60 protein-coding genes and 1 riboswitch (2 of these 61 cut by a window edge) are annotated in these 54,789 nt (G+C 65.1%); of the genes, 28 read left to right on the top strand and 32 right to left on the bottom strand.

Annotated elements, in window-relative coordinates; genetic code table 11:
* Nucleotides 1-94, bottom strand: the start of a protein-coding gene (locus tag AC4D2C_RS03565; protein ID WP_490912644.1) for a thioredoxin-like domain-containing protein. Its footprint begins 560 nt before the window's first position; the window shows 94 of its 654 coding nt (coding positions 1-94); the start codon lies at nt 92-94; its stop codon lies off the left edge, out of view.
* 126 nt (nt 95-220) lie between these two features.
* Entirely contained in the window at nt 221-874 is a 654-nt protein-coding gene (locus AC4D2C_RS03560; RefSeq protein WP_490912642.1) for a DUF305 domain-containing protein, read from the bottom strand.
* A 153-nt stretch (nt 875-1,027) separates the two neighbouring features.
* On the opposite strand from AC4D2C_RS03560, the gene AC4D2C_RS03555 reads away from it, so the two are divergent.
* The 4 genes from AC4D2C_RS03555 to AC4D2C_RS03540 all read left to right on the top strand — a co-directional run bounded on the left by AC4D2C_RS03555 (nt 1,028) and on the right by AC4D2C_RS03540 (nt 4,565).
* Nucleotides 1,028-1,351, top strand: a complete 324-nt coding sequence (locus AC4D2C_RS03555) for a metal-sensitive transcriptional regulator (RefSeq protein ID WP_490912640.1) — start codon at nt 1,028-1,030, stop codon at nt 1,349-1,351.
* A 42-nt stretch (nt 1,352-1,393) separates the two neighbouring features.
* On the top strand, nt 1,394-1,612 hold the full coding sequence (locus tag AC4D2C_RS03550) for a heavy-metal-associated domain-containing protein (RefSeq protein WP_490912638.1): 219 nt from the start codon (nt 1,394-1,396) through the stop codon (nt 1,610-1,612).
* Between the two features lies 1 nt (nt 1,613).
* Nucleotides 1,614-3,851 carry a heavy metal translocating P-type ATPase gene (locus tag AC4D2C_RS03545; RefSeq protein WP_490912636.1) on the top strand — a complete coding sequence of 746 codons (2,238 nt, stop codon included), beginning with the start codon at nt 1,614-1,616 and terminating at the stop codon, nt 3,849-3,851.
* Nucleotides 3,852-4,004: 153 nt separating this feature from the next.
* Nucleotides 4,005-4,565 (top strand): uridine kinase family protein, encoded by a 561-nt coding sequence (locus AC4D2C_RS03540; RefSeq protein ID WP_490912635.1) that lies wholly within the window; start codon nt 4,005-4,007, stop codon nt 4,563-4,565.
* Nucleotides 4,566-4,988: 423 nt separating this feature from the next.
* Here the strand turns inward: AC4D2C_RS03540 and glsA are convergent, their stop codons facing one another.
* Both glsA and AC4D2C_RS03530 read right to left on the bottom strand, forming a co-directional pair.
* Nucleotides 4,989-5,957, bottom strand: coding sequence for a glutaminase A (gene glsA / locus AC4D2C_RS03535; protein ID WP_490912634.1), 969 nt, complete (start codon nt 5,955-5,957; stop codon nt 4,989-4,991).
* Nucleotides 5,958-6,193: 236 nt separating this feature from the next.
* A complete protein-coding gene (locus tag AC4D2C_RS03530) occupies nt 6,194-6,463 on the bottom strand; it encodes a ribbon-helix-helix protein, CopG family (protein ID WP_490912633.1) in 270 nt (89 codons plus the stop codon).
* A 742-nt stretch (nt 6,464-7,205) separates the two neighbouring features.
* Here AC4D2C_RS03530 and AC4D2C_RS03525 point away from each other — a divergent pair.
* The 4 genes from AC4D2C_RS03525 to AC4D2C_RS03510 all read left to right on the top strand — a co-directional run bounded on the left by AC4D2C_RS03525 (nt 7,206) and on the right by AC4D2C_RS03510 (nt 9,422).
* Complete coding sequence (locus AC4D2C_RS03525; RefSeq protein WP_490912631.1) at nt 7,206-7,877, top strand: GAF and ANTAR domain-containing protein; 672 nt, start codon at nt 7,206-7,208, stop codon at nt 7,875-7,877.
* Entirely contained in the window at nt 7,874-8,140 is a 267-nt protein-coding gene (locus AC4D2C_RS03520; protein WP_490912629.1) for a hypothetical protein, read from the top strand. Before AC4D2C_RS03525 ends, AC4D2C_RS03520 begins: the two co-directional genes overlap by 4 nt.
* A gap of 117 nt (nt 8,141-8,257) precedes the next feature.
* A complete protein-coding gene (locus AC4D2C_RS03515; RefSeq protein WP_490912627.1) occupies nt 8,258-8,605 on the top strand; it encodes a hypothetical protein in 348 nt (115 codons plus the stop codon).
* Between the two features lie 187 nt (nt 8,606-8,792).
* The gene (locus AC4D2C_RS03510; RefSeq protein ID WP_490913030.1) at nt 8,793-9,422 is read left to right on the top strand and encodes a GNAT family N-acetyltransferase; all 630 of its coding nucleotides are present in this window, start codon (nt 8,793-8,795) and stop codon (nt 9,420-9,422) included.
* A gap of 140 nt (nt 9,423-9,562) precedes the next feature.
* On the opposite strand, the gene AC4D2C_RS03505 is transcribed toward AC4D2C_RS03510, so the two are convergent.
* Nucleotides 9,563-9,946, bottom strand: coding sequence for a hypothetical protein (locus AC4D2C_RS03505; RefSeq protein WP_490912626.1), 384 nt, complete (start codon nt 9,944-9,946; stop codon nt 9,563-9,565).
* A 729-nt stretch (nt 9,947-10,675) separates the two neighbouring features.
* Nucleotides 10,676-11,869 carry a beta-ketoacyl-[acyl-carrier-protein] synthase family protein gene (locus AC4D2C_RS03500; protein ID WP_490913029.1) on the bottom strand — a complete coding sequence of 398 codons (1,194 nt, stop codon included), beginning with the start codon at nt 11,867-11,869 and terminating at the stop codon, nt 10,676-10,678.
* A 233-nt stretch (nt 11,870-12,102) separates the two neighbouring features.
* On the opposite strand from AC4D2C_RS03500, the gene AC4D2C_RS03495 reads away from it, so the two are divergent.
* Nucleotides 12,103-12,276 carry a hypothetical protein gene (locus AC4D2C_RS03495; protein WP_490912624.1) on the top strand — a complete coding sequence of 58 codons (174 nt, stop codon included), beginning with the start codon at nt 12,103-12,105 and terminating at the stop codon, nt 12,274-12,276.
* A 309-nt stretch (nt 12,277-12,585) separates the two neighbouring features.
* The gene (locus AC4D2C_RS03490) at nt 12,586-13,521 is read left to right on the top strand and encodes a BLUF domain-containing protein (RefSeq protein ID WP_490912622.1); all 936 of its coding nucleotides are present in this window, start codon (nt 12,586-12,588) and stop codon (nt 13,519-13,521) included.
* Between the two features lie 114 nt (nt 13,522-13,635).
* Here the strand turns inward: AC4D2C_RS03490 and AC4D2C_RS03485 are convergent, their stop codons facing one another.
* Complete coding sequence (locus tag AC4D2C_RS03485) at nt 13,636-14,391, bottom strand: GAF and ANTAR domain-containing protein (protein ID WP_490912621.1); 756 nt, start codon at nt 14,389-14,391, stop codon at nt 13,636-13,638.
* A 331-nt stretch (nt 14,392-14,722) separates the two neighbouring features.
* On the opposite strand from AC4D2C_RS03485, the gene AC4D2C_RS03480 reads away from it, so the two are divergent.
* The gene (locus AC4D2C_RS03480) at nt 14,723-15,598 is read left to right on the top strand and encodes a GAF and ANTAR domain-containing protein (RefSeq protein ID WP_490912619.1); all 876 of its coding nucleotides are present in this window, start codon (nt 14,723-14,725) and stop codon (nt 15,596-15,598) included.
* A gap of 98 nt (nt 15,599-15,696) precedes the next feature.
* Nucleotides 15,697-15,996: an ANTAR domain-containing protein gene (locus AC4D2C_RS03475; protein WP_490912617.1), complete on the top strand. Its 300-nt coding sequence runs from the start codon at nt 15,697-15,699 to the stop codon at nt 15,994-15,996.
* A gap of 190 nt (nt 15,997-16,186) precedes the next feature.
* Here AC4D2C_RS03475 and AC4D2C_RS03470 read toward each other — a convergent pair whose 3' ends face one another.
* The 3 genes from AC4D2C_RS03470 to AC4D2C_RS03460 form a co-directional block, all read right to left on the bottom strand.
* Nucleotides 16,187-16,495 (bottom strand): nucleoside triphosphate pyrophosphohydrolase family protein, encoded by a 309-nt coding sequence (locus AC4D2C_RS03470; protein ID WP_490912615.1) that lies wholly within the window; start codon nt 16,493-16,495, stop codon nt 16,187-16,189.
* Between the two features lie 96 nt (nt 16,496-16,591).
* Nucleotides 16,592-16,741 (bottom strand): hypothetical protein, encoded by a 150-nt coding sequence (locus AC4D2C_RS03465; protein WP_490912613.1) that lies wholly within the window; start codon nt 16,739-16,741, stop codon nt 16,592-16,594.
* Between the two features lie 879 nt (nt 16,742-17,620).
* Complete coding sequence (locus AC4D2C_RS03460) at nt 17,621-18,085, bottom strand: SRPBCC family protein (RefSeq protein ID WP_490912611.1); 465 nt, start codon at nt 18,083-18,085, stop codon at nt 17,621-17,623.
* Nucleotides 18,086-18,205: 120 nt separating this feature from the next.
* Between AC4D2C_RS03460 and AC4D2C_RS03455 the strand changes: the two genes are divergently transcribed.
* A complete protein-coding gene (locus AC4D2C_RS03455; RefSeq protein ID WP_490912608.1) occupies nt 18,206-18,529 on the top strand; it encodes a universal stress protein in 324 nt (107 codons plus the stop codon).
* Here the strand turns inward: AC4D2C_RS03455 and AC4D2C_RS03450 are convergent.
* Nucleotides 18,445-18,723: a PDDEXK nuclease domain-containing protein gene (locus AC4D2C_RS03450; protein ID WP_490912606.1), complete on the bottom strand. Its 279-nt coding sequence runs from the start codon at nt 18,721-18,723 to the stop codon at nt 18,445-18,447. The two genes, AC4D2C_RS03455 and AC4D2C_RS03450, sit on opposite strands and share 85 nt — an antisense overlap.
* Before the next feature lie 163 nt (nt 18,724-18,886).
* On the opposite strand from AC4D2C_RS03450, the gene AC4D2C_RS03445 reads away from it, so the two are divergent.
* From AC4D2C_RS03445 to AC4D2C_RS03435, 3 genes are all read left to right on the top strand, one after another.
* Entirely contained in the window at nt 18,887-19,348 is a 462-nt protein-coding gene (locus AC4D2C_RS03445; RefSeq protein ID WP_490912605.1) for a GFA family protein, read from the top strand.
* Between the two features lie 103 nt (nt 19,349-19,451).
* Nucleotides 19,452-20,192: an MBL fold metallo-hydrolase gene (locus AC4D2C_RS03440; RefSeq protein ID WP_490912604.1), complete on the top strand. Its 741-nt coding sequence runs from the start codon at nt 19,452-19,454 to the stop codon at nt 20,190-20,192.
* A 201-nt stretch (nt 20,193-20,393) separates the two neighbouring features.
* Nucleotides 20,394-21,533, top strand: a complete 1,140-nt coding sequence (locus AC4D2C_RS03435; protein WP_490912602.1) for a low temperature requirement protein A — start codon at nt 20,394-20,396, stop codon at nt 21,531-21,533.
* An 82-nt stretch (nt 21,534-21,615) separates the two neighbouring features.
* On the opposite strand, the gene AC4D2C_RS03430 is transcribed toward AC4D2C_RS03435, so the two are convergent.
* The 5 genes from AC4D2C_RS03430 to AC4D2C_RS03410 form a co-directional block, all read right to left on the bottom strand.
* Complete coding sequence (locus AC4D2C_RS03430; RefSeq protein ID WP_490912600.1) at nt 21,616-22,851, bottom strand: NAD(P)/FAD-dependent oxidoreductase; 1,236 nt, start codon at nt 22,849-22,851, stop codon at nt 21,616-21,618.
* Nucleotides 22,848-23,210, bottom strand: a complete 363-nt coding sequence (locus AC4D2C_RS03425; RefSeq protein WP_490912598.1) for a UBP-type zinc finger domain-containing protein — start codon at nt 23,208-23,210, stop codon at nt 22,848-22,850. The genes AC4D2C_RS03430 and AC4D2C_RS03425 overlap by 4 nt, the downstream gene beginning before the upstream one ends.
* A 123-nt stretch (nt 23,211-23,333) precedes the next feature.
* Nucleotides 23,334-23,708: a nuclear transport factor 2 family protein gene (locus AC4D2C_RS03420; RefSeq protein ID WP_490912596.1), complete on the bottom strand. Its 375-nt coding sequence runs from the start codon at nt 23,706-23,708 to the stop codon at nt 23,334-23,336.
* 90 nt (nt 23,709-23,798) lie between these two features.
* Nucleotides 23,799-24,758: an alpha/beta hydrolase gene (locus tag AC4D2C_RS03415; RefSeq protein ID WP_490912594.1), complete on the bottom strand. Its 960-nt coding sequence runs from the start codon at nt 24,756-24,758 to the stop codon at nt 23,799-23,801.
* Between the two features lie 245 nt (nt 24,759-25,003).
* A complete protein-coding gene (locus AC4D2C_RS03410; RefSeq protein ID WP_490912592.1) occupies nt 25,004-25,519 on the bottom strand; it encodes a MarR family winged helix-turn-helix transcriptional regulator in 516 nt (171 codons plus the stop codon).
* A gap of 468 nt (nt 25,520-25,987) precedes the next feature.
* Between AC4D2C_RS03410 and AC4D2C_RS03405 the strand changes: the two genes are divergently transcribed.
* The 4 genes from AC4D2C_RS03405 to AC4D2C_RS03390 all read left to right on the top strand — a co-directional run bounded on the left by AC4D2C_RS03405 (nt 25,988) and on the right by AC4D2C_RS03390 (nt 30,820).
* Nucleotides 25,988-28,753 carry a helix-turn-helix transcriptional regulator gene (locus AC4D2C_RS03405; RefSeq protein WP_490912590.1) on the top strand — a complete coding sequence of 922 codons (2,766 nt, stop codon included), beginning with the start codon at nt 25,988-25,990 and terminating at the stop codon, nt 28,751-28,753.
* Between the two features lie 258 nt (nt 28,754-29,011).
* On the top strand, nt 29,012-29,245 hold the full coding sequence (locus AC4D2C_RS03400; RefSeq protein ID WP_490912588.1) for a hypothetical protein: 234 nt from the start codon (nt 29,012-29,014) through the stop codon (nt 29,243-29,245).
* Nucleotides 29,242-29,898, top strand: a complete 657-nt coding sequence (locus AC4D2C_RS03395; RefSeq protein WP_490912586.1) for an NADPH-dependent F420 reductase — start codon at nt 29,242-29,244, stop codon at nt 29,896-29,898. The genes AC4D2C_RS03400 and AC4D2C_RS03395 overlap by 4 nt, the downstream gene beginning before the upstream one ends.
* A 490-nt stretch (nt 29,899-30,388) precedes the next feature.
* Nucleotides 30,389-30,820 (top strand): hypothetical protein, encoded by a 432-nt coding sequence (locus AC4D2C_RS03390; protein ID WP_490912584.1) that lies wholly within the window; start codon nt 30,389-30,391, stop codon nt 30,818-30,820.
* A 96-nt stretch (nt 30,821-30,916) separates the two neighbouring features.
* Here AC4D2C_RS03390 and AC4D2C_RS03385 read toward each other — a convergent pair whose 3' ends face one another.
* The 3 genes from AC4D2C_RS03385 to AC4D2C_RS03375 all read right to left on the bottom strand — a co-directional run bounded on the left by AC4D2C_RS03385 (nt 30,917) and on the right by AC4D2C_RS03375 (nt 34,320).
* The gene (locus AC4D2C_RS03385) at nt 30,917-32,047 is read right to left on the bottom strand and encodes a glycosyltransferase (protein ID WP_490912582.1); all 1,131 of its coding nucleotides are present in this window, start codon (nt 32,045-32,047) and stop codon (nt 30,917-30,919) included.
* A 177-nt stretch (nt 32,048-32,224) separates the two neighbouring features.
* Nucleotides 32,225-33,574 (bottom strand): hypothetical protein, encoded by a 1,350-nt coding sequence (locus AC4D2C_RS03380; protein ID WP_490912580.1) that lies wholly within the window; start codon nt 33,572-33,574, stop codon nt 32,225-32,227.
* Nucleotides 33,575-33,576: 2 nt separating this feature from the next.
* Nucleotides 33,577-34,320 (bottom strand): ABC transporter ATP-binding protein, encoded by a 744-nt coding sequence (locus AC4D2C_RS03375; protein ID WP_490912578.1) that lies wholly within the window; start codon nt 34,318-34,320, stop codon nt 33,577-33,579.
* Nucleotides 34,321-34,455: 135 nt separating this feature from the next.
* On the opposite strand from AC4D2C_RS03375, the gene AC4D2C_RS03370 reads away from it, so the two are divergent.
* Nucleotides 34,456-35,748, top strand: a complete 1,293-nt coding sequence (locus AC4D2C_RS03370) for a sensor histidine kinase (RefSeq protein ID WP_490912577.1) — start codon at nt 34,456-34,458, stop codon at nt 35,746-35,748.
* Nucleotides 35,745-36,410, top strand: a complete 666-nt coding sequence (locus AC4D2C_RS03365) for a response regulator transcription factor (protein ID WP_490912575.1) — start codon at nt 35,745-35,747, stop codon at nt 36,408-36,410. Before AC4D2C_RS03370 ends, AC4D2C_RS03365 begins: the two co-directional genes overlap by 4 nt.
* Nucleotides 36,411-36,688: 278 nt before the next feature.
* On the opposite strand, the gene AC4D2C_RS03360 is transcribed toward AC4D2C_RS03365, so the two are convergent.
* Together AC4D2C_RS03360 and AC4D2C_RS03355 are read right to left on the bottom strand one after the other, a co-directional pair.
* Complete coding sequence (locus tag AC4D2C_RS03360) at nt 36,689-37,645, bottom strand: SDR family NAD(P)-dependent oxidoreductase (protein WP_490912573.1); 957 nt, start codon at nt 37,643-37,645, stop codon at nt 36,689-36,691.
* Nucleotides 37,645-38,259 (bottom strand): type 1 glutamine amidotransferase domain-containing protein, encoded by a 615-nt coding sequence (locus tag AC4D2C_RS03355; RefSeq protein WP_490912571.1) that lies wholly within the window; start codon nt 38,257-38,259, stop codon nt 37,645-37,647. The genes AC4D2C_RS03360 and AC4D2C_RS03355 overlap by 1 nt, the downstream gene beginning before the upstream one ends.
* A gap of 71 nt (nt 38,260-38,330) precedes the next feature.
* On the opposite strand from AC4D2C_RS03355, the gene AC4D2C_RS03350 reads away from it, so the two are divergent.
* A complete protein-coding gene (locus tag AC4D2C_RS03350; RefSeq protein ID WP_490912570.1) occupies nt 38,331-38,678 on the top strand; it encodes an ArsR/SmtB family transcription factor in 348 nt (115 codons plus the stop codon).
* Between the two features lie 131 nt (nt 38,679-38,809).
* The gene (locus tag AC4D2C_RS03345) at nt 38,810-39,280 is read left to right on the top strand and encodes a glutaminase (protein WP_490912568.1); all 471 of its coding nucleotides are present in this window, start codon (nt 38,810-38,812) and stop codon (nt 39,278-39,280) included.
* A gap of 24 nt (nt 39,281-39,304) precedes the next feature.
* Here AC4D2C_RS03345 and AC4D2C_RS03340 read toward each other — a convergent pair whose 3' ends face one another.
* Nucleotides 39,305-39,643 carry a hypothetical protein gene (locus AC4D2C_RS03340; RefSeq protein ID WP_490905156.1) on the bottom strand — a complete coding sequence of 113 codons (339 nt, stop codon included), beginning with the start codon at nt 39,641-39,643 and terminating at the stop codon, nt 39,305-39,307.
* 368 nt (nt 39,644-40,011) lie between these two features.
* Complete coding sequence (locus tag AC4D2C_RS03335) at nt 40,012-41,154, bottom strand: glycoside hydrolase family 26 protein (protein WP_490912566.1); 1,143 nt, start codon at nt 41,152-41,154, stop codon at nt 40,012-40,014.
* Nucleotides 41,155-41,304: 150 nt separating this feature from the next.
* Nucleotides 41,305-41,382, bottom strand: a riboswitch (cyclic di-GMP riboswitch).
* 594 nt (nt 41,383-41,976) lie between these two features.
* Between AC4D2C_RS03335 and AC4D2C_RS03330 the strand changes: the two genes are divergently transcribed.
* Nucleotides 41,977-42,168 (top strand): hypothetical protein, encoded by a 192-nt coding sequence (locus AC4D2C_RS03330; RefSeq protein WP_490912564.1) that lies wholly within the window; start codon nt 41,977-41,979, stop codon nt 42,166-42,168.
* A gap of 3 nt (nt 42,169-42,171) precedes the next feature.
* A complete protein-coding gene (locus AC4D2C_RS03325) occupies nt 42,172-42,342 on the top strand; it encodes a DNA/RNA non-specific endonuclease (RefSeq protein ID WP_490912563.1) in 171 nt (56 codons plus the stop codon).
* 103 nt (nt 42,343-42,445) lie between these two features.
* Here the strand turns inward: AC4D2C_RS03325 and AC4D2C_RS03320 are convergent, their stop codons facing one another.
* The gene (locus tag AC4D2C_RS03320; RefSeq protein ID WP_490912561.1) at nt 42,446-42,832 is read right to left on the bottom strand and encodes an Hpt domain-containing protein; all 387 of its coding nucleotides are present in this window, start codon (nt 42,830-42,832) and stop codon (nt 42,446-42,448) included.
* Nucleotides 42,833-43,337: 505 nt separating this feature from the next.
* On the opposite strand from AC4D2C_RS03320, the gene AC4D2C_RS03315 reads away from it, so the two are divergent.
* Nucleotides 43,338-44,369: a glycoside hydrolase family 26 protein gene (locus tag AC4D2C_RS03315; protein WP_490912559.1), complete on the top strand. Its 1,032-nt coding sequence runs from the start codon at nt 43,338-43,340 to the stop codon at nt 44,367-44,369.
* A gap of 260 nt (nt 44,370-44,629) precedes the next feature.
* On the opposite strand, the gene AC4D2C_RS03310 is transcribed toward AC4D2C_RS03315, so the two are convergent.
* Nucleotides 44,630-45,637 (bottom strand): EamA family transporter, encoded by a 1,008-nt coding sequence (locus AC4D2C_RS03310; protein WP_490912558.1) that lies wholly within the window; start codon nt 45,635-45,637, stop codon nt 44,630-44,632.
* A 55-nt stretch (nt 45,638-45,692) separates the two neighbouring features.
* Here AC4D2C_RS03310 and AC4D2C_RS03305 point away from each other — a divergent pair, with 55 nt between their 5' ends.
* Nucleotides 45,693-46,238 carry a CGNR zinc finger domain-containing protein gene (locus tag AC4D2C_RS03305; protein ID WP_490912556.1) on the top strand — a complete coding sequence of 182 codons (546 nt, stop codon included), beginning with the start codon at nt 45,693-45,695 and terminating at the stop codon, nt 46,236-46,238.
* Between the two features lie 14 nt (nt 46,239-46,252).
* Here the strand turns inward: AC4D2C_RS03305 and AC4D2C_RS03300 are convergent, their stop codons facing one another.
* The 7 genes in view from AC4D2C_RS03300 to AC4D2C_RS03270 are tightly spaced (at most 49 nt apart) and all read right to left on the bottom strand, a layout consistent with a single transcriptional unit that may run on beyond the window.
* Nucleotides 46,253-47,845, bottom strand: a complete 1,593-nt coding sequence (locus tag AC4D2C_RS03300) for an AAA family ATPase (RefSeq protein WP_490912554.1) — start codon at nt 47,843-47,845, stop codon at nt 46,253-46,255.
* Nucleotides 47,846-47,875: 30 nt separating this feature from the next.
* Nucleotides 47,876-48,247: a hypothetical protein gene (locus AC4D2C_RS03295; protein WP_490912552.1), complete on the bottom strand. Its 372-nt coding sequence runs from the start codon at nt 48,245-48,247 to the stop codon at nt 47,876-47,878.
* 45 nt (nt 48,248-48,292) lie between these two features.
* Nucleotides 48,293-48,901, bottom strand: a complete 609-nt coding sequence (locus AC4D2C_RS03290) for a DUF308 domain-containing protein (RefSeq protein WP_490912550.1) — start codon at nt 48,899-48,901, stop codon at nt 48,293-48,295.
* A gap of 49 nt (nt 48,902-48,950) precedes the next feature.
* Nucleotides 48,951-49,130 (bottom strand): hypothetical protein, encoded by a 180-nt coding sequence (locus tag AC4D2C_RS03285; protein WP_490912549.1) that lies wholly within the window; start codon nt 49,128-49,130, stop codon nt 48,951-48,953.
* A gap of 2 nt (nt 49,131-49,132) precedes the next feature.
* Nucleotides 49,133-50,992, bottom strand: coding sequence for an allophanate hydrolase (gene atzF / locus AC4D2C_RS03280; RefSeq protein ID WP_490912547.1), 1,860 nt, complete (start codon nt 50,990-50,992; stop codon nt 49,133-49,135).
* Nucleotides 50,989-54,711, bottom strand: a complete 3,723-nt coding sequence (gene uca / locus AC4D2C_RS03275) for an urea carboxylase (RefSeq protein ID WP_490912545.1) — start codon at nt 54,709-54,711, stop codon at nt 50,989-50,991. Before uca ends, atzF begins: the two co-directional genes overlap by 4 nt.
* Nucleotides 54,708-54,789: the end of an urea amidolyase associated protein UAAP2 gene (locus AC4D2C_RS03270; RefSeq protein ID WP_490912544.1), read on the bottom strand. Its footprint extends 584 nt past the window's final position; the window shows 82 of its 666 coding nt (coding positions 585-666); the start codon falls outside the window, past its right edge — the gene reads right to left on this strand; its stop codon occupies nt 54,708-54,710. Before AC4D2C_RS03270 ends, uca begins: the two co-directional genes overlap by 4 nt.

The raw sequence follows: 54,789 nt of genomic DNA, 5'->3' as shown, positions 1-54,789 counted from the left end.
CGTTGCGCTTGCGTTCACCAGCCCGCTGCTCGGCCTGGATGGCGGCAAGGCGCGCCTGACGGTCCTGGTTCTCCTGGGATCGCTTCTTGTTCAACGGGTGTCCTTCGTGCTGGGGCGGCTGCGGCATTCACCGCGGATCGGATATCGCCGGGAACCAATCTACCGGCGGGGCGCGGCAGTCCTCGAACGCCCCGGCGGGCGCGTCCCGGACCACTCACGCCTACAGGGCGTCCAGCATGTTCTGCATCAGCGTGATCTCGGCCTGCTGGCCGGACTGGATCTTCGTGGCGAGGGTACGGACCTGCTCCGTCTCGGCGAGTTCGGCGCCGGCTCGGGCCATGTCCACTCCCGCCTCGTGGTGGTCGATCATGAGGTTCAGGTACAGCCGCTCGGCGTCCTCGCCCCGGGCGGCGCGCAGCTCGTCGAGCTGGGCGTCCGTCGCCATGCCGGGCATCAGCCCTTCGGGAGTGAGCATCGACGCGGTGTCCGACCCCATCTCCATGCCGCCGTGACCGCTTCCCGCCGCCATCCACTCCATGCGCGGCTGGGAACTGCTCTGGTCCAGTCCCCATTCCTCGAGCCAGGCGTACATCTGGCCGGCCTGCTGCTGCTGGGTGAGCGCGATGTCGTAGGCGATCGCGCGAAGCGTCTCGTCGGTGACGTTGTCGCGCACGATCATCGACATCTCCACGGCCTGGTTGTGGTGCACCTGCATGTCTCGGGCGAATCCCGCATCGGCACTGTTCGTACCCGGGTACGAGGGCCCCGCCGAGATGCGCCCGGCGGTGAAGGCCAGCGCGAAGAGCGCGAGGACCGCGATTCCGGTGAGGGCCAGGAGGACTCGCTTCTGCCAGCCCGACAGGGAGAGGGTCATGAACATCCTTGGATCGGGGGTGTGCCATCAGCCAACGTACGGCATCGCGCTGGGCGTTCCCTCAACGTGCGGGGAGCCCGCGGCGGGAATAGCATCGCACCATGGCAGGTTATACCCCCCAAGGGTATAGTCGATCAGAAAAGGAACAAGACCATGAGCATTCCGGACACCGATCACACGGCACCATACGGCTATACCGCCGACAAGGACGCCTACCTCAAGCGGTTACGGCGCATCGAGGGGCAGGTCCGCGGGATCGCGCGGATGGTGGAGGAGGACCAGTACTGTATCGACATCCTCACCCAGGTCGCAGCAATCAACAAGGCACTCCACGCGGTCTCCCTGGGCCTGCTCGAGGACCACATCTCGCACTGCGTCGTAGGAGCCGCCCAGGAGTCCCAGGCCTCGGGGAACGACGACGCGGTCCAGGAGAAGGTCCAGGAGGCGACGGCCGCGATCGGCCGGCTCCTGCGCTAGACCCACCTCATCCATCCACCTCACCCATCAAGGAGAAGAACCATGACCACCACCACCATCGGCATCACCGGCATGACCTGCGGACACTGCGTCAGTGCCGTGCAGAGCGAGCTGTCGGGACTGCCCGGCGTCGAGAGCGTCGACGTCGACCTCGTCAACGGCGGCATCTCCACTGCCACCATCTCGTCCACCGCACCGCTGGACGCCGCGTCGATCCACGGAGCGGTCACGGAAGCCGGCTACACCGTGGCGGCTTCCTGACATGACCACCCAGCAGATCCCGGGCACCGGGCAGGAGACGCGCGTCGTCGAACTCGCCATCCAGGGGATGACGTGCGCCTCCTGCGTAGGTCGGGTCGAGCGGAAGCTCGGGAAGCTCGACGGCGTGGAGGCGAGCGTGAACCTGCCGCTGGAGAGCGCCGTGGTCCGGGTGCCCGCGTCCGTCAGCGACCAGGACCTGGTCGACACCGTCGTGGCAACCGGTTACGGCGCCCACGTGGTGCACCCCGACCATGCGCACGAGGACGCCCACGACCACACGCCGTCGCTCCTCGGAGCGCGCCTGGTCCTCGCCGCCGTCCTGTCCGTCCCGGTGCTGCTGATCTCCATGGTGCCCGCCCTCCAGTTCCCGGACTGGGGCTGGGTGGTCCTCGCCCTGACCCTTCCCGTGGTGACGTGGTCCGCATGGCCGTTCCACCGCGCGGCCGCGATCAATGGGCGCCACCTGTCCTCCACCATGGACACCCTCGTCTCCATCGGCGTCACCGCGGCGTTCCTCTTCTCGGCCTGGCAGCTCCTCGCCGATCCCGCCCTGACGCAGCACCCCGGCATGGCCGGCATGGACGCGCATGGCCTCTACTTCGAGGTCGCGGCCGTCGTCGTGACGTTCCTGCTGCTCGGCCGGTTCCTCGAAGCCTCCGCGAAGCGCCGGGCCGGGAATGCACTCACGTCGCTCCTGAACCTCGGCGCCAAGGAGGCCCGTGTCCTGCGCACCGTCGACGGCGAGCGCACCGAGGTCACGCTGCCCGCCGACAGGCTGATCCCCGGCGACGAGTTCGTGGTACGCCCCGGGGAGAAGATCGCGACGGACGGCGTCGTCACGGAGGGCTCCAGCGCCGTCGACACCGCCCTCCTGACGGGCGAGAGCGTCCCCGTCGAGGTCACCCCTGGTGATGCCGTCACAGGAGCCACGATCAACACGTCCGGCAGGCTCGTGGTCCGGGCCACGCGGGTCGGCTCCGACACCGTGCTCTCCTCCATGGGCCGCCTGGTCAGCCAGGCGCAGAGCGGGAAGGCCCGGATCGCCCGGCTGGCCGACCGCATCAGCGCTGTCTTCGTGCCGGTGGTCCTGGTGATCGCGATCCTCACCTTCGTGCTCTGGCTCGTCCTCACCGGCGACCTCGACGCCGCCTTCACCGCGTCCGTGACCGTGCTCGTGATCGCGTGCCCCTGTGCCCTCGGCCTCGCGACGCCGACGGCGCTGCTGACCGGCACCGGGCGCGGAGCACAGCTCGGCATCCTCATCCGCGGACCCCAGGCCCTCGAGGACACGCGCACCGTGGACACCATCGTGCTGGACAAGACCGGCACGGTCACCACCGGCGTCATGGCCGTCGGCGACGTCGTCGTCCTCTCGGACGTCTCAGCTGCCGAGCTGGTGCGGCTTGCGGGTTCCGTCGAGGCGGCGAGCGAGCACCCGATCGCACGTGCCATCGCGCAGCATGCTGCGGGCGAGGGACGGCTTCCGGAGGCCCGGGACTTCTCGAGCGCACCCGGAGGTGGCGTGCGCGGGGAGGTCGACGGCGTGATCGTCACCGCCGGCCAGGCCGGCTGGCTGGACCAGCACGGGATCCGCCCCACCGGCGGGCAGGCGGCAGCCTTCAGTGCCGCGCAGGATGCCGGGACGACGGCGGTGTGGGTCGCCGTCGGCGGTGACGTCGCGGGCTTCATCACGCTGTCCGACACCGTCAAGGACGGTTCGGCGGCCGCCATCGGGCGCCTGCGCCGGCTCGGACTGAGGCCCGTGCTGCTCACGGGCGACAACCGCGCCGTGGCCCTGCGCGTCGCCGCCGCGGTGGGGATCGACGCGGCGGACGTGCGGGCGGGCGTGACGCCTGCGGGGAAGGTGGACGCAGTCCGGGAACTGCAGGCCACAGGAGCCACCGTCGCCATGGCCGGTGACGGGGTCAACGACGCCGCAGCGCTCGCCCAGGCGGACCTGGGTATCGCGATGGGCTCGGGCACGGACGTGGCCATCGAGGCGGCGGACCTCACGGTGATGGGCAACAGCCTGGAGCAGGTGGCGCAGGCCATCGAGCTCTCGCGCCGAACGCTGGGCACCATCAAGGGCAACCTGTTCTGGGCCTTCTTCTACAACGCCGTGGGCATCCCCGTGGCGGCACTGGGCCTGCTCAACCCGATGCTCGCGGGAGCGGCGATGGCGGCGAGCTCCGTCCTCGTGGTCGCCAACTCGCTGAGGCTGCGCAGCTTCGGGCGGTGATCCTACGGGCCGGTGCCGGCACCCGATCGGCTACTGCCGACCGGGTGCCGGCGTCGTTCCGGCCTTCCATAATGGGAGGGTCCGAAAGACCTCCGTCAGGGCGCGCACGCAGCCATCCGCGGGACCAGCGAACAGACTGATGAGGATGATTCGATGGAAGAAGAAGAATCTCGTCGGGTCGATGAGATCTGTGAGTTCGTCCTGTCCGCGCCCGTTGTAGGCGTCCGTATCATCGGGGTAGACGGTCCATCCGGTGCAGGGAAATCCACCCTCGCGCTGCCGCTGGCTTCAAGGCTAGGTGCGCCGCTCATTCAAATTGATGACTTTGTATCGTGGAACAATTTTTCCGGCTGGTGGGATCGATTCGAGGGTCAGGTGCTGGACCCCTTACTGAGCGGACAAGACGCCACCTACCAACAGCGCGATTGGGCTGGCGATGAGTTTGGAGACGGCTTAGCCGGATGGCGAACTGTTCAGTGGTCACCCGTGGTGGTTATCGAAGGTGTGACTTGTTCCAGGGCAGAAGCTTCAAACCACCTCGCCTGCCGCGTCTGGATGGAGACTCCCGCGGTCGAGCGACTGCGCAGGGGCTTGGAACGCGACGGAGATACTCACCGTGATCTTTGGCATCGCTGGATGATCGAGGAGGACGCTTTCTTCGAACGGGACAACACCCGCGAGCGAGCAGATTTCGTAGTTCCTGGCGTCGCCTGACACGAAGAGTACCTCGACAGGCGCGACTTCCCTCCAGTGCGTATCGAATGCCTGCAGGTTTTCAAGACAGTGTCATGGCGCAAGGCGCAGCGGTCAGTGAGACAACGACGATCTAGGCTTAGTTCTCCCCGCGGTGCGTCGACCGTTGAGACCGCCTTCGATTACGGGACGCGTAGTCCCGATGAAGAAGGACGGGCTGCCGTCATCAGAGCGTTAGTGGACTGCGTCGACGTGATGCCGCGATTACGCGGGAGAGACGACGGCGACCTCCGGCAAGCGCAGCGAGGAGACAGCCGTGGAGCGGCGATATGACGTAGATGTGGGTGCATGACGACTGTGCTGTCTGTCCGCGCCCCCGCTGAGCGAGTTCGACTTACGACAAGTCGGTGACCACCAGGGTCGACGTGGCGATGCTTGACGAGGTCACTGCTCGGCGCGGGACGCGCGTCCCCCGCGGTCACCGCCCGTCGCCGAGCCGAAGGCGTGCAGATCGAGCTCGACGCTCAGAAGGTCGGAGGCCACTCGCCCGCGCACGCTCGTCCCCTGCTCGTCGAGAGGCGGGCTTATGACCGCGGCACCGAGCCGCCCGGGGGCGGAGAGCACGATCGCTCCGGAGACGCTGGACTTCGCGGGGATGCCGATTGCACGCATCCAACGGCCTGAGCCGTCATACACACCGCAGGTCGCCATGACCGAGACGACGTCGCGGGCCACGGCCGGCGGGACGACGCGCTCCTCCGACACCGGGTTGACTCCGCCGCAGGCGAGGGTCGCCCCCATCACCGCGAGTGCCTTCACGTCGACCAGGACGGCGCAGGCGCGAGCATAGACGGCGACGGCATCGTCGGCACCGACGTGCAGGGTTCCCTCCGCCCGCATGAGGTGTGCGAGTGCGTGGTTGCGGTCGCCGAGGAGGTGTTCGTTGTGGGCGACGCTTTCATCCACTTCGAGCCGACGCCCGGCGAAGGCGGAGAGGCCTCGGAGGATCCGCTCGTTACGCTCGTCGACATCGCTGCCGTCGATGAGCGATGCCGTGAGCAGCGCTCCGGCATTCACCATCGGGTTGGGTGGGCGGCCGGTGCCGCTCTCGAGCTTGATCGCGTCGAAGGCTTCGCCGGTCGGTTCGATTCCGATGAGGTCCAGGGCGTCGCCGTCCGTGTCCAGCAGGGCCAGGGCGAACAGGAACGGTTTGACCGCCGACTGCACGCTGAACGGTGACTCCGCCTGCGTAGTGCCGCGCACCGTCCCGTCGGGCAGGGCCAGGGCCAGCGCGCATTGGTCGGCGTCCGCGGCGGCGAGTTCGGGGATGCTGTCGTCCACCGATCCGCCGTTCTCTTGCATGACCCGCGCCCGCAGATCCTCGAGGTCATAGGTTCCTGCGTCCGGTGTCATCCGTCTACAGTGACACAGGTCGTGCTGAATGGAGGCAGTATCGGGTGCGATCGACTGCTTGCAGGGGGATGGCCTGCGACGACGGGAGTGACTTCCGGCCAACTCGACTGCCCCCTGCCATCGAACGGGTCGGTTCTAGGCATCTCGATGCCATACCGAATCCGCGACAGCGTCTCCGTAACACTCCGCCCCGACCCGTCCGGCTAACCATCGGCTTACGGGCGGGGCGTTCTGGTTTAGGGGCTGGACTCCGGCTCTTCCATGAGATGCGTCGTGAGCTGTTCGAAGTCACGATCGAATCCGCCCTGCTCGTAACGGGCAGTCTTCTGATTCCAGTGATCTTCCTCGAGCTTTGACAGGAAAGCATCCAGCGCGAGGCGGATATAGAGACCGCGGCTGCGACCCGTGTGCTCAGCCAGGGCGTCGATCCGTTTGATGGTGTCCGGTGGAAGTCGCACGGAGACGACCTGCCCAGACGAGTGCGGGTGCTGCTTGCTCGTTGCCACGTAGGTCTCTCCTCGTCAGTTGTAAACAAGGTTTACAGCTGACGACTGACATCGGGGAGAAGACTGCCGTGCCTCGTAGCTGAAGAAGCGCCCCACCGCAGCCCCGTGCTCCATGGTCGGGACCAGTGACGCCCTGCACGGTGAGGCACTCCCACGAACGACCGACCGGACAGGCGTTGCATGATGCCTCGGCCCTTAAACCCCTGTGTTGCAGAACTCACTGGTGCACAAACCGGTCGAGGCCGATCAAGAAGGCATCAAGGGTTTGTGCGCCACCTGTGCACGGCACATAAGCCCCCCCACGCTCCGCTGCTTGTTCCACACACCCGGACAGCAGGGAGCAAGGGCCCGTCTGCACGCATCCACCTGTGGGCGGGTGGATCCCGAAGGGTGGAGCTCAAAGCCGTCCGTTTGTGGATGAGCAATGCGCATGGGAATGACAACCTCATTGAGATCGAAAGGGCCGGCGTGACACGTCCAGCAAGGAGAACCCTCAGGGCGATTGAACTGGATGCGCACGCCGTCCCTGCATCAGGGGTGATGCTGCGGCGGTTGTCGGTCGGGCGTACTAAAATAGGGGATGTTCGGTTGATGCCGACACCCCTTCCCTAACGAGGTTGAGCAGACAGCCTCATTCCCGGCAGTGACGATCCCTGCCCCGGATTAGTGAAAGCACACTGTGGAGACGACACCTCGAGGCTCGGCGGAGCTTCTAACAATTTTCGGACGAACCAACGGTCACTTGCTGACGAAGGAAACCGCACACGAGGCGGTGAACGGGCTGGCAGAAGTCGCCCGCGACATCATCGCCACCGCGACGGGCGCCGGCGTCAGCCTCATGGACCAGAACGGACAACGCCTCAGCGTAGGATCCACCGACGACGGTGTCCTGGCAGCCGATGACCTGCAGTACGAGCTCGGTGAGGGCCCGTGCATCAGTGCATGGGCAACCGGCACGCCCGTGTACGTCGGTGACACCCGCGAGGACCCCCGGTGGCCCGGGTGGACCTCCGCAGCAGCGGAAAGCGGTGTCCGGTCCTGCCTCAGCGTTCCGCTCCTGCACACCCGCACCGGACTCGGTGCGCTGAAGGTCTACTCCGATAGGGCCGATGCCTTCACCGATGAGCACCGGCGTCTGCTGGTGAACCTCGCCCGGTCCGCGGCAGTTCTGCTCGGCCACATCCAGGCCAGTGATCTTCCGCAGCGCATCAGCAGCGATGTGAAGGCATCCCTCGCAGAGCGGGACACCATCGGCGTGGCTCGAGGGATCCTCATGGAGCGCCACAATATCGACCGGCAGACGGCGATGAACCACCTCATCGAGCTGGCCACCGATGAGGGCACGACTATCGCAGCGCAGGCGGACATCATCAGTGAGCGCCGGAACGGTACCAGCCCCGCCACACAACGATGACATTCGGGCTCTCCCCCGAGGAACAGCGCCTGCGTACCCTTGATGCCATTCGCGCGACCCGGCTGAATGTGCAGCAGGTGTGGGTCCGGTACTTCTCGCTGACAGGTAACGCCGACGAGTTGGAAATCGACGCATACCTGCACGGAGCGACCTGCTTGGTCCCGTTGGACCGGAACCTCGTCGCGCACGCCGTCAATGAACTCATCAGCGAAACCCCCCGGCTCGCCGCCCCCTACAGCGACGACGAGGAGCCGAACACCTGATTCTGCCCGACACGGCCTGTTGGCTGTTCGGCAACTCCGCTCGCAATTACCGCAAGGGAGCGGCCACATGGTTGGTGTACAGCCCAATCGACCGGGGACTGCAACAGGAAGATTGCGGTGGCCTTTCCAGTGCTGGTCTTGCTGACCTGGAAGGACTGGCATCGGCTGCGGAAGGGACAACCAATGAACGAGACGATGGACGAGCAGCACCGTAGGGTCATGCAACTCGTCATGGACAATGCGCTACATCCTTGGGACCTATGGATCGAGTACGTCGCCCTCGCCGGCAGCGCCACCGAGGACGAGGTTGCCGACTACATGCACGGCAAGGGAAACCTTCGACCCTTGGAGCGGGACCTCCTCGACATGGCGCTGGCAAGCTTGCTCGAATCGGACTGGAACCGGCGCCCCTACGGCAGGTTCCTCAATCTTGCGGAGAACGCATCGCTGTACGACGATCATTAGCCACCCTGCTGTGCGCGCCAGGTGCCCTGGTCCAAGTCCGTGGGTGAATTGCTGGTTCGATCCGCAGCAGGCATCCCTTTCGCCCGGCTCCTGCCCCTAACTTTGGCGAATGCGGACTGAAGCCGACGGTTGCTTCCGCTAGTTTGGCTCGTGTACATCCGGCCGGTTGTCGAAGGGGTGGGCGCTGATGGCAGGTACTGGGCCAGGGGCAGAACTTGCGGCTGCGTCCCTGCGGGTCATCCCGGCCAACGAGGCGCCCTGGGAGGATCTTCAATCGGTGCTCGGTGCAGCCTCGCCTCGCAGGTGTCAGTGCCAGCGCTACGCATTGCAGCCACGAGAGAGCTTGGCGTCCTTCCCCGCAGAGGAACGCGCCCAGAGGCTCCGCCAAGCAACGTACTGCGACGATCCAACATCGCCTCGGACCACGGGGATCATCGCCTACCTCGGCGAGGAACCGGTGGGATGGTGCGCGGTCCAGCCGCGCACCGCCTACCCGGGGTTGATACGGAATAACCGTGTCCCATGGGTTGATCGCACGGAGGACAAGAACGACGACAGCGTGTGGGCCGTGACATGCTTCGTGACCCGCATCGGCTACCGCCGACGCGGCATCAGCCGGGCACTGGCGTGCTCGGCCGGGCAGTACGCACAGGAACAGGGCGCTCGAGCGGTGGAAGGTTATCCCCTTACCAGGACCGCGGTCCTCGACGAGGAACTCCACGTAGGTACCGTCGCGATGTTCGCTCAGGCCGGCTTCCAGGAGGTAAGCCATCCGTCCAAGCGGCGAGTAGTCATGCGCAAGGACTTCCACCCATGACAAGGCCAGCTGCTCCCCGATGGATACGTGCGGTCGCTTGGGCGAAACCCGTCAGCGGGACGATCGTCTTCGGGTCTGCTGTCTCCCGTGAACACCTGGGATGCTCCTTGACCGGGTAAAGGATTCCCTCCCAGCGGGTATCAGTTGTGTCCTCTGTCATTCCCGCCGTCACCGTCAGTGTCTGCGTTGTCGGGTTCTTCCACGTGGCCGATGGATTTCTCCTGCAGGAACTGGCATAGCGAGGCCGCGAGGAGGAGCTCCGCAGCAAGACCGTGGAGCTGTGGAGCGCTCAACGTCGTTTCGGCCTTCCGCATGCCGATAGTGATGGACCATGTCGGGTCCCCGACGGCGACTGGCTGCATGTAGATTTCCGTGCCGTCGTCGCGCAGCGGAACGGTGACGAGACCGGTGTCAGCACCATCGAGCCCGTCCTGCACCAAAACGGTGATCAGCGCCCCGCCCTCCCGGGTGGTCCGGAATTCTTCAACCCAAGCTTCGAGGGTCTGCCTACTTCGAAAGGGCACTGGCACTTCCTATCCCGACTGCGGAAGGCACACGGTAAAGGCACCAACCGGAACGTACACACGGAACCGGCCGCTCGAAAAGCACTGAAAACCACCCTCGAAAGCGTCCCCGCGATACGCGGAGCACGCATACTGCGGCCTACCCTCATATTCTTCACCCCTGCTGTGGATCCCGCTCACCAGTCCGCTCCGAGACGACACACACCTGGGAACGTCCACCCGTGGAAGCGAAGCAGATCAGCACCCCGCTTCGCGGTATCTCGTAAACCCCAAGCTTTCTAGGACGGGCCAAGATCCTCCATCCGACCGTCCCGGTTCACCGGCACGACATGGGAGGCGCTGTCTCTCCTAGTCATCTCGCTGCGGTCCGCCTCAGAGGTCAGTCTGCTCGAGGTGAGCACGACCACGACGGCTGCCTTCCAACCGGTCGGTTGCAACGCGCCAGGACAAGACAAGAAAGCTCACCCAGCAGCTTTGCTCCGTCTGCGTCCTGATATCCCATCTCGAAGGCACGACTGCAAAACCGAGACAGCAGCATTGGTCGCAAGACAAGTGCCGTGGCAAGACGTGACTCTTGGCCTGAGTTGGGTCAGCGACTGGCGGGTATGAGATCGGCGTCGAAGACGCGGGCGATGTGGGCGCCGGTTCGGCGCTCGGTCGCCGAAGCATCGTCGACGTGGCTGTCCCCGCTGCTGGACCGACAGGTGGGTCACCTCTAAAAGGGGCCTATCAGGCAGCGGTGATGACGAGGCCAGTGCTGTGGCCGCCGAATCCGAAGGCGTTGGTGATGGCAGCTGTCGAGCCGGCACATCCGGTCGTCGTCTTGATGACGTTGAGGTCGATCTCCGGGTCGGGGTTCTCGAAGTTGAGGGTTCCAGGCAGCTGACCCGTCCTCAGCGCCTGAAGGGTCACGATGGCACCCAGTGTCCCGGCTCCGCCGAGCAGGTGCCCGGTCATGGATTTGGTAGAAGTGACCGGCACGTCATTGCCGACCACCGCCGCGATCGCACCGGCCTCGAGGAGGTCACCGACGGGGGTGGACGTGGCGTGTGCGTGAACGAAATCGATGTCCGACCCGGTGAGCCCTGCCGCCGCAAGAGCTTTCTGCATCACCCGATGCTGGATGGCCTGGTCCGCGGCCACGATGTCACCGGCATCAGAGGTCACGGCAGTCCCAGCGATCCGACCGAGGATTTGGGCTCCACGCGCCCGGGCGAATTCCTCCCGCTCGAGGACGATGATGCCGGCACCCTCTGCCATCACGAACCCGTTCCGGTCACGGTCGAAAGGCCGTGAAGCCATGGTCGGGTCGCCTTGACTCGTTGACAAGGCCCGAAGCTGAGCGAAACCGCTGATTGCCAGGTCATTGACGCAGGCGTCTACTCCCCCGGCCACGACGACATCGACGGCTCCCGAGGTGATCATTTCGACGCCCTGGGCGATCGCTTCAGCCCCCGAGGCACAGGCACTCACGGGTGTACGGGCGCCTCCCTGCGCGCCGACATCAATCGACACCCACGCTGAAGGACCATTCACCATGATCTGCGTCAGTGTGTGCGGCGAAACCCGGCGCGAGCCCCCGGCATCAAGGGTCCGGACCTGGGACAACACCGTACCCAGACCCCCGTAACCGGACCCGATCACGACAGCGAGCCTGTCAGGGTCAACATCAGGTTTACCGGCCTGGTCCCATGCCTCCCGCGATGCGACCAACGCCAGGTGCCCGCAGCGATCCATCCGCCGGTACTCCCTGGTGGACAGCAACGCTGCGGGATCGGTAGTGACACGCCCGGCAATCCGCACCGGCAGCTCCTGCGCCCACGGCTGGTCCAAGGCTGCGATTCCCGAGCGACCCGCGATGAGACTGTCCCATGTCTGCGCGACGGTTCCTCCAACGGGCGTCATAGCACCCATCCCGGTCACCACCACCCCGAGCACACTCGCTACCAACGACAACACGTCCTTCCACCGGTCGAGCCGAAGCGCCCGGCCTGCCCGCAACGCTGCCCGCCAACGGCCGGGACTCGTTCCAGTACCTCACAAAAGCCCATCCAACCCAAGAAAACCGTGGTTGAGGGAACTGGCTGGTAAACGGTGCGCAGTCCGGCGCTTACGGAAGCCTGGGAGGAGGATGGGCCGGTTCCAGGATCGCGGGTATGTCGAAGGACCTGAAAATGCCCTACCTGCTGATCGCGTTCACCTTCGGGGTGGTCGGTCTTTCGGGCATGGCGGGCGGTCGACCCAGCATGCTCACGTTCCTCGTCCTCGCCGGGATCTTTGTCTGGCTCGGCCTCACTGCGGGCACAAGCGGTAAGCACAGCAACGATTAGCAGCAAGGACTAAACCTCCTCGCAGGTAACAGCGCACGGATGTCAGCGCGTAGCACGGTATGAGCTCCCCTCGCTTCGCTGCTTGTCCCGCACACACCGAGATAGCACGAACCAAGGGAACCGCCTGCACACTCACCACCGTTATGGACCTGGAGAAGCCACCTTGGGTGAGCGATGAGCTTGTGCCACAGGGGGAGGGTTGGCTCAAGGTCTTGTATCTGCCCTGCGCAGAGGTCTGGGTCGATACGGTTGGTGTGACGAACGGATGAGCACATGCGGAAGCGAAGCAGTTGGCAGGGTTGATGCGGAATGGTTGACCGACACGATTCTGATCAGGGCCACGATCGGAAAGCCAGCGCTCACATCTCCCCGGACGAGGACCTGGGGTATCGGGAACAGGCAGATCACCATCAACACGCTCTGACCTTTGATGCCATGCGCCGTTTCGGGATTTCAGTGGAAGAACTCTGCGTGTATCACCTGGGCATGGGCGGCAACGTGAAGGAATACGAGGTCAACGCATACCTGCATGGACTGATCCGCCTTCCCGCTTTTGACCGGGACATGATCGCCCATTCCGTCAACGAGATGATTGATGACATCTGCCGTGAAGCTCGACCCCCCTACAGTTCGAGCAGAAACGAGAACACACCCAACACCGACCTACAGACCGATGTGGATGCCGACCCAGACGCCGACCTTGATGCGAATGTAAGAGCTGTCCTTCGGGCGGGTGGCGGTAGGTGGAGCCTGCCTGAGGGTGACAGAGTCCTTACCGGCGTCGCGCCCGATGACGGGGTCGCTCGGAAGGAGCGGATGTTGTCCATGGTCTACTCCAGCACCGCGACCCGGCCCTTCAGCAATGCGGATCTGGCGAGGCTGCTCGCCGCTAGCCGCCGCACCAACGACTCCTTACACCTGACAGGTATGTTGCTCTACCGTCAGGGTCGCTTCCTGCAGGTGTTGGAAGGCCCCGAAGCGACAGTGCGGGACCGGATGGCCATCATCAGGGCCGACCCCCGCCACACCCGGGTGCGGGTCCTTGTCGAAGAGACACGGGATGAGCGGCAGTTCCCGGATTGGACGATGGGCTACGAGCCCATCAGTCCCACCATGTCTGACCACGTGCCCGGCTACGAGAAGACGTTCACGGACGCCGAGGACGACGCAGACCCGGCCGGCACTATCGAGGTCCTGTGCAAGCTCATCCGGTGGTTCCAGGACCGCGCCATTCCCTTACAGTGACATTGCAGCACACGGTTACCTGGCTCTGGTTCTATCGTTAGCCGGCTGAGGGAAGGCAACCCGAGGCGGAAGTATTTTCTGGCGGTCCGCGAAGATGTGCACCCTGTGTAGCCGTTACTGTTGGGGGATCTCACCGGTGAGGACCAGGTGTTCGGCTACATCGCGGAGTTTCACGTTGGTGTTGGAGCTGGAGCGATCCAGGATCGTGAAGGCCTGGTCGCCGGTGATCTTGTACCGCTCAATGAGGATGCCTTTGGCCTGCCCTATCAGGTCCCGTGTTACGAGGGCTTCGCTGAGCTGCTCCACTTTCATGGCCTCGGCGAATGCTACCGCCGCATGAGCTGCCACGAGCAGGCCAACGTGAACGGATTCCCGGGAGAAAGCGCCGGCTTGGCTGGCGTAAAGGTTCAGCGCGCCCAGGTTGTCGCCCTCGACCCATAACTGGAAGCACAGCATGCTGCCCGCGCCGGCCTCGGCGGCACGGTGCGCGAAGTGCGGCCATCGTGTTTCACTAGCCATGTCGGGCACATGCACCGTCTGGTGCATGAACATCGCGTCCAGGCAGGGGCCCTGCCCGGTGTCGCCCTGCAACGCGTCCAGCTGTTCCGCCAACAGGCTCGATGGGGCACGAGAGCCAATATTCTTCCGGTCATGGACAACACTGATGGAGCCTTCATCGACACCCGGGATCAGATCAATCGCACCACGCACCATCGTCATGAGGATTCGTTCCGGGTCTGCCTCATGCTGCAGGGACCGGGCGAGAGAACCTAATTGCGCTGCAAGAACATCCCGCCCTTCAATCAATCCGCCGATCGTCTCTTCAATCCCGGGTACATCCTGGGAATCATCGTTCATGCGGTCGCTCATAGCATTGCTCCCTTCATCCAGCCCGGTCCGAGCCGAACCGGCAGCACGGCCGTGGCCTACTCAACCGAGCCTAATCCAGCGTCAGCGTCCCGTGACCGAAGCATCCGGAACCAGCACGCCAGGAACTCGGAAGCTGAGCCCTGATGCCATTTTGCCGGTCAGGATGTGGTGCAGCCCGGGATCTGACAGCCGTGACGTGCGGTGGCACATGATTTTGGGCGTAGTGTCAGGGTGTCGTTCAGCAGCGGGCGGTGCAGATGTTCTCCGCTGCGCCGCCTGGGATTCCCGACGCGACCGGTGGTGAACCTACCCACCGATAAGGAAACTCGTTGTGGTCACGCATTCCCGCGCCCCCGCCGATAAACCACACCCCGGGGAAGCGCCCGCCGCACCCAAAACCGTGGACGCAGCCTCAACATCCGCAGCAACAGCGGCAACTGAGGCAATTTCTCAAGAAGGTTCGGACGACGCGGACCGGGGTGTTTCCGCCGTCATGCAAACCCTGGTGCTCGATAGCGAGGCCGTTCACGATTTCCTGGACCGCCTCGCGCACTTCGTAGCCGACCATCTGTCCACCAACAACCGGACAATACTGTGCGGAGTCACACTCATCCGCGCCCACTCCACCATCACCGTTGCCAGCAGCAGCGTCCACGCCCTGACCATGGACGAAGTGCAGTACTCCTTCGGAGACGGACCCTGCCTGGATGCTGCCCGCAACCACCACACCAACTACGTTCCAGATGTCGCCGACTTCACCGAGGACAACGGCGCCTGGCATGAATACCGGGCCGTCATCGCAGAGCACGGACTGCGTTCCATCCTGGCGGTGCCTATCCCCCTCGATCCGGCCGGTGCCAACAGGTGCGCGATCAATCTCTACGCCGACACAGCCCACGCCTTCAGTGCCGCCGACATCGAAACCACCAAGCAACTCGCACAAGAAGCGGCCAACACGGTCCAGATTGCGGTACGCATCGCGCATCTCGCCGACACCGCAGAGAACCTTCGAGCAGCCATGGATTCCCGCACCGACATCGACCTCGCCGCGGGCATCATCATGGCCCAGAACCGGTGCAGTCAGGACACCGCCATCACCATACTCAAAGCCGCCTCAAGCGCCCGCAATCTCAGACTCCACGACCTTGCGGTAGCGATCATCGCTTCCATCACCCACGAATCCACCAGCACCCACTTCGACAACTGACCAGCCATAGGAGTGAGCCGGCACCAGCCACCGCAGGTGCTGCACAAAAAGTAAATGACCCATACATCGTCTGGTCTCACCAAGCGAAGGACTATCCCATGAGGGATCAGGACAGCCACAACCCCGGCAGTGACCCGGACCCCGCCATGATGCAGGTGCTTCAGCGCCTAACAGAGATTAATGATCGCCTCGAACGAATCACCCTCGCAGCGCAGAACCGAGACGCGATCGGACAAGCCAGGGGCATCCTCATGGAGCGGTACGGCACCTCCCCGGACGAGGCCCTTGGACTCCTGATAACGGCGGCGAGCCAGGGCAATCACACCAGCCTCACGGATGTCGCGACGACCCTCATCCATAGCCGTCACCTGCCTCTGGGCACCGATCAGCACCCATGAGTACCCCCAGGGGATCGTCGTACGCTTCCACAGACAGTCGGCCGACCCCCTGCGCCACTTCAGACGCTGAACCTCAGGGATTGCTGAACCTCAGGGGGTGCTGATCGCAGGTCACGCTTGTGGCGCTGCATCCCGAGCAAACCGCTGGCTTACGGCATCTGCCTTGTTCTCCGCGTGGGACAGGGCTGATCTACATGTCTGACGGGTTGGCTGCGGGGGCCAGTCCTTGCTCGATACGGTCCATCGTGGTGGTGAAAGCCTTGGTGATGTCGATGTCGGGCCGCTCGGTTAGGACAATGATCCACCAGAGGGACTCGGCGAGCTTGTGCTCGAGTTGCGCGGTCACGTCTTCCTCGGTGTCCCACGTGCCGTCGTCGGCCAGGATGAGCCTGCCGATGGTGCCGACGTCATTGGTGAACCCGAGTGTCAGCTCGTGCAGGGTCCACACCGGCCCGCTGATGCGCTGCTCAAGAACCTCGTCGAGGCCGCGGATTTCCAACGCGCGTACCCGTGCGCTTTCCAGGCTGATGTAATTGCAGTCATTTTGCTGTCATCGCTCATGGTGTCCTTGCGTTCGCTGTCGCGACGTCAGGAGTCAGTCTGTTGGCTCGTTCGCCGGCACTTCATGGTCGTACGACTCTGTGGGTTCTAGGGCTGCAGCAGCTTCCATCGCATCGATCTCCCACTGCTCGGAGAACTCGGTCAGTGGAAGCCGGATTGGGTTGCCTTCTGCGTAGGTGGTCATGCGTCGCAGCCTACGCCCCCTGCATTTGTCAGTAGTCGGCGAAGACGTCCTACACGCTCAGGCAATCGAGAGAAGCAAAACCCGGTACATCCAGAGGGGGGATCGGTAGTGACGGCGGTGTCGCAGGGCTGGGCTGAATGACTCGATGGTGTGATCTGAAGGAGCGCGGCGCACACTGGGACTACTCGACTGTTACTGGACGCGGTAGGTGAGATTCAGTCGGAGACATTGCCGGAACGTGAAAGTGGTGGTGGGTTCCCCTCTCCCAGTCAAGAAGCCGGCTTTCTGAGGGGAACACCTAATACCCACGGTCAACCCAGCTCCGGAACAGCTAGAGCGGCTGCGCGGAGGCGCCCCCGCCTGTATCCGCGTGTGATAGGTGTTCCCAACGACCTCCACGGGCGTCGAGTTTGATTATGGATTCCGAGTGCCATATGACCAGCCTCCGAAGAGAGTCATCAGACTGGATCGCCCGATCGGGGCTCCGGCGCTGGAGCCTCGCCGGAGTCGGCGGGGGCCGCACAACTGACAGGGCTTTCGGATCGTTCCCGTTCGAACGAGCGATCATGGCCTCGCAATGCGCTCGTGTTAGAAGTGCTCGTTCCCGGGTTTCTGAGTCAAAGTTGCGGAATGAGGCATCTCGGACGTACCAGGGTCAGCACTTCGAGCCAAGACGCACAGTTGCAGCTCGACACGGCGGAGTCGCTCGGGCCGTGTCGGAAGTGGGGCTCCCTCGTTCGTATCCATGCGTTTTCGAACGCCTACCGCGGAGGGACGTGCACCTCAGGATCCCGGTCACGACCGCATGTAGGCACGACGGCGGCCGGCCCCTGAGAAGTCGAGAACCGGCCGTCATCGTACTGTTCGTACTGGGCGGTCTTAAGCTTCGGACACCTGCGCTGCAAGATTGGCCAGTGTCGAGTCCAGGGCCTCCTGCGACACCTCGGGGAAGCTCAGCTTCTTCAGGATCTCCTTGTCAGTGACGCCAGACCAGTCATATGTGACGGACACCTCGGTGGAACCAGGACCGGCCGTCTCGAACCGCCACACCCATTCCCAGCCCGGAGGCTCCTCCCCCGCCGGCGCGGTCTTCCATGCGAGCAGCTTGTTCTCGTCATAGCCCACCACGTGGTTGTCCGTCTGATAGTCGCCGCCCATTTTGTCCCAGTTCTGGTTCATGGTGAACGTCTGGCCCACGCCGGTGATGCGGTCGGACTTGCTGTCTGACTGCACCATTCCGGAACCGTCCAGGGACGCATGGTGCGCCGGGTTGGAGAGGAACGCGAAGATGGCGTCTGCCGGTGCATCGATCGTGCGGCTTGCGGAAATGCTTGTGTCGTTCATCGGGCGTTCTCCTTCGGATAGTGGGCGACGGATTTTACTTCGCGTCGTCCGGCGAAGATTCATCGAGGGACCAAGCCCCTACCCGACTCTAGGTCCTGCCCACGTCGCGAATGCACCGCCATGCGCGACGCCGTTTCGGCAGACGCATCCCTGTTGGTCACAGGCACCCGCGGGCTGGGTGGTTTCACAGGCCCCCTCGTAGGATCCGTCAGCCTGCACCTGGCAGTTAGCACATCCTGCCCCATCATGGTCGTCCCCAACGACCAGCCCACCCATCTACTACACGCACTCCCCTACCGACGACACATGCTCGACAGCGTCATTGAACCGGCAGTCCAGGACACTGGCGATGCTGCTGCTCAGGCCGAGCGCGACCCCGTCAGGGTGCCGACGGTGCCGTTGTGTGTTTCGTGGCGGATCTTGTCGCCGACCAGCGCGATGTAGAAGTCGAATTTGCAGGCGTCCTCACGCTGGAGATTGCCAGTCATCAGTTCGATGACGAAGTGGCGCAGTTGCTCAACGTGGAAGAACAGCGGGTTGATGTAAAAGTTGTCACCCTCGACCTTGCGGTGCACCCGCCTACCGAAGGAAGAGAAGCCGGACCCGAGCTCGCGAAGGGCATCGACGAGTCGGTTCATGAGGGCCTACTCGCTCACCGTCATATGACGGATGATCCAGGCCGCACCGGTCCGCAAGATGGACTGGTCCCAGCGTGGGACGCCTGCACTCTGCCAACAGGTGCGGAGGCCACTCTGAAGAGAATCTGAGAGTGGCGTTCACCTAGCTTTCGAGGAGTTACACATGGCGGACAAGTTCACAGGGCGATGCGAGTGCAGCGCCCTTACCTATGAGTTCAGCAACGCCCCCGACTTCGTTGCGAATTGCTACTGCAAGGATTGTCAGCGGTCGTCCGGCGGTGTCATGGCCAGCTATTTCAGCGTAGCCGAGGACGACTTCAAGCTTCTCAGCGGCACTCCGCACTCCTACCCGTATGTGGCCGACAGCGGAAACACGCTCGAACGCAACTTTTGTCCTGAATGCGGATCGAGGGTGTTCACCAACAAGCTCTCAGGTTTTCCGGGGCAGGTTTTCGTCATGCTGGGAAGCGTCAACGACCCCGAATGGATCAAGCCGCCGATCATGGAGATCTTCACAGCGCACCGCACGTCGTGGACGAAGGCACTGGACGTCCCACAGTACTGGGCGCGCCCCGATGCTGACCCTGAGTCCGCCGGCAAGCGTATGCCCGGCGGGTGCGGCTGAGCAGCCGGACCACCTTAGGCCAGAGGCGGCGGCATCTACTCGCGCCGCCTCTGTGCGATCGACCGCAAACGTGAGGTTGGTACCCGAAGATGTAGGAGGACCAATGAAAGTACAGTCGTTTGGCCCAGTGACCTTTGTGCACACCGAGCACGTGAACTGGGTCATTTATTCTGGCGGCGACGGCGCCGTCCTGATTGATAGCGGCTATGCGGGACAGCGTCAGGCATTGCTTTCATCGCTGGTGGAGGTAGGACTGGCCGTGACAGATCTCGATGCTGTACTCATCACGCATGCACATGCCGACCATATCGGCGGTGCACGCTGGCTCTCGAAGGATTACGGTATCCCCGTATACGCCAGCGCAACCGAAGTCCCACACCTCCAGCGCAAGTACTTACAGCAGGTAGGCATGAAGGACATTGCGCGGAACATCGCGCGTCCTGGGGTGTTTCGGTGGGTCGCTGCCGTCATTCCGCTTCTCAGGGATGGCGCGGAGACGAAAGTCGAGGCGGCACTGCCGCTCCCCCTCAACTTGGAGAACCGTGTTGCTGTGCCCGGGATCCCGGTTGTGATACCCCTGCCCGGTCACACGAGCGGGCACACGGGATTCTACTTCGAAGACAGCAGAGTATTGGTGACAGGCGATGCGCTCGTGACAGGGCATCGGACGCTACGCTCGGCGGGCCCACAGCTGTTGCCGGCCATGTTTCACCACGACGTGGGACTGGCCCGTCAGACTCTTGAAGAACTTCCCGATCTGGGTGCAGTAACTGTCCTGCCTGGACACGGAACGCCTTGGTCGGGCCGGCTAAGCGACATCATCAGCCACTCCCGGGCATCATGATCAGATCAGGCACCCCGAAACAAGAGTCGGGCCGCGGAGATGCACGACAGACTCAAGCCCGGAGGTACAGCTGGATACTGGTGATCGCCTTCGAAATCTCCAGGTTCAACTGCCATGTGGAAACAGCCGGCCCCTATCCTTTTGATCATGCCCTTGCGTAAGCCCATACCCGCCGCGCGCGTCTCGGATGAGTCCCATAGTGTGACGAAGTTCGAGCTATTCTTCGACCTGGTCTTCGTCTTCGCCTTCACACAGGTCACCGGCCTGATGGCACACGAACATTCTCTCTTCGGTGTGCTTCAGGGAATGATCATCCTCGGCTTGCTGTGGTGGTCCTGGGTGTCTTTTGCCTGGCTGGCCAACCAAACCCGTGTGGACGAAGGCATCGTACGATTCGGGCTCTCAGCGGTGATGGTCGCAGTCTTCATCGCCGCCCTGGCCATTCCGGAGGCCTACCACGACCTTGAGGGAGGCTTGCATGGCCCCCTCGTCCTCGCCCTTGCGTACATCACCGTGCGGATCCTGCATCTGGGTCTCTACGCCTACGCGGCAGGGGAGGACAAACCGCTCCGACAGCAGGTCATCAAGATGACTGGTGCCATGGTTGTCGGATCAACCCTCATCCTCTTCGGAGTCGCCCTGGGCGGATCGGCACAAACCTGGCTGTGGCTGGCGGGAATGACCATCGACACCGCCATCACCTACGTGACATCCCGACACGGCAGCTGGCGGGTGCATTCAGCGGCTCACTGGACTGAGCGTTTCGGACTCGTCATCATCCTCGCCCTCGGCGAGTCGATCGTAGCCATCGGAGTTGGAGCCTCTGAAGAGCCTGTCAGCATCCCTGTTCTCATCGGGGCGTTCGCCGGCGTCGCTCTTTCCATCGGCCTGTGGTGGCTTTACTTCGACGTCACCGCGATCGCCGCTGAGCACCGGTTCGCCTCGCTGCGCGGAAGTGCTCGTGCCGCACTGGCTGTTGACGCCTACACCTACCTGCATCTGTTCCTGGTGGCCGGTATCGTGCTGACCGCGCTGGGTATCGAAGATGCTCTTGCACACGTCGAGGAAGTCGAGGGGTTCGGTATGGTCGGTGCTTTCGCCCTCTTCGGGGGCCTTGCCCTGTACCTGCTGGGGAACGCATCCTTCTGGCGGAGAGTCGGCGGTGGCTGGAAGAGATGGAGGCTCGGTACAGCCGTCCTCTTCCTGGTCCTCGTACCCGCAGGCGCGCAACTCCCACCTCTTGCGGCGCTGATCCTGGCAACAGTCATCACGGCCGCTCTCGTGGCGATCGAAACTTCTCTCTACGCGGACCACAGGGCCGCCATCCGCGTCTCACGCTGATGGCGGCCCTGTAGTCGGCCGCTGCCGATTCCCGTGCGAAGCTCATCGGGAGGTAGTAGTGGGGCGAGCCTTGGCTCCTGCGTCAGAAGGCCTCTGCAAGGAAGCGGTGGGCGAAGGTCACGGCCATAGCCCCCTCCCCTACCGCTGATGCGACCCTCTTGATGGAGTTGTGCCGGACATCTCCGGCTGCGAAAGAACCAGGAACACTCGTCTCCAAGTAGAACGGCGGTCTGTCCAATGGCCATACTCCGTTGAGGTCCTCGCCGTGCAGGTCGGGCCCTGTGACCAGGTATCCCAACTGGTCGCGGACGATAGGGGTTCCTGCCGCCCAATCGGTTTCCGGTTCCCCGCCGATGCAGATGAAGAGCCGACTGGCCTCGTGCTCCTCGTGACTGCCCGTCGCGTCGCTGAGAGCGACGCCGGTCAATACTCCCCCTTCGGAGCGCAGGCCGGACACACGCGTCGTAAGCCTGACCTCTACGTTCGGCTGGGCCGCTATCCGGTCGGACAGGTATGTCGAGAGCGTGGCGGCAAGGGATGTCCCCCGCACGACCATCACGACCCGTGCCGCGTAGGCCGCAAGGTTCATGACGGCCTGACCGGCGGAGTTCCCGCCGCCGACGACGACGACCTCGGTGTCGACGCAGTTCCCGGCTTCACTGGTTCCTGCGCCGTAGTACACGCCCCGGCCGATGAGCTGTTCTTCGTGCTCGAGGCCAAGACGGCGCCACCGCACTCCTGTGGCGCACACGTTGGAACGGGAAACCATCGTGGAACCGTCCGCGAGTGTCGCGTACATGAGTCCGTTGCGGAAGTTGCCCTTGATGCCTTCGCGCATGATCAGAATTTCCGCGCCGAAGTCGAGCGCCTGTTGGCGTGCCCGCTCAGCGAGCTGGGCACCGGCAATGCCTTGCGGAAATCCCAGATAGTTCTCGATCAGGCTGCTGGAGCCGGCTTGGCCCCCCACGGCATCCCGCTCAAGGACCACGACTTTCAATCCCTCTGACGCGGCGTAGACCGCTGCCGATAGGCCGGCGGGGCCGGCACCATAGATTGAGAGGTCGTATTCGTGGAGCTTGGGTGTGGAGAGCCATCCCAGTGCCCCGGCGACGGTGGAGACGGTGGCGTTCTTCACGCGGCGGCCGTCGGGGAACTCGACCAAGGGAAGTAACGCGGACTCGGAGAAATCGACGGAGCCGACGTCTTCCCAGGCGTAGGTGATTCCGCTCCTGGTGAGGAAGTCGCGGATAGCGAAGGCCTCCGGGCTTTCCCTTCGCCCGATCACCCGCAATGCAGCGGTGGTTGCTGTTTGGCTCATGTCCGACGTCCAGCGAAGAGGAGGGTGCGCCAGTTTCTGGGCACCCTGTCCAGAGGTCCTGGCACGCCCTGGGCGTCGGGGTGACTGATAGGCGGTGCCAGTGCCGGACCGCTGAACATCTGTTCCACGGGGTAGCTCCAGTACCAGTCCTCGCCGGGTTCGAAACTCTGAATGATGGGGTGCCCTGTTTGCCTGTAGTGGGCGGTGGCGTGCTTGTTCAACGAGTCGTCGCAGCATCCGACGTGGCCGCATGCTGCACAGCGACGAAGGTGGACCCACCAACTGCCTGTCTGGTCGCACTCCACGCACCCTTCCCCGCTGGGAGGGATGGTCTGATTTATTCCAGCTTCGATGTCCACGGGTTCTCCTCGTCCTGTTACGCGGGTAGCCGTCCGCCACCGGCGATTTTGCTTGCCTAGCGCTGCTCCTCGGAAACGTCCTCACCTTCAGCCGACCGGACGGATCCGTTGACCCGACGCAGCTCAGGCGTGTGATAGCTCCTGCGGTACGTCGATGAGGACGTACACGGCGGCGATAGCGCCGTCTCTGATGGTGAGGACGTCGCGTCCTGTCACGATGGCCGATGACCCTTCCGGGCCGAGCGACCATGGATAGGTGGAGAGGTCCTGAGCGGTTTGGATGGGGCCGGTGAGCTCCAGGCGCATGTTGGGCAGGGCGCCGTGCAACCCGTCGATTGCCTGCTCCATACCGGAGTGGCCCCTGTAGGTTGCATCCGACTCCGCAACAAGGACAGCCGATGAATAGAGCTGTGCCACCGCGGTGGAGCGTTGATCGCTGGGCGGGGAGTTCCAGATTCTCAGGTGCTCCTCAACCATGGCATCGACGAAGTCGGTCATGGGCTTCTCCTTTGAGACCGTCATACACGTATTGGGGGTGCGCCGTGGAAAGCGGGGCGGATGTGTCAGCCACATCCGCCCCACTTTTTCCTAGGCCAGTGATTCCTTCAGCGACGCCACGGCGAGGATGATCGCGTATTTCGCGGCCTCGGTGTCATGGACGGAGTTGATCATGACGAAGTCGTGCACGACTCCCCCGAATCGGGCGTTGGCGACCTTGACGCCGGCTTGGCGGAGCTTGGCGGCGAAGGCTTCACCCTCGTCCCGGAGGACGTCGGCTTCAGCGGTGATGATCAGGGTGTCGGGCAGGCCGGCAAGTTCCTCGAGGGAGGCCCGCAGGGGTGAAGCGGTCGACTTGGCCCGCTCGGACTGGTCCTGGGTGTACTGGTCCCAGTACCACTTCATGGCTTCGCGGGTCAGGAAGTAGCCCTCGGCGAACTCGTCGTAGGAGCCCGTCTCGAATGCGGCATCGGTGACAGGGTAGAACAGCACCTGCTTGGCGAAGTTCAGGTCTCCGCGTTCCTTGGCGAGCAGGGACACGGCGATGGTCATGTTTCCTCCGACCGAGTCGCCGGCGATGGCCAGGCGGCTGGCGTCCAGGCCCTTCTCGCTGCCGTTGGCTGCAACCCACCGGGCCACCGCGTAGCTCTGCTCGATGGCTACCGGGTAGCCGACCTCGGGCGAGTTGTCGTATTCGGGGAACACCACGGCGGCGTTGGCGCCGATGGCGAGGTCGCGGACCAGCCGGTCGTGGGTGTGCGCGTTGCCGAAGACCCATCCAGCGCCGTGGATGTACAGGATGACGGGAAGGTCCCCGGTACTGTTCAGAGGCTTGACGATACGGGCCTTCACCGAACCAGTCGGGCCACCCTGGACCTCGATCCATTCCTCGTCGATGTCGGGCTTGAAGATGGGTGAATCCTGCACACCGTTGACAGCCTTGCGCCCTTCGGCCGGAGGCAGTTCGTTCAGGAAGGGCGGGTTCGCGGTCGCATCGACGAACGCCTGCGACTCCGGGTACAGGGCGTAGTTCTTGGGGTTTCCGGCCATGGTGGCTCCATTTCTCAAGCGCGGGTATGAGGGCTGTTGCCTCTTGCCCACCTTGGCCGAAGCCGATCACCGAAGCATCCGTCAAGTGACGTACTCAATTCCCGGTGTGGGCCGACACAGGTCCTCCCATGAGCGTTCCCAGCTGTGTTCCCAGCTGTGTTCCCAGCCGTGTTCCCAGCTGTGTTCCCAGCCGTGTTCCTAGCTGTGTTCCCAGGGGTGTTCCCAGGGGTGTTCTCGGGAGGATGTCAGGGGTGATCATCGGGACGCGGCAGCGTCCCGTGCTCGATCAGTTGGTCATAGATCAGCTCGAATGTGTCCGACAGCATCTGCATTCTGTCCTCATCGAGTACACCGAGGAACACCTGACGGATGAGACGGATATGGCTCGGTGATACTGCTGCCATCGTGGCTCTGCCGAGCTCGGTCAGCACGACTTCGGTCGACCGCCTGTCAGCGGCGTTGGGCCGTAACTGAACGAGACCTCTCTGACCCATGCGCTTGGCATGGTGGCTGACCCGGCTGCGCTCCCATCCGATGCGCGTTGCAAGGTTTGTGACGGCCAGGGTTCCGTCGGTGTCGCTGATGAGGGCGACGAGGATGTCGTAGTCGGCCAGAGACAGATCGTGGTCGGATCGCAGCTGCCGGTTCATCTCGTACCGCAGGCGGAGGTGGACCTTCATGTAGGCGTACCAAGCGCGCGTCTCCTTGTCGGAGAGCAGTGCGAACGGCGACTCCTCGGCGACTTCGTAACGTCCTGACATCCCTGTCCTCCTCGACCTCTGAACAATACGATGACACCGATATATGTGCACTTCATTCCTTGGCTGCCGGTGCTGCCGACGGACTTCCTCGGTCAGTTAGCGTCCCGTACCCCGATCCACAGCTCACGCGGCCCGACGCGCTCTTGCACCTTCCGCGAATATTTGTATGATATTTCACGCAACTGGTTAGCGCAGGTTCGTACTCCTTCCATACGGGAAGTTGACGGCACTGGTTTTGAGCCGGCAAACATACGGGGTGGGAGTCAGCAGGTGGCGGCAACATGAGCCTCCGAACGTCGATCTCCGTCAATCCGATGATGTGTAACAAGAGGATGTTGTGATTGAAATCCGACGATGCTCCGGCGACGGGCACGCCCCCTTTGCGATACCGGGATGCAGGTCAGAGTCCAGACTCCTTATCGCAGGAGAGCGAACGGCCTGTGGGCCTGCGCGTTCGGACGTGTCCTCATGACAGGTTCGAGGCCTCACTCTCTTGACCTGGCTCAGGGACCCATCAGCGATCGCCTGATCGGGCGCGAGCAGGAGCTCGAACGAATCTCCTCCCTGCTGCCGACAGCAGCAGCCTTCAGCCAGAGTCTCGTGATCGAAGGTGAACCGGGTATCGGGAAGTCGGCGCTGCTCAGGCATGCCGAGAAGCAGGCGCGGTGCGCAGGACTGAGGGTCCTTCGGTGTACGGGCATGAAGCAATCGGAGACGATCGGCTACAACGCCCTTCACGAGGTGTTGTATCCGGTACTGCACCTTCTGGATGCGATTCCCCCGCGCCAGCGCGATGCACTCATGACAGCTCTGGCAATGCGGGAAGGTCCATCGCCGAGCAAACTTGTTGTCTGCGTGGCAACCTTGAGCCTGCTTGAAGAGGCTGCGTCGGACAAGCCGCTGTTCATCACCGTGGATGACCTGCATTGGCTGGATCAATCCAGTGCCGACGTGCTCATGTTTGCTGGTCTGCGCCTGACCAGCACCCCCATTGCCATGCTGTTCGCAACCCGACCCACCTGGGGCTCGACGGCGACAACTGACGACCGCATCGAGCGGCTTCTCCTGGAACCCCTCAATCTTCGATCGGCGGAGGATTTGATGGCTACCGTCGGAGCGGACCTATCCCCCAGCGAACAGGCAAGAGTTCTGAGAGAGGCCAACGGTAACCCCCTGGCGTTGCGCGAACTGGCCGTTGCATTGCGTCAGGGCGGGCCAGAACAAGCATTTCTGCGCGCAGTGCTTCCCACGACGGAACGCCTGGAGCGTACGTTCCTCAGTCAGCTGAACTCCCTACCCGATCGAAGCCAGCAGATGCTCCTGCTGGCTGCGGTAGCCGAGGACGTCGGCCTTCCGGACCTCCTGCAGGCAGCACAATCTATGGACCTCGTCCTTGCCGATTTCAGCCCGCTCGAACGCGCTGGTCTTGTACGTATCGAAAGCAGTGCAGTGCTCTTCCGACACCCTGTCCTCCGGGCAGCGGTCCAGGGCGCGGCCACCAGTGATGACATGCGTCGAATACACGAAAGCCTCGCGCAGGCGGTGACCGATCCGGACCGCGCCGCATGGCATCGGGCTGCCGCAACGTTCACACGTGATGAGTCTGTGGCCGGCGAGCTGGACGACGTTGCCCGGCGCGCCGAAGGCCGCGGGGCCCTTGCAGAAGCCGCAGCGACGTTCCGGAAATCTGCCATGCTCTCGACGCACATCGGTAGACGAGCGTCTCGGCTGGCATCGGCAGCTGCTGCAGCGCGATCGGCGGGAGATACGGGTCATGCGCTGGAGAGTCTTGAACGCGCAGAACTCATCGCCGAGGATCCGCAGACGATCTCGGATCTTGTGAGCATCAGAACCGTGATGAACCTGACCTCCGGAGCGAGGGGTTTGACGCGCAGTGACCTCGAGTCGATCTTGGAGAAGCTCACCGGACCACAGAACGATGAGTACCGGACGGTCGTCCTGTGGTGCGCTGCACTCACGGCTCGGGGCCGCAACGCCTCCATGGAGGACTGCGACTGGTTACGGGAGGAACTACAGTCCACCGGCAGGGGGAATCCGCTCAGGACAGTTGCCCTGGCGGTTCTGGGGCCACTTGGAAGCAGCCCGGATCTCCGAGCGGAGCTACCCCAACTGGTGTCGAGGCTGGTGGATAATCCGCTCGGCCTGGTGTCGGTCGCGATCGCGGCGGAAGCCCTTCAGGACCTGGAGACCGCTCTGACCGCCTGGAGTCTGGCGTACGAGATCTTCGCGAGCCGGGGAGCTGCAGGAGACGAGGTGCAGACACTACGGGGTCGATCGAACATCCTCCTGCTGTGGGGGCAGGTGAGGGAGGGCCTCGCCGATGCGGAGTACGCCATGAGAATGGCTCAGGACACCGCTCAATCCCTCCTGGAAAGCACGGCAGCGGCCACTGTCGCTCGTGCCCACGCCCTCCTCGGGGACTTCGATCAGGCCGAACTCGCGCTAGCCCACAGTCGCGCGACCATGAAGGCCGCGCCCCTTTCGATGACGAGTGCGGATGCACGGTGGGCCGCCGGTCTCATCGCCCTGGGGCAACAGCGCTTCCGCGAAGCGCTCATCGAATTCACGCACATGAGCGTGCACCCAACGCGCGCCCTCTGGGCGATCGCGGACCGCACCGAAGCCGCTGTACGCGCAGACCGGGCCGAGACCGTGATGGAGAACGTGACGTATGCGGACACCATCGCCAAGGGATACCGCTCTCCTCTCCTCATCTCCCTGGTGGAGCGCAGCAAGGCACTTCTTGCCAGCCCGTCACAGGCGAGCACCCACTTTGAACGAGCAATCGAACATGGGGAGCTCAGCGAATCCTCCCTGGAGCTAGCCCGCACCCAGCTCCTGTACGGCGAATGGCTCCGCCGTGATCGCAGACCTACGGAAGCACGCACGTACCTTTCGGCAGCACTGCAAACGTTCACGTCCATTGGCTCCCGGCACTTTGCTGATCGGGCTGCACAGGAACTCAGAGCCGCTGGAGAATTGCCTCGACGCCCGACCACACCCGCCCCTGCTGCCCTGGATGCGCTCACACCTCAGGAGCTTCAGATCGCCACGCTTGCCAGCCAAGGCCTGTCGAACAAGGAAATCGCGGATCAGATCTACCTCTCCCACCGCACAGTCAGTACCCACCTCTACCGCGTCTTCCCGAAACTCGGCATCACGAGCCGATCCCAGTTGCGTCAGGCTTTCGATCGCATCAATGCCACGACGTAGTACCCGGATCCCCTACTGAGCTCACGGCACCACCCATACCGTTGGCGAAGTCTCGATCGGTGCACGTCCCATCGCTCTATGACTCCGCTGTGCAGCCAGTTCCGGAACACATACGTCACATCACGGATGCCTACCTTGGCGCAAGCCATCAAGGATGGTCTCGACGGACAAGGGAGCGTTCCCCACCGCCTTCCCTGCGGCATGAGGACTGCGACCAGCCCGGACTCATCGAGACAGACCACTGTGAAAGAGGACATCATGGCAACCTTCCGACATGCATCTGCTGTAGCAGACGCCCGCACGTATACCAATGCGGCCGCCTTCGATATTCAGAAGCTGGGCGAGGAATCGATCGAGGCGCAGGCACTGCACAATCTGCTCAGCGCGGTGCAGTCGCTCATCAACGCGATCGACGACGACGGTGACGACACCGCAGGTGAGAGCTCACCGGTGCACCAGGCATCCGCCGAGAACGACAGGACAGAACAGTGAAGGCACTGGGAATCGTCGGAGCCGGTAACGTCGGCAGCCAACTCGCCAGGAAAGCCCTGGAAGCGGGGTACACAGTCGTCATCGCCAATGCCGGCGACACAGCAAAGCTGGCCGCACTGGTATCAGAACTCGGCCCGAACGCGACAGCCGGCTCGGTCACCGAAGCAGCTCACGCCGGAGATCTCGTCTTCGTCTCCATCCCGGTCAGTTCCTACACCGCCCTGAGAGCGTCGGACTTCGAAGGCAAGGTCGTCATCGACACCGGAAACTACTATCCGGAATACTTCGGACACGTGCCGGAACTCGATGCCAGAACAACGACGACCTCGGAACTGCTGCAACAGCACCTCGCCTCGAGCTCCGTGGTGAAGGCCTTCAACAATCTCGGAGCGGCGGACCTCACCACGGACGGACAAGCCGCAGGGACCGCCGACCGACGCGCCCTGACCGTCGCGGGCGACAACCAGGATGCAAAGAAGGAGGTCTCCGACGTCATCGATGCCTTCGGGTTCGACGTCGTCGACGCCGGGCCGCTCTCTGAGGGCTGGCGATACCAGCGCGACCTCCCGGCCTACGGTGTGCGCCTGGACGCGACTCAGATGAGCGAAGCACTCGCAGCCGCACCCGCTGACGCCCGCCCTGCTGCAACCTGAAGCTCCAGTTCCAATCCACGCGATTCCACACTGACCATGAATGCACGTGGACGAACCTGATGCCGGGGATCACCGAGTGATCATGGCGGTAATCAGGGCTCCTCTGGCCGCAGATGCGTCAGGAATCAGGCCAGGAGCGACAACAACCATGCACTGTCGCTCCTGGCCAGACTCGTCCCATGAGGATCTCAGAGACCGGTGCCTGACGAGTACCAGGCTTGTCCGTTGGCACCCGGGTCCATGCAGGAAGGATCAAAGATGAATCCCTTGCCTTCCTCGCCTTCCGCTGGTGAAGCGGCCTCAGGGTTGTCGGACCGTCCCCTGGCGTTCTACAACGCACTTTTGACGGAGCATTTTGTACTCCGGTCGGCACGGGGCGTCACCGTGAGCGAATCCAGCAGCCGTGCGTCTCTCTACCTCATGACGCTGTCCAGCGCGCTGGTGGCCTTCGGATTCCTCGCGGACACAGAGTTCGCCGCAGGCTTTCTGGGTGTCATCATTCCCCGTCGTCCTGCTACTGGGGCTCTTCACCTACGACAGACTGATCGACACCTCACTCCAAGATGTCGCCGCCCTAGCGGCTATCCAAAGGATCAGGGGCTTCTACGGGACTCTGCTTCCAGGCGCGGATCAGTTCTTTCCAGTTCCCGTGAAGAAGCAGGCACCCAATGAGCTGCTCGAAATCGGGCAATCCCTGTCCAGGCGGGGCGTCTTCTTCACCCTGTCATCGATGATCGGTGTCGTGAATTGCATCGTGGCCGGAGCTGGGATCGCCCTTGTCCTGACCGGTCCAGGCGCCTCATCCTCGGTATCCATCACAAGTGGCGTCATCGGCGCCCTCGTCCTGGCTCTGGCACACGGGCTCTACCAGGAACGCCGGTACGCCCGGCTGCTGAGGACACTTGCATCATTACGGACATAGAACGGCGGACCGGTAGACACGAAAGCAGGAGAACGACGCAGCAGCGCTCCAAAAGATGCGGAGGAAAAATGCGGAGTACCGCTGCGTCGACGTCCGCTAGTTCTCTTGTGCTCCAACGCGGGACAGCAGCGCTTCAACTGCAGCTGCCGGCTCGGGTCGGCGTGCGTTCTGGCTCTGAATCCTTTGCGCAGCTTCCCTGAAAGACGGTTCGTTCAGGATCCGTGAGATTGCCGAACCGACGTCCTTCGGTGTTTGAACAACGATTGCAGCGCCGGCGTCGGCTGCGCGCTGGGCATTGATGAACTGGTCCGCCCCTTGCGGAAGAAGTACCAGGGGAATTCCTTGACTGAGAGCGCCAAGGACGGTTCCCGCTCCCCCTGCGCTGACCACGACGTCGGTTCCGGTGAGGAGGTCGGCCATCGGGTGGAATGGAACGAAACGAACCGGTCCCTGATCTGCTGTCGCATGAGGCGCTCCGACCGTCGCGATCACGTGGTGGCGCGTCGTGTCGATGCTGTCGATGACGTCCCTCAGGAGGTCCTCGTCTCCAAAGACCGTTCCCAGCGTGACCAGCACCCTCGGGTCAGGTCCATGGTCGTGGGGCCATACCGGGGCGCTAGGGGCTCCGGCCCGGGTATGAGGTGTACCTCTGAAAGGAATGCTCGTTGGCCCAGCGAGCCATCCTGGAGCCTGCAGCATCGGAGGTGTCGAATCGAGCACCGCAAGCGGTGTGACCGGAACCAGGCCGCGCCGTACGTATCGATCCGCGACGACCTCGACCATCGGTTGTATGAACTCCTCCGGGACCGCCGGCCCGAACGCTACGATCGCTGACGGAACGCCCAGGGCGGCTGCGACGAGCGGCCCGACGAAGTCGACTGCATCGCAGATGATGACGTCAGGCCGCCATTCCCGCGCCGAAGCGACCGCGGAGTCGAAGGACAGATCGACGCGGGTGCCGGCGAAGAACTCGGCCACAGAATCCGGCTGCGGGTTGTTTGCCGGATCGCTGCCCGGGAGTCTTCGAGCGACCTCGGCGAACAGGACGTCCGGCATCGGCCCCCCGTCGATGACCGGTATTCCCGGCATCTCGACATTCATGATTGCGGTCATGCCCGGGCTGGTGAGCAGTGCTACATCATGCCCAGCAGTGTGGGCGGCATGAGCCAAGGGGACGAGGGGAAGAAGGTGGCCCATGGCGGGCACGCCTGAGAACAAGATGCGCATGGCGATCTCCTGGTGTGATCGGTGAGAGGTGAGTGGCGATTGGGATGGAACCGGGGGCGCCGATGACACTGGATCCGAGATCCAGGTGACGGCGGGTGCCGGGCACAAGCAAGCTGACGTCGGCAGTCGGCAGTCGGCAGTCGGCAGTCGGGTGAGGAAGGGTGAAGCGTGGATTGATTACTCTGCGGCGAGGACCTGCGTGATCCCCTTGCGGGACGCGGCGAGAGCAGGAAGGAGACTTGCGGCGAGGATGATGACGAGGCCGCTACCGGCTGCTGTCGCGGCCGCTGCGACGCCGAATCCGGGGAGGGCGCCTGGAGCGATCGTGGTCAGCGACCACGCCTGACCGATGCCCGTGACGAGCAGGATCATGGCAGCGATGATCGTTGCGGTGCCGACATGCATGAGTGCTTCCCAGGTCGCGCGGCTCAGGACGACGCCCTGGGTCCCGCCGGCGGATCGGACCAGAGCAGCTTCGCGTTCCCGTGCCCGACCGGCCATGTAGACGGTGGCCGCAGCCCCCACGAGGGAGACAAGGAGTGCTCCGCCGAGCATGAGGAGGAAGCTTTGCGGTGCCAGAGCACCCCGTTCGACGCCGGTGAGGGCGCTGACGGCGTTGCCGTAGGTGAGGAATCCGGTGTACAGGCTGCCGGGCAAGGCAATCGAGACAAGGAGCGCGCTGACGGTGGAGGAGCTTCGCGTGATGTCGTAGTCGGCTGTATTGCGTGCAAGGAACCAGGATGGTGATGCACTGTCAGGGATGATGCTGGTCCAGGTCCTCAGGACCCGCGGGAACAGGACCGGACCGGCGGCTGTCGCTGCGGCGGTGAACATCGGGCCGATGAGAAGAATCTGCGTTCCGCCGTCGCTCAGGGAACCGCGGCCCAGACTCACTGTCATGCTGACGGCGATGGCCAGCGTCGCCACAATCACGACCCACCGCACCCAGGTCATCCTCGCCTCGCCGATGGTGGGATCGCGCAGAACCTCGATGGCCCGTACCTGTCCCGCTCGGCGGGAAGCGCCGAGACCGCTGAACCATACGATGACGACGACGCTGAGAACCACCCAGAACGCCCCGGCGATGCTGAATCGCCCGGTGACATCCGTCAGGCCTTCAGAATCGCTGAGCCCGAACTCCAGGAAAGCGGGAACAAAGGGTGCCGCGATGAGGCAACCAAGTGAGGCCCCGAGTGCGGCGACGAGGACGAGTTGCGTGCGGACGATGACGACGATCGTCCGCGATGAGATGCCCACGAGCTGCCAGAGCGCGTAGCCGCGTCGTTGCAGCGCAACCGTCAGGCGGGTCACGCTGCTCAGGACGACCACGGCCGAGATGATGGTGAAGAGGATCAGCGCTGAACCGAGGACCGAGAGGGCCGCGGCCTGGAGGAAGCCGAGCCCTACCCCGGTTTCAATCAGACCCGCAGCTGCGCTGCCGGCGGCCGCGGTCGCAGCGGCGACACAGAGCGCGCCGATCCAGATACGGGCGTTGAGGACGAGGTCATTGAGCAGCAGGCGCAGCATGGTCAGGCCTCCTGCGAAGCTGCGGTCAGGGATGCGAGCACGTCCTGCACACTGGGGTGGATGAGCTCCTCATGAATCAGCCCGTCGCGCAGGACGAGGACACGGTCGGCCTGTGCCGCCGCTTCGAGGTCGTGGGTCACCATGACGACCGACCGCTCGCCCGCGGCCAGATCGCGCAGCAGACGCAGTATTTCCGTGGTGGTCGTCGTATCGAGGGCGCCGGTCGGCTCGTCGGCGAAGACGAGCCTGGGGCTGGCTGCGAGCACGCGCGCGATCGCCACACGCTGCTGCTGCCCTCCCGAGAGGGATCCTGGCCGATGGTGCGCACGATCGGACAGGCCGACCGCAGCCAGTGCGCGATCGATGTCCGTCTCGCTGACCTGTCGGTGCGCGAGACTCGCCGGCAGTGCGACGTTCTGTCGCGCGGTGAGTGAAGGGATCAGATTGAAGGCCTGGAAGATGAAGCCGATCAGGTCCCGACGTAAGGCTGCCAGGGACCGAGGTGGAAGCTGGGCGAGTTCGTTGCCCTGGATCTGCACGGAGCCGCCCGTATACGGCTCCAGGCCTGACAGGCAGTACAGCAAGGTCGACTTACCGGAACCGCTCGGGCCAACGATCGCTACGAATTCACCGCTTCGAACGGTGAGTGAGATCCCGCGCAGGACGGGAAGCGGCGCTCCGCTGTCGGGGGAGGCAAAGGATTTGGTGAGGTCGTGCGCTTCGATCAAGGGCATGGGCGATGTCATGAGTACATTCCAGCGGAAAGGGCGAACGGCGTCACTGGTGCCAGGTCCACCATGACGGTAGAGCCTGCACTACTTTTGTCCCAACCTTCGGCTCTGAGAGCGGTCACTGCATAGTCTCAGGACATGCATCCTGTTGTGAGCGTGTCGGCGTGGACTGCTCTGCGCCGCCCGCCATGGAAACTGTTCGCCTCGTCGCTGCCGTGGCGCTCCGGGGCCTATCTCATCACGACCGTACTCATCGGGTTGGTGGGGTTGGCCCCACTGATGGCCACCTGGTTCGCCGCTCCCCTCTGGGCGATCTCACTGGCACGCCTGGAACGGCTTCGCGTCGTTGTCCTTGGTACTGCGCCGATACCGAAACCACCCACAGGCACGTCAGGGGCTCGCGTAGGCCGGTTGGCGCGGCGGTTACGTGAGCCCGTGACCTGGCGCGAAGTCGCCTACCTTGCGGTGTTCATCGTCTTCACTGCCATGAGCTTCGTGTTGATCGTGACCGGCGCGACAGCCATCATGGTCGGCGCCACCACGGTACTGGGAGTCGAGCCTGATGCGGAGAACCTCGTGGCGCAATCGGTTGCCTCAATCGGCGCTCCGGCGGTTGTGGTGGTCAGCTTTGTCATCATCGTGCTCCTCGTTCTCTCGTACCTCACGACGGCACTGGCTCTACTCCAGTCCTTTGTCGCTCAGGTCCTCCTCTCCGAGCAGTCCGAGGCGCTCGCGCGCCGAGTCTCAGACCTGACCTACTCCAGGCGTACCCTCCTCGAGGGATTCGACATCGAACGCAGGAGGATCGAACGCGACCTGCACGACGGCGCCCAGCAGCAGCTGGTCACACTGGGCCTGCGCCTGGCCCTGCTGGAGATCGAGCTCGATGACCTGGCCGGCAGTGGCAGTGATGTTTCGGCGGCTCGAAGGGCGCTTTCTGCCGCCCAGGACGACGTCGATGCGGCGGTGACCGCCCTGCGGGAGAGCATTCGGGCCATCCACCCGCGCGTGCTCGTCGATCACGGTATCGCGGCTGCCGTGCACGAACTGGCCAGCCGACTACCGGTCCCGGTGACCGTCGATATCAATCTCCCACGGCGTCCGGACTCCAACCTCGAGGCGGCCCTGTACTTCATCACCAGTGAGGCGCTGACCAACGCCGTCCGACATGCAAGGGCACACAAGGTCATTGTCAGGGGTGGGCAGGAGGGAAGCAGCCTGTGGCTGGACATCATCGATGACGGCATCGGGGGAGCGGACCCCCGTAAAGGGACCGGACTTGCCGGTCTGCGTGACCGCGCGGAGGTACTCGGCGGACAGCTGACCCTCCACAGCCCGCCCGGTGGACCGACGGTCCTGCATCTCTCGGTCCCCGTGCTCCCGATTCCCGACCTCACGGAACGGACACCGCCGGGTGTCGGCAGTGATAGCAATAGTGCATGAGGATCGTCATCGCCGAGGACTCGGCACTACTCCGTGAGGGCCTGGTCGTCCTGCTGGAACGAGTAGGACACGAGATCGTCGGCACGGCTGCCGACGCACCGGAGCTCCTGACCGCGGTCGAGCGCGCCATGGCCTCAGGAAGCCCGCCGGATCTGGTCATCACGGATGTACGTATGCCACCATCGCACACCGATGACGGGTTACGGGCCGCACTGGACATCCGCCGCCGTCACCCCGATGTGCCCGTCATGGTTCTCTCGCAGTACGTCGCGGACGCCTACGTCCATGACCTGATCGAGGACGCGCGCGGAGGAGTCGGGTACCTCCTTAAAGACCGCGTCGGCAAAGTGGCCTCGTTCCTGCGATCCATCGAGACGGTCGCCGACGGGGGCGTCGTCGTGGACCCGGAGGTCGTCCGCCATCTGTCGGGCCGACGCCGCGCGGTCAGCCCCGTGGACCGCCTCACCGAGAGGGAGCGGACGGTGCTCGGGCTGATGGCGGAAGGGGAATCGAACACGACCATCGCCCAAAAGCTTCATCTGTCGGAAGCGGCCGTAGCCAAACACGTCGGCAACATCTTCGCCAAGCTCGACCTACCTCCGCAGGACACGAACCGGCGCGTACGAGCCGTCCTGACCTACCTGCGTGAATCAACGCCCTGACAGAACGCTCCTGCAGGCGTTGCACGTGGCCTCGCTGTTCCACGACGCCGGTACCGCGCCGGACCATGACGGTCCCTACCGGTTCGAGATCGAAGGAGCGGACGCGGCAGCGGCCTTCCTCACCCACCCTGCTCCTGGCCAGGTGCGCTGCTGCAGGCGCACGAGGCCGGCCTCGATAGGACCGGCCTCAATCCGGCCTTCTGATCAACATCCTGCCGCGCTTGATCCCCAGGTGCGGCAAGAAGCAGCCCCTATCGCCCGGCAGCAGGCTCGTCGTCCTACTGGAGGGCTGTCGTTCCCAGATCCCACAGGCGTTCGGCAGCTTCCGCGTCGAGGGCATGCTGCGCCACGCCGCTGGAGCGACCTACCCCATCGGCGACCGTCTCGGCTTCCTGGTTGTCCTCGAAGTAGCGTCCGCTGATGCCTTCGAGTGCCGGGTGCGCGGCCAGGAGGACCGACGTCGCAGCTCCCTGGGACGTCGTCTTGAAGTGCGCGCCTTCGATGCGCTTGCCCTGCTCGTCCATGGCACCCATGGCTCGAAGGGTCGCATCGTCAAGATGGCGCTGCAGGTTCGTCGTGATCCACCCGGGCATCACCGCATTGGACGTGATGCCCTCACCGCTCCAGCGCTGCGTGATCCCCACTGCGAGAAGGACATCGGCTGTCTTGGACTGCGCGTAGGCACCCCAGCGGTCGTACTCCCTGCGGTCATACTGCGGATCCTGAAAATTCAGTGCGGAGCGCAGATGGGCAGTGGAGCTGATGGTGACAACGCGTCCGGCATCAGCGGCCCGAAGATGCGGGTGCAGCCCCACGGCGAGGGCGAAGTGCCTCAGGTAGTTCGTGGCAAGTTGCAGCTCCCACCCCTCCGGGCTGAGATTGCGTTGTGGCAGGGCCATGATCCCGGCATTGGCCACCAGACCATCGATCGGCCCCTCCCACGAGCGGGCGAAAGCCGCGATGGAACGCATATCAGCGAGGTCCAGGGACACAGCATGTACCGGGCCGCTACCAGGACTCCCTTCCAGATCAGCAACGAGAACGTCGGCAGAGGCCGGGTTGCGGGTAGCGATCGTCACGCCGGCGCCTGCCTGGGCAAGGGCGCGCACGGTCTCCGCACCGATCCCGGACGCCCCACCGGTCACTACATAGGTGCTGCCCGACAGGTCGATTCCCGCGAGAACGTCCGCGGCCGTGGCACGGGCATCGAAGGGAGTTGTTATCAGGTCGCTCATCACAGGGCCTCTGCTCTCGTCGGTGCATGTTCGATGGCGGACCGGCCCAGCCGCTCCAAGATGCGAGCAAGCTCCAAGGGCATGTCCCCGGGTTTGCGCGAGGTGACGAACTGGCCGTCCTCGACGACCGGCTCATCGACGTACTTTCCACCAGCCGCTGTGATCTCCGGGGCGACGTCCCGCCAGGCTGTCATCCTTCGGCCCTGCACCAATCCTGCCGTGATGAGTACCTGAGGGCCGTGGCAGACAGCTCCGATCAACCGTCCCGTTCCAGCGAATCGCTGCACGAAATCGATGGAGGCCGCGCTCGCCCGCACCTCCGCCGGCGCCAGCCCCCCGGGAATGAAGAGGACGTCATAGTCTCCGGCGTGTGCATCTGCGACGGGCGTGATTCCCGTCCTGAGAGCAAGCCCCTTGTATCCGGTCACGTCTGTTCCTGCAGGGGTGAGGACATCGACGTCGTAGCCCTCCTCCACAAAGCGGTAGTAAGGGTAGAAGAACTCGACGTCCTCGACGTCGTCAGCTGTAAGTATGGCGATTCGGCCCACCGGGCTCCGCTCGTCACGGATGGCAGCACGATTGTCTGCAATCTGTGGGTTCGAGGTGACTGGCATCAAAAACTCCTCACATCTTCGGATTGTTTGACATGCGTCGAACGGTCTGATGATGACCTATAGTATGACACATGTCAAACAATGAAGGGTTCGGCCCATCGGGGGCCTTTCCGGAACCATCCATCGACCGGATCGAGCTGATCGCCGTCCTGAAAGCTCTTGCGGATCCGGTTCGACTTCACATCGTGCAGCGCCTGGGGGATGAGCAGTACCACTCCTGCAGCGTTCAGGAATACGGGCTGGACATCCACAAGTCCACCCTGTCCCACCACTTCAAAACCTTGCGGGAAGCGGGAGTCACTTCCACGGCAGTGAAGGGGCGTGAACACGCGGTCAAGCTCCGCAAGGAGGAGTTGGATCGTCAGTTCCCGGGCGTCCTGTCCAGCATCCTGCTCGCGCACAGGGCTGTGAGTAATTGACCCCCCTCGAGCAGGGCGCCCTGGATCCATGGGCCTGTGCCAGAAGAATCAGACCTTACTGAGCGACCGAAGGGGGCGCCGGAGCTGGTCGTGTCGATCTTCCAACGCTCCGACCATCAATCCACCGGCCCGTGGACGACAGCATCCCCGAACTCGCCGCCGCGGACGCCGACCAATGCGCGCTGGCCCTGGCCCTGCCCGACGGGACGGTGCGCGGCACTACGCAGGCGGAGTCGCCGTTCAGCGTGCAGTCGGCGGTCAAACCGTTCCTGTTCGCCCTGGCCCTGCTGGACACGGACGGCGACGCCCTGGACCTCATCGGAATCGAACCGACCGGCGAAGCCTTCGACGCGATCAAGCTCGAAAGCGGCACCGGCCGCCCACCCAACCCGATGGTGAATGCCGGAGCGCTGCTCACGGCATCGCTCATCGACGGCAGCGATGTCGACGAGCGTAACGAGCGGATCCTCCGAGGCCTCTCCGCCTTCGCCGGGCGTCGGCTCGAAGTGGATGAAAGCGTCGCCCACAACGAACACCTCCTCGGCGACCGCAACCACGCACTCGCACACCTCATGCGGGCGGAGCACCCAGCATTCCAGTAGCCGAATGCTGCACCACCGGTCACCTCAGAACTCTCCGTAGGGCCAATCGAAGTGCGCGCGTGTCTCTTCGAGCGGGAGATGCAGGGTGCGGGCGATGTCATTCCAACTTGCGCCCTCATTGCGCGCGAGCCGGACGGCGGCTGCCAGCTCCCTCTCGGCTCGCTGCGCCTGTTCCTGGCGGTCCTTCAACAAGGTCTTCCAGTTCCCGATGAGCCGGCCACGCCCCGCCAGGTCGTCATCGCTCGATTGCTCAAAACAATCCCCCAGAAGCCGGTATGAGGTAAAGGCTCTTAGGGCTTCGTCCGGGCTGAGGTTGTCGAAGTCGTTGGTGTCGTTCGGACCTGTGTAGGGCGGTTTCCTCATTGGGGTGACTCCTCAAGAAGCATTGTGTCGCAACATTCCCCATCCCGGTACAGCGGGAGTGAGACCCGGACGGCCATCTGCCCCCTCCCTCGTCACCTGGTCAGAGGGGACCAACTTTGTACCGGAGGACTAATGATCCTGCACGGCAGGATAACCCTCACTGAACAAGCCTGGAACCTCCTACCCACCCGCGCCCAAGGACCGACGTCCCACAGGACGATCCTCATCGTGTATCGCGGGCTGGCCGCGCCTTTCCGGATCATTGCTTCTCCTTGGGACTCGGGGAAGGACCTTCTGATGGAGACCCAACCAGTAAGCCCGCTTCCTATTTCGGGCTTCCGGTGGAATCTGTTCCGATCTGGCGAGTCTTAGCGCCGGCTCGTAAGAGCCGTCCGGAAGGCATTGGCTGAGGAGTCACTGCTATTGATGCGCCAGTCGGCTTCCTTGTTGATGTGGAACCAGACCACTGCTGTGACGTCGGGCTGCGCCGAAAGGTAGTTGAACAGGTTGGTGTTCCACGCCGCTTTCGACCCGCCGATCTCGGAGGACGAGGTTTCAGCGATCATGATCGGCTTTCCTGATGCCAGCTGTCTCACTTGTGACAACCCCTCACCGAACAGGACATCGGGTTCCTGCCACATACTCCACGTCTGCGAGGTCCCCCAGTTGTACCCGTCAAGGGCTGCTACATCGACATAGTTGGCGCCGGGATAAAGCTGGCTGAGGGGGGTTGAACCCCAGTAGGGGACGTTCGCGTTCCACACCCATTGGATGTTCGTGGCCCCCGTGGATGTGACGACGTCGTGAACGTGCCGGTACGCGGCGATGTAGTCACCAGGCTCGTTGCCGTTGACACCCTCAGCCCATGGGTACCAGTCCCCGTTCATCTCATGCCCGAAGCGGAGGTAGACCGGCTGTCCCCACTGGCCAAGCGCAGTACCCCACTGCCGCAGGTAAGCATCGAAGTCGCCGGCTGCAATACGGTCGAGGGAGTAGGCGGGCTGTTCCACCCCGCCGCCCCAGGACCAGGGCTCCCATGTGAGCAATGTCTGTGCCCCTCGCGCCCGTACCGCGTCAAGTTCGGCTAGAGGAGGTGCCTGGTTGAAGTCCTTGTAGGACAGCACGACGGACGGTGCTTCACCGGCGATGGCTGTCACCTCATCGAGTTCCGCCCCGGCGGCCGGACCGCCACTGGTTCCGATCCCAAAGCGGATTCCCTTCGTCGTCGACGCTCCTGTCTCTTGTGCGGGCGCAGGCTCGAGCACGGTGAAGACCGCTGCGGCAGAAGCTGAACCGGCTGTCGCCATGATCGTCACAGTGGGAGATCCGGCAGGAATAACGACAGAGGCCTGGAAGGAACCCTTCCCGTTGGTACTGACCGCAGCACTACTGGCTCCTGCGGTCACCGAGCCTTTGATGTTCTTCGGGAAACCCGCACCCGTCACCGTTACTACCGTTCCTGCTGGTCCCGAAATGCTACTGAGGCTGATTGTCGCTGCGGCCTGTGCCATAGGAGCGGTACCCAAAGAGAACAGCAGAACCGCACACACAAGTAAGACAACACGCATGACAAAACCACCAGGAGGAGCCGGTGGGACCACACGCGGAACTGAGGACAAGGAAAAGGGCAAGGTTGAGACCATGACTGAGACCTTCACTGGTTTGGTAACCCGGCTGGCCTCCAAGGAGGCCCCGTGGTTTTGCGTCCCCGGGTCACCCCGGGTTTGCCTTTACCTCCGGGCGATTGCCGAAAGGTGCCCGGCCCTCCACAAGGGCCAAACCCCATCCTTGCCTGCCATCATCAATAAAACCGGGTAGAAGAGGCAAAGAACAGGGCAGCATTCCCGCAGTACTCCCCCAGGTAAGAAAATCTTTCGCCATGCTAGTCACACCGCTCAACAGCTGTGCAAGCTACTGAAATACGCCATCCACCACGAGCTATCCGGCCCGTTGCGAGGTGGGTGCTGATGCTCCTGGCGACCGTAGTCGTTCTCCTCCTCCCTGACTGGGCCGGGACCGGCACTCCCCGCCCTCTGTGGGTCTTTGCCCTACCCATCGTTCTCGGCCTGACCGGAGCTGTGTTCGCGCTGAAGGGCAGATATCCGTGGTGGGCTGCCGCCTCCGCACTCTGGGGCTTCGCCCTCTTCCAGGTCCTCGTAACGACCATCGCCCTCATCAGCGGACCATAAGCCCAGCGATGGCCGCACGAGCAGACGGCAGGAGTACTGAGACCAGGCACCTCAGGCGATCCCCCACTTGGTAGCCGGTGTGGGTCCTGATCGGCTGATAGTTTCGACAGATGGATGCTTCGACCAAGGAGCAGTGAGGTCCTCGTGGGTGCAGGTTCCGTCATGACGCTCCTCGCCCTCGCGGCCTATCGTGGGCGGATGGTCATCGGGTGCTTCCAGGCGAGCGTGCTGCTCGAAGCTTTCCGCATCGGCAGAGACCGGCAGCAGGAACTCGCGGCAGGCCTACTGCTGTCACCGACACTGTCGCTGCTGGTGCCGGTACCACTGCCACTGTGACTGGTGGGGAGCGCTCAGACCGCGAGGGTCTCGACTGTCTGGGGTGACACGCGCGCCGAGGCAGTCACCGCGAACGAGGACACCTTCGACTACACCAACGCGGCCCCGCAGGCGGCGAAGTTCAACCAGGGCCTCGAATTCTGGCTCGTTCTGGAGTCCTATCTGCATCCCTGAGACGTGTGGCAGATACGTCTGTTTCAGACATCCGTGTTGAGCCTGCGTGAGCGCTCGAACATCCGCTTGAGACTTCTCCACCCCTGCGGCAGGTAGCTACTGGTCAGACGCGCTGTCGTACTTCTGACTCTGGCAAGGAGGAATCCGCGGGAGTGCGGAAGGTGGCAGTTGCTGTTCGAAACAGGTCAGCTTGCCCTTGAAGCGTCCGGACGAGTGGCCCGACAGCTATTGCTTCGGGGTGGTTGCTTCCGAGTGCGCGCGTGGTGGACTCGCTCAACTGACGCGCTCCAACCATGGCGGCGCTGGCCCGCAGACTATGAAGGGCTCTCACGATGTCCTCACGATTCTGGGCCCTGACCGCATGCTCGATGACGCGGATGCGGTCGTCGAGCATGGCAGTGAAGGTGTCGAGGAAGTCAGTGGCAATGATCTGCGAGTCCAGCCCATCGACCAGTTCGTCGAACACCACTGGGTCAAAAACCGGAATCATGGGTTCCTACCAGCCGATTCATCCCAGGACCACTATCAGCCGCGGAGGTCGGCGTGGATGACTGTCCACGGTCGGTGGGTTCGAGGCACACGTGGTGCTGGCGATCTCGGCCGCAATCAGCGGATCGGCAGGACCAGAAATGTTGTGTGTCATGGCTGCCCCGGCTCCACCGTCTGCCGCCGCTTTGGCAACTGTTCATTTCTATCTTCGAGGCCAAAGGGCGGCCGGCACACGAGTACCGGCTACTTGTTCTGACCCACCCGTAGTGGGTGCGCTCCGTAGTAAGCGGTCGACTCGGCAAGGTAGGCGCAGGACTGGGTGAAGTTCGCTCTGTTCCCGCTCCAGGGTGAGTCCCTACCCGTAGATTGGGAGCGTGGTCTCACGTCTTGTTCGCCTGGTGCTGGCGATGCTGCTCCTGTCCCTGTGTGCCTGCAACATCAACACCCAAGCTGTGCCGTGTGATTCGATCGAAGGGAGGAATCTCGCCCCGGACGCGGGAACGTTGATGGGCGTGAATCTGGAGTGGGGCAGGGAAACCCTCGCCGAGTACTCGGACAAGCTCGGTGAACGCCCCGCTGTTGCGGTGACATTCGCGGACTTCCCGTTCAACGAGGAAGACCCGGGCCTGTTGGCGTCCGCGGCCGAGCAGCTGCGCCAGAACGGGGGCACGCTGCTACTGACCCTGGAGCCGATCGAAGGGCTCGACGCGGTCACGTCGGCGCGTGCGGACGAGCTCGCAGCCCTCCTGGCAGGGTTCAACACGAACGGCGTGCCGGTGATCGTTCGTTTCGCGCACGAGATGAACGGGTCCTGGTACCCGTGGGGTCAGCAACCGGCCGAGTACATCGCTGCGTACCGACGCGTCGCGGACGCCGTCCACGGGCGGGCCCCGGGATCGGCGATGATGTGGGCGCCGAACTACGCCGGCGGGTACCCGTTCGCCGGTGGTGAATTCGAATCCCTCCCCGGAGCACCCGGATTCTCGGAGCTGGACACCACCGGTGACGGCACCCTGACCTCCTTCGACGACCCGTACGCCCCCTACTACCCGGGCGATGACGCCGTGGACTGGGTGGGCATGTCCCTCTACCACTGGGGCAACACCTACCCCTGGTCCGAAAGTGAGATGCCCGAGGAAGGCAAGTTCATCGACCAGCTCACCGGCACCTACAACGGCAAGAACGGCAACGACTCGATGCTGCCGGACTTCTACACCCAGTACGGAGTAGACCACGGCAAGCCCGTCGCGATCCCGGAGACAGCGTCGCTGGTACAGGCTGACATCGGTCAGCTCCGGAGCCTGAACATCAAGCGGGCCTGGTGGGAGCAGGTCTTCGACCCCACAGTGCACGAACGGTTCCCGCAACTCAAAATGGTCAACTGGTTCGAGTGGAACAAGATGGAACCCGAAGTCGGCGCACCCGTGGACTGGACAGTCTTGGAAAACGACACCATCCGCTCCGAGTTCACCGCCGCACTACCGGACTGGTACCACTACGCGCCCGAACCACGAACCTGCGGAGAACCCCTCACCTGACCCACGCACCGCCGACGGCAAGGATATTTCTCAGAAGGAACCACGCGTAGCTCCACCCTCCTTGTACCGGCTCCAACAAAACAGCTAGAACGGTCCCGAGCGCAAGCAGCACCGCTGGAAGGCCATTCCGGCCATCACTCCTGCGAGGGTTTCCTTCGGTGTCCCCACGGGATGAGGCACAAGGTCAGTAGAGCACAGTGCACCTCTTGTCCCTGCGGCCTGCGGTGGTGTTGGCGCGGACGCATCGTCCTGCCGCGCCATCACCCCCGCGGAAGCGGCTCCACCGGACTGGGCCGGTCGAGCACCGCCGCGGCGACGTCGTCGGGCGCCGACCGCAGCTCGTCCAGCCGTACGCACACCACGCCGGCGACGATCAGGAGACCGCCGAGCAACTGCACGGCGCCGGGTAGCTCGCCGAGGATCAGCCAGGCCGCGAGGACGGCGAACATCACCTCGGTCAGCGCCACGAAGCTCGCGACCTTGGACCCGAGGCGCTGCGCCGCCACGATGCCCGTCACATAGCCCGCGACGGTGGCGACGAGGACGAGGACGGCTACCGGCAGCACCCAGCTGTACGTCCGCCCGGCGAGCTGGACGTCCGTGAACACGAAGCGGAACGGCATGATGTTCGTGACGCCGAGCACCAGGATGGTGAGCGCGCCCACCACCATCCCGCCGCCGGCCATGACGAGCGGCGGCAGCGAGTCGTCGACGCGCGCGGACATCAGGAAGTACACCGCAAGGCAGACGGCGGCAGCGAGGCCGAACAGCACGCCCACGGGGTCGAGCCGTGCGTCGCCCGCTAGGTCGAGGACGAGCAGGAGCCCGAGAACGGCGGTCACGGATCCGATCATCGTGAGTGCATTCGGCGCCCTCCGCGAGCGCAGCCAGAGGAATCCGACGATCAGCACCGGCGCCAGGTACTCGAGCAGCAGCGAGACGCCGACGGACATGCGCTGCACGGCATTGAAGTAGAAGAGCTGGCACAGGGCGATCGCCGTCACGCCGTAGATGATGACGGTGAGCGCGTTGCCGCGCAGGGTGGACCAGCGGCCGCGCAGCGCGATCAGCACGGGCACCAGGAGCACGACGGCGGCGCCTCCGATGCGGAGGCCGACGGCGGCTCCGGGGCTCCAGCCGATCTCCAGGAGTGACTTCGCGAAGGGGCCGGAGACGCCGAACGCCGCCGCGGAGATCAGGGCTATCCACAGGCCGGGGGCAGGGCGCAGGGTCATGTCCGCTCGTTTCGTGTCGGTGACTGGTGTCATGAGTGTGAAGTAGTTATGGTAGTGACACTAGGCGCGGACGATGTCAGGAGTCAACATGCTTTTCACGCATGACACGGAAGTGGCACTCTCGTCCGCGGCCGCGCTCATCAACACCGCCAAGGAGGACGCCGATCCCCTGGCCACCCTCGAGGGACTCGACCGGTTCCTCGAGGAGCAGCGGTTCTCCGGCTCCCGGACCCACATGGACGCCGAGCTGGAGTCCGTCCGTGCCCTGCGGTCCGAGCTGGAGGTGATCTGGTTCGCGGAGGAGGACGACGCCGTCGCACTCGTCAACGCGATCCTCCGGCGGGCCAACGCCCTTCCCCAGCTGGTCAGGCACGACGAGTGGGACTGGCACCTCCATGCGACCGCGCCCGAAGCGCCGCTCGAGGAACGCATGGCCACCGAGGCCGCGATGGCCCTCGCCGACGTCATCCGCGGGCACGAACTGGACCGCCTGCGCTCCTGCGCGGCCGAGGACTGCGACGGCGTGGTACTGGATCTCTCCCGCAACCGCTCCCGCCGCTTCTGCGACACCGGGAACTGTGCGAACCGCACGCACGTGAAGGCCTACCGGGCGAGGAAGGCGCAGGGCGCCTGAAGCTTCCGCCGGTGCTAGCGCCCGCCGTCGTCGGTGGGCGCATCGTCGGTCCTGCCGATGCCCTGCACGCCGTCGTCCGGGAAGCCGTCCTCCGAGAAGCCTCCGTCGGCGAAACCCTCCCCCTCGAAGGACAGGGACGCCGAGGACCCGTACGCGGGCGAGTAGCTTCCGGAGTACGTGGTGCCGGGCCCCCACCCGAACGAGCCGCCGTGCACGGTGGGAACGCCGTCCTCCGGGCCGGGGCCGTTGCTCCCGAGCAGGCTCCGCGTCAGTGCTGCGCCGTCGGCCATCAGTTCGTCCACGGCGGCCAGCAGGTGCCCGTCCGCCACGGGCGCGTCGTGCAGTGCGGCCGCGAGGACCGCGCGGCGCACGAGTTCACGCGTGAACGACGCCGTGGTGCCCTCGGTCCGCGCGGCAGCGGCCCCGACGGCGTCCTCGCCGAAGGCGAGGTCGCGCGCGTACAGACGCAGCAGCGCGGCCCGCTCGTGCTCCCCGGGAAGCGGCACCTCCACGGCGAGGTCAACGCGCCCGGGGCGCTGGGCGAGGGCCCGCTCCAGCATGTCCACGCGGTTGGTGGTCAGCACGAACGTGACGTCGGCGTCGTCGTCGAGTCCGTCCATGGCATCCAGCACCTCGAACAGGAGGGGCTGCGGCCCGTGCCCGAAGCTGCGGTCCTCGGCGATCAGGTCGCAGTCCTCGAGGACCACGATGGACGGCTGGAGTGCGCGGGCTGTCCGCGCCGCCTCGCCCACGTGCCGCAGCGTCCCGCCCGTGAGGATGATCGCCGTCGTCCCCGCGCTCGCGCTCAGCAGGTACCGGACGGTGTGGGTCTTGCCGGTGCCGGGCGGACCGTAGAGGAGGATGCCGCGCTTGAGGTGCTGTCCGGCCGCGACCAGGGCCTGCCGGTGCACGGCGATACCGAGCGCGTGTTCGCTGACGCGTTCCAGGAGTCCCTCGGGGAGGATCACGTCACCGGCGTCCAGGGTGGGCCGGTGGTGGAAGGTGATGCCCGCGCTGCTCGGTCCGAAGTCCTCGACGGTGAAGGACAGCACCTGCCCCTTCATCACGCTCTCGCGCTGCATCCTGCGCCGGAACTCGGCGAGGAACCCGGCGACGGTGACGGCGTCCGCACACAACACCTCGAGCGACGCGGACTGCCGGTTGTAGCGGGGCTCGGCCTTGCGCTGCAGGACCGCCAGGGGCACGCCGTCACGCTCGAACAGCCGGAGGCCCAGCGCCACCGCCTGCCGCTGCTCGTCCGGGCCGACCGGCAGGTTCGCGTAGTCGGGCTGGGACAGCGGGAAGCTCGGGTGGACCCCGGACTGCTGCACCATGTCGCTGAAGGACAGGTGGTGGCGGTGGTCCCCGCCGCCGATGCCCACGCACCGGCCGTCCGCCGTGAGCGACGCCAGGACGATGTCGGCGTCCACGAAGCGGTGGGCGGGGACCTCCTCGACGACGACCGGCACGCCGGCGGGCTCGGTCCCGAGGTGGGCCGAGAGCGTGTCGAAGAGTTCCCGGCCGCGCGCGGAGTGCGGCTGCGCTTCCAGTGCCAGGCGCGCGAGCACGCCGAAATCCCTCATGAATCCCGTGATGTCATCCCCCATGCTGGGAGGCTAACAGGGACGTCAAGGGGGCTAGCTGTCCTGCTTCGGCAGGCGCTCCCCGAAACGCGGTTCGTCGTCGGTCTCGCCTGACGGCCGCTTGACCGGTGCTTCGGGGTCCGGCGTCGCGGACGAGCGGTGGACGCCCGAACCCTGGCTGAGGTGCTCGGCATTGGGTGTCTCGGCCATCATGAGCATCGCGCAGATCACCAGGGAGACGATGAAGGCGATCCCGGCGGCCGTGAGGCCCAGATCGACGCGCAGCTCCTTGGAGCCACCACCGGTGGCGAAGATGGACGTCGCGACACCGGCCACCAGGGCCAGGACGGCGGAGAAGACGAGGGGTGCCTTGATGCCGTGGCGGAATCGTCCCTGCGTGGGTTTCCCCGACTGGCGGTTGGCCACGGGCACTCCTTCCGGTTCCGAATATTTCTACGAGGCGTAGAGCCTCTAGTTTACGGGGTCCGGTTCGCCCTGGGCGCCGGATCCGGACGATGCGCTGAGCGCTGAATCGTGCCGGTAGCTGAGACCGGCGATGCCGAGCACGACGGCGGTCAGCAGCGCCCCACCGCCCGTCACCCCGAGCAGCGCGTGCGCTCCGAGCTGCTCGACGAACGGGAGGATCACGCCCGTCACGATGCCCACCACACCGACCACCACGAGGTCCCGTGACGCCGCGTGGGCGCGGACGGAGAGCCCGCGGACCAGTTCGGCGAGGCCTGCGACCACCAGGGCCACGGCGGCGGCGAAGGCGAAGCTGCGATCGTCGACGAAGACGAGGCCGGCGATCCCGGCTCCGAGGAGCAGTCCGCCGCCGATGTCGGTGACCAGCCGGAAGCGCGGGCCCCAGTGCGTCATGCGGTGGGTCCAGAGGTAGGCCGCGCCGCTCAGCAGGAGGTAGACCCCGCCCGCCACGGACATCACGAGCGTGGACGGATCACGCCAGAAGACCGTCAGTAGGCCGAACAGTGCGCTCACCGCGGCGCGGACCAGGAACGGTTTCCACACCAGGAGCTCGGCGGCGGGAGCGGCGCTCGGGGCGGAGGGTGCAGCAGCCATCAAGGGCCTCTCTGGGAGCGGGGCCGGGTCGGTCTCCGGCCTATCCAGTTTAGTCCTCCACCTCCGCAGCGGCAGGCGACGGCACCGCGAAGGCTGCATCCCCCGGCAGCAGCCACTGGTACCGCCAGTCGGCGCTCCTGCCCGCCGTCAGGGGACCGTCCGTCCGCACGTCCTGTGCGGACCGGAGGATCTTCCGCCACCAGTTCGTCGCCTCGTCGAAGGGTGGCACGGCTAGGCGCGTCCTGCCCCTGTGGAACGGCCGCGGGACAACGCTGCCAGGAGGAAGGTACGCAGGGCGCCGTACTCCGGCTGCCCCTCACCCGTGTGCCCTGCGCCCACCCCTGCGCCGGAGTCGGCTGCCGTAGCCAGGAGCCAGTCCCCGTGGTGCGTGATGTCCCGCCCACCGGCAGCAGCCACTGCGTCGCAGGCGAATCCGACGGCGGCGGTTCCGTCCGCAAGACGGACGGAACCGAGCAGCATGGGTTCGGGCAGAACCGCCAGGAACCGCCCGAGCGCCGCCTCGGAGAGGATCCATCGCTCGGCGACGAGCTCCGCGCCGTCGTCGGAGCGGTACAACCCTGGTTTCGGCGGCTGCGTCTCCAGGGCCACCATGCGGTACCGCGCGGCCGTCCGGACGGGACCGTCCCAGAAGGCGCCGAGAGCCTCGAGTTGCGGTGCGAGGACCTGGCCGCGGCGGTGCGCCCCGACCACGACGAGCGGGACGCCGGCGGCTCCCGCCGCTAGCGGCCACGGGAGCGCGGCGGTGTCCATGCCGCCGGCGGTGCCTTCCGCGAACAGGGCAGGAGGAGCGGGGGTCCGTTCGATGCGGCGGGCGATGTCGGCGACGACGGCGTCCTCGAAGGTGCGCCCGACGACGGTGACGCCGAACTGGGCCCCGTCCACCTCCCCGGCCGGCACCGCGACAGCACACATGTCGAACAGGTTGCAGAAGTTCGTGTACGTCCCCAGACGCGAGTTCACGCCCACCGGGTCCGCTGCCACCTCCGCCAGCAGGGGATGCAGGGGCGCCGTGGGCACCAGGAGGGCATCGAAACCCTCGAGCTGCACGAGTGCCGCCCGTTCGAGCTCGGCGAGGCGGGCGGTGTCCGTGACGTACCGGTGCGCGGGCAGCGTGCCTGCACGGGTGATGATGCCGGCGACCGTGGGATCGAGCCCGGCGGGGTTGCCGTCCCCGACGGCGTTCTCCACGAACTCCCCCACGGCGGCATGACGCTCCGCCACGAGGGCGCCGTCGTAGAGCAGGCGTGCGGCCTGCAGGAACAGCTCGATCGGCAGGGGCTCGACGTCGACGCCGGACGCCGCGAGCCGGGCGACCTGACGGCCGAACTCGGCGGCCCACGCGGGCGAGAGCTCGGGCAGCTCGGCGGGGTAGGCGACGCGGGGCCGGCCCGGCGCCGACAGCCGGACGTCCGAGGGCCACGGACGCGAGCCGCCCGCCATCACACCCATCGCGCGTTCGGCCAGGGCGAGGTCCCGCGCCAGGATGGTCACCGCATCCCAGGAACGGCAGGCAGGCACCACGCCATCGGTGGAGACGACATGCAGGGTGGGCTTGATGCCCACGATCCCCTGCAGGCCCGCCGGGACGCGCCCCGAACCGGCGGTGTCGGTGCCGATGGCGATGTCCGCGAGTCCCAGGGCCACGGCGACGGCCGAGCCGGAGCTGGACCCGCCCGAGATGTAGTCGGGCCGGCGGGCATCGCGCACGGCTCCGTGGGGGCTGCGCGTGCCCACGAGTCCGGTGGCGAACTGGTCCAGGTTCGTGGCGCCCAGGACGACGGCGCCTGCGGCCCGCAGGCGGCGCACTGCTTCGGCGTCCCGCCCCGGGAGGTAGGAGAAACCCGGGCAGGCCGCCGTGGTGGGGATGCCCGCCACGTCCACATTGTTCTTCACGGCGAGGAGGAGTCCCGCGAGGGGAAGATCCTCGCCCCCGCCGACCCGCGCGTCGATGTCGGCGGCGTCGGCGAGGAGGTCCCCGGCCGGGCGGAGGGTCACCCAGATCTCCGGGCGGTCGACGGCGTCGATCGCCGCGAGTGCCGCACGGACGCGGTCGGTTGCCAGGGCGTTCATGCAGCCACCTCTTCTGTCGCTCGTGATTCGGGATCCTGCCCCGGTTCGGGTTCCGTCGCAGGGGAAGCACCCAGGACCACCAGCGCTTCACCGGCCACGACCTGCGACCCCGCGAGGGGGAGTACCTGCAGCACCAGTCCGTTGCAGGGAGCGCTGAGGACGGTCTCCATCTTCATGGCCTCGAGGGAGACCAGGGGCTGTCCCTCCACCACCGTGTCACCCGCGGCCACGTCCACCTTCCACACGCTGGCGGCGAAGGGCGAGGAGACCAGCGTGGCGCCGTCCGGCACCACCAGGTCCTCGGAATCGGGGACCGTGGCGGCAGCGGCATCGGCGCGGTCGAACTCGCCGGCGTCGGCCCATGCCTGGCGTTCGACGGCGAAGGCGGCCGCTTGCTGCACGCGGAACTCCGCGATGGATGCGCTGTTGTCGGCGAGGAACCGCTCGTGCTCGGCGAGCGAGAACGTGCCCTCCTCGATCCCGACGCCGCGTCCCCGGCCGGCCGCCATGTCGGCGCGCAGGTCCAGCAGCTCCTCAGGGCTGACCGGGTACCACGAGATGCGGTCGAAGAACCGCAGCAGCCAAGGCGATCCCGCCTCGAACGGGGCGGAGTCGGCGTACCGCGACCAGACCTGGGTGGTGCGTCCCACGAACTGGTAGCCGCCGGGACCCTCCATCCCGTAGATGCACATGTAGGCTCCACCGATGCCGACGGCGTTCTCCGGCGTCCACGTCCGCGCGGGGTTGTACTTGGTGGTGACGAGGCGATGCCGCGGGTCGAGGGGGGTGGCGACGGGGGCTCCGAGGTACACGTCGCCCAGGCCTAGGACCAGGTATTCGGCGTCGAAGACGGTGTCGAAGACGTCGTTCACCGAGTCCAGCCCGTTGATGCGCCGGATGAACTCGATGTTCCACGGGCACCAGGGGGCGTCGTCGCGCACACCGGCCATGTACCGCTCGATGGCCTCGCGGGTCGCCGGGTCGTCCCAGGACAGGGGCAGGCGGACCGAGCGGCTGGGCACCACGAGTTCCGAGCTGGCCGGCAGGGCGCTCTCGACGTCCTGGACCACCTCCAGCAGGCGGCGCGTGGAGAGGACGGAGGGGTCCACCTTGATCTGGAGGCTGCGGATCCCCGGCGTCAGGTCGACCACGCCGGCAAGCCGCATCTGCTCGATGGCCAGGTGCAGGGCGTGCACGCGCGCCCGGAGGCCGAGGTCGAGGACCATGTCACCGTACTCGACGAGGAGATTGTCGTCACCCGAGCGCCGGTACGTCACGGCGGGCCTGCCCGGTTCCTCCGCCGTGCGTGCCAGCACGCCGTCGTCGCCGTCCCCGCCGCGGAGCAGTCGCCGGTGCAGGGACGCGCTGTCACCGGGCAGCAGTTCAGGGGTGTCCGGGAGGATCAGCTGCCGCCCGGGGCCGAGATCCCGCAGCGAGGGTGCCTGGACGGCGCGGACCGGGACGAACCGCACGGTGTCGCCCGGGCGGAGCTGTCCGAGCTTCCACCGGTCGGCCGTCACGACCGTCACGGGGCAGACGAATCCGCCGAGGCTGGGGCCGTCCGGTCCGAGGAGGATGGGCGTGTCACCGGTGAAGTCCAGCGCGCCCACGGAGTAGGCGGTGTCGTGGATGTTGGAGGGGTGAAGGCCCGCCTCGCCGCCGTCGTTCCGTGCCCAGCGGGGCTTGGGCCCGATGAGCCGGACGCCGGTGCGCGCGGAGTTGAAGTGCACCTCGTAGCCGGTGGCGAGGAGTTCGTCGATGTCCTCCCGCTGGAAGAACTCCGGCGCTCCGTGCGGGCCTTCGACGACGGTGAGCTCCCAGCTCGAGGTCAGGGCCGGCCGGGCGTCGAGCGGCACCGGTGCCGAGCCGACGGGCGCGTCGGCCCGCACGGTCCGCAGCACGTCGCCGGTCCGGAGGACGCGCCCGGCGTGGCCGCCGAACTGGCCCAGGGTGAACGTGGACGCGCTGCCGAGGTACAGCGGGATGTCGAGGCCCCCCGCGAACAGGATGTAGCCGCGAAGTCCGGCACCCTCCGCGGTCCCGACGTCGAGGGTTCCTCCGGCGGGAACCGTGATCGGCTCCCACGGGGTGGCGTCGGCGCCGTCCACCGTCACGCGGACCTCCGCTCCGGTCACGCACAGCGTGGTCTCGTGCGAGAAGGTCAGGCTGGGCCCGGTCATCGTGAATTCGAGGCCGGGGGCACCCTCCTCATTGCCGAGGGCCTGGTTGCCGAGCCGGAAGGAGAGATCGTCCATCGGGCCGCTCGGCGGGACGCCCACCTGCCACAGGTTGGTGCGGCCCGGCCAGTCCTGCACGCTGGTCTGGAGTCCGGGCCGCTCCACGGTGATGCGTGGTTCGGGGTCCCCCACAGTGTCGAGGGTGCTGGTCGAGTGCCCTGCCGCGCGGACGACGTCGAGCGTGCTGACGGCGCGCAGCATGCCGAGGTTCGTCTCGATGCCGTCGATCCGCGTGCCGGCGAGGGCATCGGCCAGGCGGTCGAAGGCCTCGTCGCGGCTGTTGCCGGAGGTGATGATCTTCGCCAGGAGGGGATCGTAGTTGGTGGAGACCTCGCTGCCGGTCTCGGCCCAGGTGTCCACGCGGACGTGGTCCGCCTCGGGGTAGGCGGTGTTCGTGATCGTGCCCGCGCTGGGCTGGAAGCCGCGTGCGGGGTCCTCCGCGTACACCCGGGCCTCCACGGCGTGGCCGGAGACGGGGACGCTGTCGGGCACCCCGGCGAGGACGGCCGCGGCGTCGGGCCCGCCCTGGGCGAGGCGGAGCATCCACTCGACGAGGTCGACGCCGGTGACCGACTCCGTGACGGGGTGCTCGACCTGCAGACGCGCGTTCACCTCGAGGAACGAGGCCTCCTGGCGTGCGGAGTCGTAGACGAACTCCACCGTTCCGGCCGAGCGGTAGCCGAGCGAGGCGCACAGTGCCCGCGAGCTGCGGTGCAGTTCCTCGCGGAGCCCGTCCGGGAGATCCGGCGCCGGTGCCTCCTCGAGGACCTTCTGGTGGCGGCGCTGCAGGGAGCAGTCGCGGTCACCGAGGCTGACCACGCGGCCTTCGCCGTCGCCGAAGACCTGGACCTCCACGTGACGGGCGTTCTCCACGTAGCGCTCGGCGAAGACGCCGGCGGTCCCGAAGCTGGCTCCCGCGAGCCGGGCGACGCGGGGGAAGCTCTCCTCGAGCTCCTCCTCGGTGCGGCAGACGGTCATCCCGATGCCGCCTCCGCCGCCGGTCGCCTTGAGCATGAGGGGGAACCCGATCGACGCTCCGGCTGCCAGGGCGTCGTCGACGCCGTCGAGCAGCACGGACCCGGCGATCATGGGGACGCCGGCGGCGGATGCGGCGTCCCGGGCGGTGTGCTTGGTGCCGAAGATGCGCAGCTGCTCGGGCGTGGGTCCCACGAACACGAGTCCTGCGGCCTCGACGGCCTCCGCGAAGCCGGCGTCCTCGGACAGGAAGCCGTAGCCGGGGTGGATGGCGCCGGCGCCGGAGGCCGCGGCAGCCGCCAGGAGCGCCTCGACGCGGAGATAGGACTCCTTGGCCGGTGCCGGGCCGAGGAGCACGGCCTCGTCGGCGAGCCGGACATGGCGGGCGCCGCGGTCGGCTTCGGAGAACACGGCGACCGTCCGCAGACCGAGCTTCCGCGCGGAGTCGATGATGCGGCAGGCGATCTCCCCGCGATTGGCGACGAGCAGGGTGTCGAAACGGTTCATGCGGCGTTCTCCGGACGGGTGACGATCATGCGGACGGGAGTGGGGTCGAAGCCGTTGCAGGGGTTGTTGACCTGCGGG

This window comes from Arthrobacter sp. TJ-240 (assembly GCF_058269195.1).
Note: the sequence above shows the minus strand (reverse complement) of the source record. Positions and strands in the feature narration are given on the sequence as shown.

What these genes read in the sequence shown, in the direction of transcription:
- AC4D2C_RS03420 (WP_490912596.1), bottom strand. Translation starts at nt 23,708, where the DNA reads ATGACCGACTTCGTCGATGCCATGGTTGAGGAGCACCTGAGAATCTGG.
- glsA (WP_490912634.1), bottom strand. Translation starts at nt 5,957, where the DNA reads ATGACACCGGACGCAGGAACCTATGACCTCGAGGATCTGCGGGCGCGG.
- atzF (WP_490912547.1), bottom strand. Translation starts at nt 50,992, where the DNA reads ATGAACGCCCTGGCAACCGACCGCGTCCGTGCGGCACTCGCGGCGATC.
- AC4D2C_RS03360 (WP_490912573.1), bottom strand. Translation starts at nt 37,645, where the DNA reads ATGAGCGACCTGATAACAACTCCCTTCGATGCCCGTGCCACGGCCGCG.
- AC4D2C_RS03375 (WP_490912578.1), bottom strand. Translation starts at nt 34,320, where the DNA reads ATGACATCGCCCATGCCCTTGATCGAAGCGCACGACCTCACCAAATCC.
- AC4D2C_RS03405 (WP_490912590.1), top strand. Translation starts at nt 25,988, where the DNA reads ATGACAGGTTCGAGGCCTCACTCTCTTGACCTGGCTCAGGGACCCATC.
- AC4D2C_RS03300 (WP_490912554.1), bottom strand. Translation starts at nt 47,845, where the DNA reads ATGGGGGATGACATCACGGGATTCATGAGGGATTTCGGCGTGCTCGCG.
- AC4D2C_RS03365 (WP_490912575.1), top strand. Translation starts at nt 35,745, where the DNA reads ATGAGGATCGTCATCGCCGAGGACTCGGCACTACTCCGTGAGGGCCTG.
- AC4D2C_RS03465 (WP_490912613.1), bottom strand. Translation starts at nt 16,741, where the DNA reads ATGACCACCTACGCAGAAGGCAACCCAATCCGGCTTCCACTGACCGAG.
- AC4D2C_RS03410 (WP_490912592.1), bottom strand. Translation starts at nt 25,519, where the DNA reads ATGTCAGGACGTTACGAAGTCGCCGAGGAGTCGCCGTTCGCACTGCTC.
- AC4D2C_RS03335 (WP_490912566.1), bottom strand. Translation starts at nt 41,154, where the DNA reads ATGGCACAGGCCGCAGCGACAATCAGCCTCAGTAGCATTTCGGGACCA.
- AC4D2C_RS03355 (WP_490912571.1), bottom strand. Translation starts at nt 38,259, where the DNA reads ATGCCAGTCACCTCGAACCCACAGATTGCAGACAATCGTGCTGCCATC.
- AC4D2C_RS03340 (WP_490905156.1), bottom strand. Translation starts at nt 39,643, where the DNA reads ATGAGGAAACCGCCCTACACAGGTCCGAACGACACCAACGACTTCGAC.
- AC4D2C_RS03320 (WP_490912561.1), bottom strand. Translation starts at nt 42,832, where the DNA reads ATGATTCCGGTTTTTGACCCAGTGGTGTTCGACGAACTGGTCGATGGG.
- AC4D2C_RS03550 (WP_490912638.1), top strand. Translation starts at nt 1,394, where the DNA reads ATGACCACCACCACCATCGGCATCACCGGCATGACCTGCGGACACTGC.
- AC4D2C_RS03380 (WP_490912580.1), bottom strand. Translation starts at nt 33,574, where the DNA reads ATGCTGCGCCTGCTGCTCAATGACCTCGTCCTCAACGCCCGTATCTGG.
- AC4D2C_RS03460 (WP_490912611.1), bottom strand. Translation starts at nt 18,085, where the DNA reads ATGAACGACACAAGCATTTCCGCAAGCCGCACGATCGATGCACCGGCA.
- uca (WP_490912545.1), bottom strand. Translation starts at nt 54,711, where the DNA reads ATGAACCGTTTCGACACCCTGCTCGTCGCCAATCGCGGGGAGATCGCC.
- AC4D2C_RS03520 (WP_490912629.1), top strand. Translation starts at nt 7,874, where the DNA reads ATGACATTCGGGCTCTCCCCCGAGGAACAGCGCCTGCGTACCCTTGAT.
- AC4D2C_RS03455 (WP_490912608.1), top strand. Translation starts at nt 18,206, where the DNA reads ATGCGCGACGCCGTTTCGGCAGACGCATCCCTGTTGGTCACAGGCACC.
- AC4D2C_RS03315 (WP_490912559.1), top strand. Translation starts at nt 43,338, where the DNA reads ATGGGCGTGAATCTGGAGTGGGGCAGGGAAACCCTCGCCGAGTACTCG.
- AC4D2C_RS03310 (WP_490912558.1), bottom strand. Translation starts at nt 45,637, where the DNA reads ATGACACCAGTCACCGACACGAAACGAGCGGACATGACCCTGCGCCCT.
- AC4D2C_RS03400 (WP_490912588.1), top strand. Translation starts at nt 29,012, where the DNA reads ATGGCAACCTTCCGACATGCATCTGCTGTAGCAGACGCCCGCACGTAT.
- AC4D2C_RS03555 (WP_490912640.1), top strand. Translation starts at nt 1,028, where the DNA reads ATGAGCATTCCGGACACCGATCACACGGCACCATACGGCTATACCGCC.
- AC4D2C_RS03430 (WP_490912600.1), bottom strand. Translation starts at nt 22,851, where the DNA reads ATGAGCCAAACAGCAACCACCGCTGCATTGCGGGTGATCGGGCGAAGG.
- AC4D2C_RS03290 (WP_490912550.1), bottom strand. Translation starts at nt 48,901, where the DNA reads ATGGCTGCTGCACCCTCCGCCCCGAGCGCCGCTCCCGCCGCCGAGCTC.
- AC4D2C_RS03415 (WP_490912594.1), bottom strand. Translation starts at nt 24,758, where the DNA reads ATGGCCGGAAACCCCAAGAACTACGCCCTGTACCCGGAGTCGCAGGCG.
- AC4D2C_RS03490 (WP_490912622.1), top strand. Translation starts at nt 12,586, where the DNA reads ATGGTTGACCGACACGATTCTGATCAGGGCCACGATCGGAAAGCCAGC.
- AC4D2C_RS03475 (WP_490912617.1), top strand. Translation starts at nt 15,697, where the DNA reads ATGAGGGATCAGGACAGCCACAACCCCGGCAGTGACCCGGACCCCGCC.
- AC4D2C_RS03385 (WP_490912582.1), bottom strand. Translation starts at nt 32,047, where the DNA reads ATGCGCATCTTGTTCTCAGGCGTGCCCGCCATGGGCCACCTTCTTCCC.
- AC4D2C_RS03305 (WP_490912556.1), top strand. Translation starts at nt 45,693, where the DNA reads ATGCTTTTCACGCATGACACGGAAGTGGCACTCTCGTCCGCGGCCGCG.
- AC4D2C_RS03560 (WP_490912642.1), bottom strand. Translation starts at nt 874, where the DNA reads ATGACCCTCTCCCTGTCGGGCTGGCAGAAGCGAGTCCTCCTGGCCCTC.
- AC4D2C_RS03440 (WP_490912604.1), top strand. Translation starts at nt 19,452, where the DNA reads ATGAAAGTACAGTCGTTTGGCCCAGTGACCTTTGTGCACACCGAGCAC.
- AC4D2C_RS03350 (WP_490912570.1), top strand. Translation starts at nt 38,331, where the DNA reads ATGTCAAACAATGAAGGGTTCGGCCCATCGGGGGCCTTTCCGGAACCA.
- AC4D2C_RS03540 (WP_490912635.1), top strand. Translation starts at nt 4,005, where the DNA reads ATGGAAGAAGAAGAATCTCGTCGGGTCGATGAGATCTGTGAGTTCGTC.
- AC4D2C_RS03445 (WP_490912605.1), top strand. Translation starts at nt 18,887, where the DNA reads ATGGCGGACAAGTTCACAGGGCGATGCGAGTGCAGCGCCCTTACCTAT.
- AC4D2C_RS03545 (WP_490912636.1), top strand. Translation starts at nt 1,614, where the DNA reads ATGACCACCCAGCAGATCCCGGGCACCGGGCAGGAGACGCGCGTCGTC.
- AC4D2C_RS03450 (WP_490912606.1), bottom strand. Translation starts at nt 18,723, where the DNA reads ATGAACCGACTCGTCGATGCCCTTCGCGAGCTCGGGTCCGGCTTCTCT.
- AC4D2C_RS03485 (WP_490912621.1), bottom strand. Translation starts at nt 14,391, where the DNA reads ATGAGCGACCGCATGAACGATGATTCCCAGGATGTACCCGGGATTGAA.
- AC4D2C_RS03495 (WP_490912624.1), top strand. Translation starts at nt 12,103, where the DNA reads ATGTCGAAGGACCTGAAAATGCCCTACCTGCTGATCGCGTTCACCTTC.
- AC4D2C_RS03510 (WP_490913030.1), top strand. Translation starts at nt 8,793, where the DNA reads ATGGCAGGTACTGGGCCAGGGGCAGAACTTGCGGCTGCGTCCCTGCGG.